47 protein-coding genes and 1 pseudogene are annotated in these 56901 nt (G+C 73.4%); 27 read left to right on the plus strand and 21 right to left on the minus strand.

Annotated elements, in window-relative coordinates; translation table 11 throughout:
- Positions 1 to 135: 135 nt before the first annotated feature.
- The 3 genes from ACIRS1_RS08000 to ACIRS1_RS08010 all read left to right on the plus strand — a co-directional run bounded on the left by ACIRS1_RS08000 (position 136) and on the right by ACIRS1_RS08010 (position 2906).
- On the plus strand, positions 136 to 1083 hold the full coding sequence (locus ACIRS1_RS08000; RefSeq protein ID WP_402838197.1) for a ParA family protein: 948 nt from the start codon (positions 136 to 138) through the stop codon (positions 1081 to 1083).
- Positions 1080 to 2162: a ParB/RepB/Spo0J family partition protein gene (locus tag ACIRS1_RS08005; protein WP_360212858.1), complete on the plus strand. Its 1083-nt coding sequence runs from the start codon at positions 1080 to 1082 to the stop codon at positions 2160 to 2162. The genes ACIRS1_RS08000 and ACIRS1_RS08005 overlap by 4 nt, the downstream gene beginning before the upstream one ends.
- A 126-nt stretch (positions 2163 to 2288) precedes the next feature.
- Positions 2289 to 2906, plus strand: coding sequence for a GNAT family N-acetyltransferase (locus tag ACIRS1_RS08010; protein ID WP_360212856.1), 618 nt, complete (start codon positions 2289 to 2291; stop codon positions 2904 to 2906).
- Positions 2907 to 3051: 145 nt separating this feature from the next.
- On the opposite strand, the gene trxA is transcribed toward ACIRS1_RS08010, so the two are convergent.
- The 7 genes from trxA to ACIRS1_RS08045 all read right to left on the minus strand — a co-directional run bounded on the left by trxA (position 3052) and on the right by ACIRS1_RS08045 (position 13745).
- A complete protein-coding gene (gene trxA / locus ACIRS1_RS08015; RefSeq protein ID WP_360212854.1) occupies positions 3052 to 3378 on the minus strand; it encodes a thioredoxin in 327 nt (108 codons plus the stop codon).
- Between the two features lie 138 nt (positions 3379 to 3516).
- Complete coding sequence (gene trxB / locus ACIRS1_RS08020) at positions 3517 to 4482, minus strand: thioredoxin-disulfide reductase (protein WP_360212852.1); 966 nt, start codon at positions 4480 to 4482, stop codon at positions 3517 to 3519.
- Positions 4483 to 4733: 251 nt separating this feature from the next.
- Positions 4734 to 5666 (minus strand): hypothetical protein, encoded by a 933-nt coding sequence (locus tag ACIRS1_RS08025; protein ID WP_402837808.1) that lies wholly within the window; start codon positions 5664 to 5666, stop codon positions 4734 to 4736.
- Positions 5663 to 6382, minus strand: coding sequence for an RNA polymerase sigma factor SigM (sigM, locus tag ACIRS1_RS08030; RefSeq protein ID WP_402837810.1), 720 nt, complete (start codon positions 6380 to 6382; stop codon positions 5663 to 5665). Before sigM ends, ACIRS1_RS08025 begins: the two co-directional genes overlap by 4 nt.
- A gap of 47 nt (positions 6383 to 6429) precedes the next feature.
- Positions 6430 to 8403 (minus strand): serine/threonine protein kinase, encoded by a 1974-nt coding sequence (locus tag ACIRS1_RS08035; protein WP_402837812.1) that lies wholly within the window; start codon positions 8401 to 8403, stop codon positions 6430 to 6432.
- A gap of 305 nt (positions 8404 to 8708) precedes the next feature.
- Positions 8709 to 11174 (minus strand): murein biosynthesis integral membrane protein MurJ, encoded by a 2466-nt coding sequence (gene murJ, locus ACIRS1_RS08040; protein WP_402837814.1) that lies wholly within the window; start codon positions 11172 to 11174, stop codon positions 8709 to 8711.
- A 57-nt stretch (positions 11175 to 11231) separates the two neighbouring features.
- Entirely contained in the window at positions 11232 to 13745 is a 2514-nt protein-coding gene (locus ACIRS1_RS08045) for a DUF6049 family protein (RefSeq protein ID WP_402837816.1), read from the minus strand.
- Between the two features lie 370 nt (positions 13746 to 14115).
- Between ACIRS1_RS08045 and ACIRS1_RS08050 the strand changes: the two genes are divergently transcribed.
- The gene (locus ACIRS1_RS08050; RefSeq protein WP_387900762.1) at positions 14116 to 15522 is read left to right on the plus strand and encodes a CCA tRNA nucleotidyltransferase; all 1407 of its coding nucleotides are present in this window, start codon (positions 14116 to 14118) and stop codon (positions 15520 to 15522) included.
- Between the two features lie 59 nt (positions 15523 to 15581).
- On the opposite strand, the gene ACIRS1_RS08055 is transcribed toward ACIRS1_RS08050, so the two are convergent.
- The 5 genes from ACIRS1_RS08055 to ACIRS1_RS08075 all read right to left on the minus strand — a co-directional run bounded on the left by ACIRS1_RS08055 (position 15582) and on the right by ACIRS1_RS08075 (position 20762).
- Entirely contained in the window at positions 15582 to 16616 is a 1035-nt protein-coding gene (locus ACIRS1_RS08055) for a hypothetical protein (RefSeq protein WP_402837818.1), read from the minus strand.
- 32 nt (positions 16617 to 16648) lie between these two features.
- The gene (locus ACIRS1_RS08060; protein WP_402837819.1) at positions 16649 to 17281 is read right to left on the minus strand and encodes a hypothetical protein; all 633 of its coding nucleotides are present in this window, start codon (positions 17279 to 17281) and stop codon (positions 16649 to 16651) included.
- A gap of 98 nt (positions 17282 to 17379) precedes the next feature.
- On the minus strand, positions 17380 to 18717 hold the full coding sequence (locus tag ACIRS1_RS08065) for an MFS transporter (RefSeq protein ID WP_402837821.1): 1338 nt from the start codon (positions 18715 to 18717) through the stop codon (positions 17380 to 17382).
- Positions 18718 to 18851: 134 nt separating this feature from the next.
- Positions 18852 to 19934 (minus strand): inositol-3-phosphate synthase, encoded by a 1083-nt coding sequence (locus ACIRS1_RS08070; RefSeq protein WP_313764715.1) that lies wholly within the window; start codon positions 19932 to 19934, stop codon positions 18852 to 18854.
- 126 nt (positions 19935 to 20060) lie between these two features.
- A complete protein-coding gene (locus tag ACIRS1_RS08075) occupies positions 20061 to 20762 on the minus strand; it encodes a PadR family transcriptional regulator (RefSeq protein WP_360212834.1) in 702 nt (233 codons plus the stop codon).
- 353 nt (positions 20763 to 21115) lie between these two features.
- Here ACIRS1_RS08075 and ACIRS1_RS08080 point away from each other — a divergent pair, with 353 nt between their 5' ends.
- Complete coding sequence (locus tag ACIRS1_RS08080; RefSeq protein ID WP_402837823.1) at positions 21116 to 23776, plus strand: transglycosylase domain-containing protein; 2661 nt, start codon at positions 21116 to 21118, stop codon at positions 23774 to 23776.
- A 154-nt stretch (positions 23777 to 23930) separates the two neighbouring features.
- Positions 23931 to 25508, plus strand: coding sequence for a glycosyltransferase family 87 protein (locus tag ACIRS1_RS08085; protein ID WP_402837825.1), 1578 nt, complete (start codon positions 23931 to 23933; stop codon positions 25506 to 25508).
- 19 nt (positions 25509 to 25527) lie between these two features.
- Here the strand turns inward: ACIRS1_RS08085 and ACIRS1_RS08090 are convergent, their stop codons facing one another.
- The 3 genes from ACIRS1_RS08090 to ACIRS1_RS08100 all read right to left on the minus strand — a co-directional run bounded on the left by ACIRS1_RS08090 (position 25528) and on the right by ACIRS1_RS08100 (position 28173).
- Complete coding sequence (locus ACIRS1_RS08090) at positions 25528 to 26562, minus strand: alanine racemase (RefSeq protein WP_360212829.1); 1035 nt, start codon at positions 26560 to 26562, stop codon at positions 25528 to 25530.
- Between the two features lie 13 nt (positions 26563 to 26575).
- Entirely contained in the window at positions 26576 to 27694 is a 1119-nt protein-coding gene (locus ACIRS1_RS08095; protein ID WP_360212827.1) for a peptidoglycan bridge formation glycyltransferase FemA/FemB family protein, read from the minus strand.
- Positions 27695 to 27873: 179 nt separating this feature from the next.
- Complete coding sequence (locus ACIRS1_RS08100; protein ID WP_360212825.1) at positions 27874 to 28173, minus strand: hypothetical protein; 300 nt, start codon at positions 28171 to 28173, stop codon at positions 27874 to 27876.
- A gap of 317 nt (positions 28174 to 28490) precedes the next feature.
- Between ACIRS1_RS08100 and rpsF the strand changes: the two genes are divergently transcribed.
- The 4 genes from rpsF to rplI all read left to right on the plus strand — a co-directional run bounded on the left by rpsF (position 28491) and on the right by rplI (position 30256).
- Positions 28491 to 28781, plus strand: a complete 291-nt coding sequence (gene rpsF, locus ACIRS1_RS08105; RefSeq protein ID WP_063348486.1) for a 30S ribosomal protein S6 — start codon at positions 28491 to 28493, stop codon at positions 28779 to 28781.
- A gap of 96 nt (positions 28782 to 28877) precedes the next feature.
- Positions 28878 to 29477: a single-stranded DNA-binding protein gene (locus ACIRS1_RS08110; protein ID WP_402837827.1), complete on the plus strand. Its 600-nt coding sequence runs from the start codon at positions 28878 to 28880 to the stop codon at positions 29475 to 29477.
- Between the two features lie 78 nt (positions 29478 to 29555).
- The gene (gene rpsR / locus ACIRS1_RS08115; RefSeq protein WP_030304537.1) at positions 29556 to 29792 is read left to right on the plus strand and encodes a 30S ribosomal protein S18; all 237 of its coding nucleotides are present in this window, start codon (positions 29556 to 29558) and stop codon (positions 29790 to 29792) included.
- Positions 29793 to 29809: 17 nt separating this feature from the next.
- Positions 29810 to 30256, plus strand: a complete 447-nt coding sequence (gene rplI / locus ACIRS1_RS08120; protein ID WP_360212821.1) for a 50S ribosomal protein L9 — start codon at positions 29810 to 29812, stop codon at positions 30254 to 30256.
- 120 nt (positions 30257 to 30376) lie between these two features.
- Here rplI and ACIRS1_RS08125 read toward each other — a convergent pair whose 3' ends face one another.
- A complete protein-coding gene (locus ACIRS1_RS08125) occupies positions 30377 to 31717 on the minus strand; it encodes an MATE family efflux transporter (RefSeq protein ID WP_402837829.1) in 1341 nt (446 codons plus the stop codon).
- Positions 31718 to 32169: 452 nt separating this feature from the next.
- On the opposite strand from ACIRS1_RS08125, the gene dnaB reads away from it, so the two are divergent.
- Together dnaB and ACIRS1_RS08135 are read left to right on the plus strand one after the other, a co-directional pair.
- Positions 32170 to 33810, plus strand: coding sequence for a replicative DNA helicase (gene dnaB, locus ACIRS1_RS08130; RefSeq protein WP_402837830.1), 1641 nt, complete (start codon positions 32170 to 32172; stop codon positions 33808 to 33810).
- Between the two features lie 105 nt (positions 33811 to 33915).
- On the plus strand, positions 33916 to 35325 hold the full coding sequence (locus ACIRS1_RS08135; protein ID WP_402837832.1) for an acyltransferase family protein: 1410 nt from the start codon (positions 33916 to 33918) through the stop codon (positions 35323 to 35325).
- A gap of 75 nt (positions 35326 to 35400) precedes the next feature.
- Here ACIRS1_RS08135 and manA read toward each other — a convergent pair whose 3' ends face one another.
- The gene (gene manA, locus ACIRS1_RS08140) at positions 35401 to 36600 is read right to left on the minus strand and encodes a mannose-6-phosphate isomerase, class I (protein ID WP_402837834.1); all 1200 of its coding nucleotides are present in this window, start codon (positions 36598 to 36600) and stop codon (positions 35401 to 35403) included.
- 324 nt (positions 36601 to 36924) lie between these two features.
- Here manA and ACIRS1_RS08145 point away from each other — a divergent pair, with 324 nt between their 5' ends.
- Complete coding sequence (locus ACIRS1_RS08145; protein WP_402837836.1) at positions 36925 to 37689, plus strand: polyprenol monophosphomannose synthase; 765 nt, start codon at positions 36925 to 36927, stop codon at positions 37687 to 37689.
- Positions 37690 to 37794: 105 nt separating this feature from the next.
- Here the strand turns inward: ACIRS1_RS08145 and ACIRS1_RS08150 are convergent, their stop codons facing one another.
- Positions 37795 to 38190 (minus strand): winged helix-turn-helix transcriptional regulator, encoded by a 396-nt coding sequence (locus ACIRS1_RS08150; protein ID WP_402837838.1) that lies wholly within the window; start codon positions 38188 to 38190, stop codon positions 37795 to 37797.
- A 107-nt stretch (positions 38191 to 38297) separates the two neighbouring features.
- On the opposite strand from ACIRS1_RS08150, the gene ACIRS1_RS08155 reads away from it, so the two are divergent.
- The 11 genes and pseudogenes from ACIRS1_RS08155 to ACIRS1_RS08205 all read left to right on the plus strand — a co-directional run bounded on the left by ACIRS1_RS08155 (position 38298) and on the right by ACIRS1_RS08205 (position 49876).
- A complete protein-coding gene (locus ACIRS1_RS08155; RefSeq protein ID WP_402837840.1) occupies positions 38298 to 38933 on the plus strand; it encodes an FMN-dependent NADH-azoreductase in 636 nt (211 codons plus the stop codon).
- Between the two features lie 130 nt (positions 38934 to 39063).
- A complete protein-coding gene (locus tag ACIRS1_RS08160; protein WP_402837842.1) occupies positions 39064 to 40020 on the plus strand; it encodes an MBL fold metallo-hydrolase in 957 nt (318 codons plus the stop codon).
- Positions 40021 to 40050: 30 nt separating this feature from the next.
- Positions 40051 to 40632 (plus strand): molybdenum cofactor guanylyltransferase, encoded by a 582-nt coding sequence (locus ACIRS1_RS08165; RefSeq protein WP_396316979.1) that lies wholly within the window; start codon positions 40051 to 40053, stop codon positions 40630 to 40632.
- A 160-nt stretch (positions 40633 to 40792) separates the two neighbouring features.
- Positions 40793 to 41050: pseudogene (locus tag ACIRS1_RS08170) on the plus strand (DUF6457 domain-containing protein); the annotation flags it as partial.
- 23 nt (positions 41051 to 41073) lie between these two features.
- Positions 41074 to 42288, plus strand: a complete 1215-nt coding sequence (locus ACIRS1_RS08175) for a molybdopterin molybdotransferase MoeA (protein ID WP_402837844.1) — start codon at positions 41074 to 41076, stop codon at positions 42286 to 42288.
- Between the two features lie 22 nt (positions 42289 to 42310).
- Positions 42311 to 43357, plus strand: a complete 1047-nt coding sequence (locus ACIRS1_RS08180; protein WP_402837846.1) for a potassium channel family protein — start codon at positions 42311 to 42313, stop codon at positions 43355 to 43357.
- 88 nt (positions 43358 to 43445) lie between these two features.
- Positions 43446 to 44423, plus strand: coding sequence for an NAD(P)H-quinone oxidoreductase (locus tag ACIRS1_RS08185; protein ID WP_402837848.1), 978 nt, complete (start codon positions 43446 to 43448; stop codon positions 44421 to 44423).
- Positions 44424 to 44549: 126 nt separating this feature from the next.
- The gene (locus tag ACIRS1_RS08190) at positions 44550 to 45485 is read left to right on the plus strand and encodes a hypothetical protein (RefSeq protein WP_402837850.1); all 936 of its coding nucleotides are present in this window, start codon (positions 44550 to 44552) and stop codon (positions 45483 to 45485) included.
- Between the two features lie 253 nt (positions 45486 to 45738).
- On the plus strand, positions 45739 to 46350 hold the full coding sequence (locus tag ACIRS1_RS08195) for a bacterial proteasome activator family protein (protein WP_360205944.1): 612 nt from the start codon (positions 45739 to 45741) through the stop codon (positions 46348 to 46350).
- 266 nt (positions 46351 to 46616) lie between these two features.
- Complete coding sequence (locus tag ACIRS1_RS08200) at positions 46617 to 48053, plus strand: protein kinase domain-containing protein (protein ID WP_360205942.1); 1437 nt, start codon at positions 46617 to 46619, stop codon at positions 48051 to 48053.
- A 113-nt stretch (positions 48054 to 48166) separates the two neighbouring features.
- On the plus strand, positions 48167 to 49876 hold the full coding sequence (locus ACIRS1_RS08205) for a protein kinase (protein ID WP_402837853.1): 1710 nt from the start codon (positions 48167 to 48169) through the stop codon (positions 49874 to 49876).
- Between the two features lie 6 nt (positions 49877 to 49882).
- Here ACIRS1_RS08205 and ACIRS1_RS08210 read toward each other — a convergent pair whose 3' ends face one another.
- Entirely contained in the window at positions 49883 to 50926 is a 1044-nt protein-coding gene (locus ACIRS1_RS08210) for a phosphotransferase enzyme family protein (RefSeq protein WP_402838199.1), read from the minus strand.
- Between the two features lie 126 nt (positions 50927 to 51052).
- The gene (locus tag ACIRS1_RS08215; protein WP_360205934.1) at positions 51053 to 51712 is read right to left on the minus strand and encodes a response regulator transcription factor; all 660 of its coding nucleotides are present in this window, start codon (positions 51710 to 51712) and stop codon (positions 51053 to 51055) included.
- Between the two features lie 426 nt (positions 51713 to 52138).
- Between ACIRS1_RS08215 and pdhA the strand changes: the two genes are divergently transcribed.
- The 3 genes from pdhA to ACIRS1_RS08230 are packed head-to-tail and all read left to right on the plus strand — an operon-like array spanning position 52139 to position 55724.
- Positions 52139 to 53293: a pyruvate dehydrogenase (acetyl-transferring) E1 component subunit alpha gene (gene pdhA, locus ACIRS1_RS08220; protein WP_402837855.1), complete on the plus strand. Its 1155-nt coding sequence runs from the start codon at positions 52139 to 52141 to the stop codon at positions 53291 to 53293.
- The gene (locus ACIRS1_RS08225) at positions 53293 to 54267 is read left to right on the plus strand and encodes an alpha-ketoacid dehydrogenase subunit beta (RefSeq protein WP_402837857.1); all 975 of its coding nucleotides are present in this window, start codon (positions 53293 to 53295) and stop codon (positions 54265 to 54267) included. Before pdhA ends, ACIRS1_RS08225 begins: the two co-directional genes overlap by 1 nt.
- 14 nt (positions 54268 to 54281) lie before the next feature.
- Positions 54282 to 55724: a dihydrolipoamide acetyltransferase family protein gene (locus tag ACIRS1_RS08230; RefSeq protein WP_402837859.1), complete on the plus strand. Its 1443-nt coding sequence runs from the start codon at positions 54282 to 54284 to the stop codon at positions 55722 to 55724.
- Positions 55725 to 55823: 99 nt separating this feature from the next.
- Here ACIRS1_RS08230 and ACIRS1_RS08235 read toward each other — a convergent pair whose 3' ends face one another.
- Positions 55824 to 56735, minus strand: a complete 912-nt coding sequence (locus tag ACIRS1_RS08235; protein WP_402837861.1) for a hypothetical protein — start codon at positions 56733 to 56735, stop codon at positions 55824 to 55826.
- Between the last annotated feature and the right edge of the window lie 166 nt (positions 56736 to 56901).

Genomic DNA, 56901 nt, shown 5'->3' on the forward strand with positions numbered 1-56901 from the left:
CGTCGATCCTTGCTATCCGACAGTCTCGATCTGCGGCTTCGCCGCGGCCTCGGCCTCTTCCGGGCGGCGACTGTTGCCGCTCCGGTTTCACGTGAAACACTGACCCCCATGCAGGACTCGGAGACCGTCGACCAGATCGACGACACGCCCATCGCGCGGGCTGCCCAGGCTGCGGTCCAGGCGATCGGCCGAGCGGGTGAGGGCCTGCCCCGCCCCGCCGCCACCCGGGTGATCGTGGTCGCGAACCAGAAGGGCGGGGTGGGCAAGACCACCACCACCGTCAACATGGCCGCCTCGCTCGCCATGCACGGACTGCGCGTCCTGGTCGTCGACCTCGACCCGCAGGGCAACGCCTCCACCGCCCTCGGCATCGACCACCACGCCGAGGTGCCGTCCATCTACGACGTCCTGGTCGAGGGCAAGCCGCTGGCCGACGTGGTCCAGCCGGTGGTGGACGTGGAGGGACTGTTCTGCGTCCCCGCGACCATCGACCTGGCCGGCGCCGAGATCGAGCTGGTCTCCCTGGTGGCCCGGGAGAGCAGGCTGCAGCGCGCCATTGCCGCCTACGAGCAGCCGCTCGACTACATCCTGATCGACTGCCCGCCCTCGCTGGGCCTGCTGACCGTGAACGCCCTGGTGGCCGGCCAGGAGGTGCTGATCCCGATCCAGTGCGAGTACTACGCGCTGGAGGGCCTGGGGCAGCTGCTGCGCAACGTCGAGCTGGTGCGCGCCCACCTCAACCCGGCGCTGCACGTCTCGACCATCCTGCTCACCATGTACGACGCCCGGACGAGGCTGGCCGCCCAGGTCGCCGAGGAGGTCCGGACCCACTTCCAGCAGGAGGTGCTGAGCACGGCGATCCCGCGCTCGGTGCGCATCTCCGAGGCCCCCAGCTACGGTCAGACCGTGCTCACCTACGACCCGGGTTCGACCGGGGCGCTCTCCTACCTGGAGGCGGCGCGCGAACTCGGGCTGCGCGCGGTGGGCGCCGGAGGCGGCACACTGGTGGGCCAGCAGCGGGACGGCCAGCCGGGGCACGGAGCCCCGGTGGCACAGCACGGTACGACGGAGGGTCATCGGTGAGTGCGCGCAGGGGTCTGGGACGGGGGCTCGGGGCGCTGATCCCGGCCGTCACGCCGGCGGCGAACGGGACGGCACAGCCCGTGGAGGCCGCGCCCGTACCGGCCCCGGTGGCGGCCACCGGCACGGTGTCGCCGGTCGCGGTGCCGGTGCTGCCGACCGGTCGGGGCACGGTGGCGGCCAAGGCCGCCGCGGAGAGCCTGCGGGAGCAGGCCGACCGTGAGGCCGAGCTGGCCGAGGTCGCCGGGGCGCGCTTCGCCGAGCTGCCGCTGGACGCGATCCGGCCGAACCCGCGCCAGCCGCGCGAGGTCTTCGACGAGGACAAGCTCGCCGAGCTGGTCGCCTCCATCAGGGAGGTCGGCCTGCTGCAGCCGGTCGTGGTGCGCCAGGTCGGTGCCGAGCGCTTCGAGCTCATCATGGGCGAGCGCCGCTGGCGGGCCTCCCGGGAGGCGGGCCTGGAGCGGATCCCGGCGATCGTCCGGGCCACCGAGGACGACAAGCTGCTGCTGGACGCCCTGCTGGAGAACCTGCACCGGGCCGAGCTGAACCCGCTGGAGGAGGCCGCGGCGTACGACCAGCTGCTGCGGGACTTCTCCTGCACCCACGACGAGCTGGCCGACCGGATCGGCCGCTCGCGCGTCCACGTCTCCAACACGCTGCGGCTGCTGAAGCTCCCGCCGGCCGTGCAGAGCCGGGTCGCCGCCGGGGTGCTGACGGCCGGGCACGCCCGGGCGCTGCTCGGCGTGCCGGACCGCGAGCGGCAGGAGGAGCTGGCCAAGCGGATCAACGCGGAGGGACTCTCGGTGCGGACCACCGAGGAGATCGTCCGGATGATGGCCCAGGAGGAGAAGCCGAAGCGCCAGGCGCCGAAGGCGGGCAGGATCCTCTCGCCGGCCTTCAACGACCTCGCGAGCCGGCTCTCGGACCGCTTCGAGACCCGGGTGAAGGTCGAGGTGTCGCAGCGCGGCGGGAAGCTGGGCAAGGGCAAGGTGGTGCTGGAGTTCGGTTCGGTGGACGACCTCAACCGGATCCTGGACAGCCTGGCCCCGGGCGAGGACGGTCTGCGGCTGTCGCAGGGCTGAGCCGGGCCGAGGACGGAAACCCGATGGGTGCGTGTCCCACGTGAGCGCCGTTTCACGTGAAACACGCACCCATCGGCGTTTCCGGAGGCATGCTCGACCCGTGACGTGGAGGAGGAGGTGCGGGGCATGGGACGCCGGATCGCTCCGCTGACGCTGGACAACCTCGCCGACCTGCCGACCACCTGCCGCTCCTGCGTGTTCTGGGAGCTGGACCCGGTCAGCGGGCGGGCGGCGGTGGAGTCCGGAAAGCCGGAGCCGGAGAAGGAGGGCTGGATCTCCGCGGTCCTGCTGGAGTGGGGGTCCTGCGGCCGGATCGTCTACGTGGACGACCAGCCGGCCGGCTTCGTGCTCTACGCGCCGCCCGCCTACGTCCCGCGGTCGCAGTCCTTCCCGACCAGCCCGGTGTCACCGGACGCCGTTCAGCTGATGGTCAGCCGGGTGCTGCCGGGGTACCAGCGGCAGGGGCTCGGCCGGGTGCTGGTGCAGACGGTGGCCAAGGACCTGCTGGGCCGCGGGGTGCGGGCGATCGAGGCCTTCGGCTCGGCCGGGCCCGATCCGGTCAGCTGCGTGTTGCCGGCCGACCACCTGCTCGCGGTCGGCTTCAAGACCGTCCGGCCGCACCACCGCTACCCGCGGCTGCGGCTGGAGGCGCGCTCCACGGTCTCCTGGAGGGGCGACGTGGAGGGGGCGCTGGAGCGCCTGCTCGGGGGAGCGCGCAAGGAGCCGGCACTGCGACCGTTCTGACGCCGCCCGGGGCCTCACCGGGCCCGGCGGCGGCCCGGGGGCGGAGCCGGGACGGGCCGGTACGACAGCGGCGGGGCCGGAACGACGACGGCGGGGCTCCCCGAGTGGGGGAGCCCCGCCGTCGTGCGGTCGTCGACCGGTGGACCTAGATGAGGCCGTCCAGCTCGCGCAGCAGCGCGGCCTTCGGACGGGCACCGGTGATGGACTTCACCGGCTCGCCGCCCTTGTAGAGGATCAGGGTCGGGATCGAGATCACGCCGTACTGGGCGGCGGTCGCCTGGTTAGCGTCCACGTCCAGCTTGGCGATGGTCAGCTTGTCGCCGTGCTCGGCCGCGATCTCGTCGAGGATCGGGGCGACCTGGCGGCACGGGCCGCACCAGGTGGCCCAGAAGTCGACCAGGACGGGCTTGTCGCTGTCCAGGACGTCGGCCTTGAACGTCGCGTCGGTGACGGTGGTGGTGGCGCCGGCCACGGGAACTCCTCGGGTTCGGACGGAGGGGGGGGCTGCTGCCGGGTCAACAACGGGTGGGCCCGTTCTGTTTCCGCCCGGCGGGGCGGGGGTGTTCCACGTGGAACACCCCCGCGGGGGGATCGGTCGGTGGCGAGGGGGTCAGACCGCGACGGCGGCGGCCTTGGCCTCCAGGTCGTCCAGCGCGGCGAGGTAGCGCTCGGCGTCCAGGGCGGCGGAGCAGCCGGTGCCGGAGGCCGTGATGGCCTGGCGGTAGGTGTGGTCCACGACGTCGCCGGCGCCGAAGACGCCCGGGACGTTGGTCCGGGTGGAGGGGGCCTCGACCTTGAGGTAGCCCTCGGCGTCGAGGTCCAGCTGGCCCTTGAAGAGCTCGGTGCGCGGGTCGTGGCCGATCGCGATGAACAGGCCGGTGACGGGCAGCTCGCGGGTCTCGCCCGTGGTGGTGTCGCGCAGGGTGACGCCCGTCAGCTTCGGGTCGCCGTGGATGGCCTCGACCGCGCTGTCCCACTCGAAGCGGATCTTCTCGTCGGCGAAGGCGCGCTCCTGCATCGCCTTGGAGGCGCGCAGGGTGTCCCGGCGGTGGATGATCGTGACGCTCTTGGCGAAGCGGGAGAGGAAGGTCGCCTCCTCCAGGGCGGTGTCGCCGCCGCCGACCACCGCGATGTCCTGGTCGCGGAAGAAGAAGCCGTCGCAGGTGGCGCACCAGGAGACGCCCCGCCCGGAGAGCCGGTCCTCGTTCGGCAGGTCCAGCTTGCGGTGCTGGGAGCCGGTGGTGACGATCACGGCGCGCGCCTTGTGGACGTTGCCCTCGGAGTCGGTGACGGTCTTGACGTCACCGGTGAGGTCGACGGCGACGATGTCGTCCGGGATCAGCTCGGCGCCGAAGCGCTCGGCCTGCGCCCGCATGTTGTCCATCAGCTCGGGGCCCATGATGCCGTCCCGGAAGCCCGGGAAGTTCTCGACCTCGGTGGTGTTCATCAGCGCGCCGCCGGCGGTGACGGCGCCCTCGAAGACCAGCGGCTTGAGGGAGGCCCGGGCCGTGTAGAGCGCGGCCGTGTAGCCGGCCGGGCCGGAACCGATGATGATCACGTTACGGACGTCGCTCACTGCATCTCCTGGTTCGCATCGCGACCCGCGCTAGGTGCGGGGAGGGCGGTCCTGCTCCGCCGCCCGGGACAACGACTGACCAGTGTCTCGCATTCCCAGGCGGATCAGTACCAGGTGCCCGCACTGTGGGAGCGGCGTGCCGCCCCGGTCGTCGATCGCATGGGAACCGCCGGGCCAGCTGCCGGGCCGGGGCGGGCAGGCGCCGTGACCGGGGCCGTGACCGGGCGCGGTGGCAGCGGGGCGGAGCGGGGTCAGCGGATCGGGACGGTGCGCTGCAGGACGACCGGGCCGCAGTCGGGGGAGCGCAGGTAGACGTCGGCGAAGCCGGGCCGACCGGGTGACGGGTAGACCAGGAGGTCCACCGGGGCGCCCGCGTAGCTGCCGTGGTCGGTGGCCAGCGGGGTGCCCGCCGCGGGGGCCGGGCAGCCGGACGGGGAGGCGGAGCCGGAGCCCTGGGCGGGGAGCTCCTGCTGCCCCTCGGCGGGCAGCTCGGCGGAGGGCTTGCCCGGCCCGCTCGGGAGCAGGCCGGGGGCGCTGCCGGAGCCGGCCAGCAGCTGCTGGACCTGTGCGGCGAGCTGGTCCTCCCGGTAGACCGGCCCGGCGCTCGCGGCGTGGCCGCTGCGGGGGCTCTGCGGGGCGGCGGTCGTCGCGGGGCCCGCGGCGGTGACGCTCGGGCCCCGGTCGGCCCGGTCGGAGGGCAGCAGCAGGGCTGCGCCCAGGCCGATCGCGGCCAGTGCGGCGGCCGCGCCGAGTAGCAGGCGGGCCCGCCGCCGGCGCCGGGGCCGGGGCCGGCCCGGGCCGGTGGGCGCGGCGGACCGGGCGGGCGGCGCCGGCCGGGCCGCGGCGGACGGCGTGGCGGACGGTGCCGCAGGAGGGTTCGCCGGGGTGGCGCGCTGGGCGTCCGGCCGGGCTGTCCGTGCCGGGTCGGCGGCGGCCGCGGCCAGCGCGGCGTCCAGCCGGGCGGCGACGTCGGCGGGCATCGACGGGGCTTCGACGGCACCCAGCAGCGCCTGGACCTCGCCCAGCGCCTCGACCGTCCCGCGGCACTCGGCGCAGCCGTCCAGGTGCCGCTGCAGGGCCTCGGCGACGTCGGCGGACTCGACCAGTCCTTCCGCGAGGTCGGCGAGCTCGTCGATCTCGGGGTGGGCTCCGGCGGGACCGGAGGGGGAGAGGTGGGCCGTCATCGCGTGCTCGCGTCCCCTTCCAGAATCGTCCGGCCGGTGCCGGGGCCTGTCCCTGTGACGGTGCGGGGGCCCGTCGGGTTCCCCGGGGCGCCGCGCCGGGGTGGCGGGGCCGAGCCCGGACCGTCCGGTGTTTCACGTGAAACGTCCGGCCCGCCCGCGTTCTCCCGCAGGTGGCGGACCAGCGGGAGCAGCCGGGCCCGGCCGCGCGCGCAGCGGCTCTTCACGGTGCCCACCGGGACGCCCAGCACTTCGGCGGCCTCGGCCACCGGGTAGCCCTGCATGTCGACCAGGACCAGCGCGGCCCGCTGCTCGGCGGGCAGTTCGGCGAGCGCCGCGGTCACCTCGCGGTGCACCTCGGCCCGGACCACCGGCGAGTCGGCCGGCTCCGAGGCGCCGACCAGGGTGTCCAGGCGCTGCGGGTCCTCGTCGAGCGGGGTGGTGCGCCGGGTGGCGCTGCGCCGTGCCCGGTCCAGGCAGGCGTTGACCACGATCCGGTGCAGCCAGGTGGTGACGGCCGAGCGCCCCTGGAAGCCGGGGGCGGCGCGGAAGGCGGAGACCAGGGCGTCCTGGAGGGCGTCGGCGGCCTCCTCGCGGTCGCCGAGGGTGCGCAGGGCGACCGCCCAGAGGCGGTCCCGGTGGCGGTTCACCAGGAGGCCGAAGGCCTCCCGGTCCCCGGCGACGTGCCGGGCGAGCAGCGTCGCGTCGTCGTCCGCCACTGTCACCCCTTGCCCCCCTGCCGTCGTCGCGCTGCGCGGGCGTGCGGTCAGCCGAAGACCTTGACCTCGGCGATCTGCCCGCGCCACTTGCCTTCCGTATCCTTCGGCAGACTGGTCAGCCAGATCAAGAGATAACGCGTGTTCGCCGGGTTGCCCAGGGTGAAGTCGGCCGTGGTGCCGGACTGCTTGTCGAGCACCGTGAAGGCCTCGGGCGGGGCCCCGGTCGGGTTGGCGGCGGCCTGGGCACCGGGGATCCGGAGCTCGGCCGTGGTGGTGCCGACGAACTGGACGCTCACCGAGCTGACCGACTGCTGCGAGCCCAGGTCGATGAGCAGGCCGGTGCCGTCCTTGAGCGGGGGCTTGGGACCGAACGGGTCGAAGTACTGCTTGGTCGACCAGGCCGTGGTCGGGTCGCCGTCGAAGGCCTTCGGCAGCAGGTAGGTCGACTCCGGGGAGTCGCCCCGGGGGTTGTACGAGATCGCTTCCTTGACGGGGATCGGCGTCGGCGCGTGCGTCGCCTTCTGGGCCGTCGGCGCGGCGCTGCTGGCGGTGGGCAGCGGGGAGGCCACGGCGCCGTTGTTGTTGCGCATGGCGTCGACGAACTGCCACGAGGCGAGGCCGATGGCGCCCAGCGCGACCGTCCAGGCGGTGGCCTTGACCACCCGGCGCAGCCGCCGCCGGGTCCGGCGGGCGGCGGTCGGCCGGGAGGAGGGCGGCAGCGGGGCGACCGCCGGGTCGGCGACCCGGGAGGGGTTGGGCGCGGTGGGCAGGGAGTGGGTGTTGTGCCGGGGCGGGGCCGGGTAGGCGGGCAGCTCCGGCTCGGGCTGACGGATCCGGGGCATCAGCGAGATCGCCCGGGCCAGCTCCTCCGGGGTGGTGATCGGCGCGGCGTGGTGCGGCGGGTGGTCGAACAGGGCCCTGGCGGCGAGCTCGGACAGGCCCTTGTGGACGCCGGCCCGGACCTGGTCCGGCGCGACGTTCTGGAGGCCCTTGGGGAGCCCCTGGAGGTCGTACCGGTCCTCGGGGTAGGGCCAGCGGTGGGTGAGCGCGGCGAACAGCAGCGCGCCGATCGCACGGGTGTCGGCGCGCTGGGCGTCGTCGGTGTCGTCGTCGGCGGGGAGCCCGCGCAGCGCGGCGTCCACGGCGATGCCGTTGATCCGGTACTGGCCGCTGTCGGTGCGCAGCACGCAGCGCGGGGTGAGCCGCAGGTGGGCCTGGCCGCGCCGGTGGGCGGCCGCGACGGCGTCGGTGACCTGGCGGACCATCTGGTACGCCTCGTGCGGCTCCATCGGGCCGTCGGCGAGCAGCTTGGCCAGGTCGGAGGCGTGCGGCAGCCACTCCCGCACGACGTAGACCAGCTCGCCCTCCTGGACGGCGTCCAGGACCTGCACGAAGCGCGGGTCGCCCAGCAGCGCGGCGGACTTGGCGGCGGCCAGCACCTTGCGCGCCCGCTGGTGCCCGGAGGCCATCAGGTGGACGCCGACGGCGCGGCGCAGCTTCTCGTCGACGGCGCGCCAGCTGCTGAAGGTCTCGGTCTGGGAGATGCACTCCTCCAGCCGGTACCGGTGGCCGATCATGTCGCCGCTGTGCCGCAGCGGCGCGGGGAGGGTGCGGGGGAGGGTGGCGGTGTCGCGCGGGTCGACGGTGGGCTGCGGGTCGGTGGGGCGGCGCCGGGCGGCCGCCGGTTCGGCGGGGGCGGGCTTGCCCCGGGGGGTGCCGGCGGCCAGTTCGGCGGCGATCTCCCGGACGGAGAGCGGAGCGGTGATCTCCGAGGTCTCCTCCCCGGCGGGGGCGGCCGGGCTGTCCGGCCCGTCGTCCGAGTCGTCCGGGGCGTCGTCCGGGGCCGTGTCGCCGGCCTCCCGGTCGGTGCCCGCGGGGGAGTCCGGGGAGGGGGCGTCGGCGGCGCCCGCCGGGGCGGTCTTCCCGCCCGCGAGCCGGTCGATCGCCGCGGCCAGTGCGGCCTCGTCCGCCGCCGCGTCAGCTGCTGACGTGTCGACGACCGCCTTGGTGCCATCAGCCACCGTGGTCCTGCCTCCCCTTGTGTCGCCCCGGCCTGAGAGAGTCGCTGGAGCCCGCGGGTTGGGGGCCCCGTGCTCCAGGACAATTGTGCCCACTCTTCTCCACCGAGTACGACCTCTGAGGGGTCCGCTCGGTTGCATGATGGTGGAGAGATGTGGTGCAGATCCGACACCGGGCCGCCATCTCGCGGGCCCGGTGGGGCGGGGTGCGGAGGGCGGACCGACGGCGGCCGGACGGGCGGCGGGGGCGGTGCCCCCGGTTGACGCCCGGTCAGGGCGCCCGCTCGTCCGGCCGGTTGGTGCGACGGTCAGCGGCCCAGTCGGCCGCGGACCATGCCGAGCATGGCGTTGAGTTCCTCGATCCGCAGGCGTTTCGCGATGAACACAAAAACCACCATCTGGAGACCGCCGGCCAGCAGCACCGAGAGCACGCTGCCCGACCAGCCGCCGAGCACCCGCTGCACCGCCAGGCTGACGCCGAGGCCGATCACCGCGGCCGGCACGCAGGCGGCGGCCAGCCGGCTGTAGGTCTTGCCGATCCGCTTGGTGTCCAGGCCGCCGATCTTCTTCTTCAGCTTCGGCAGCGCGACCGTGACGCCGACCGCGTAGGCCAGGCCGTAGCCGAAGGCCATGCCGATCACGGTCCACTGGGCGGGCAGGGCGAACCAGCAGACGAGCGAGAAGCCGGCCTGGCAGACCGCCACCCAGACGGTGTTGGAGAACGGCGTCCGGGTGTCCTCGTAGGCGTAGAAGCCGCGCAGCATCACGTACTGGGCCGAGTACGGGATCAGCCCGAGCGCGAAGGCCGAGAGCATCAGGCCGACGTTGGTCGCGTCGTCCAGGGCCGTCGTGCTGCCGCCGACCGCGTAGATCGTGCGGCCGATCGCCGGGCCGAGCGACAGGAACAGGAAGGCGCCCGGGACGACCGCCACCGCGGTGGTGCGCAGCCCGTACGACAGGTCGTCGCGGACGGCGCCGGCGTCCTCGTCGGCCGCCGCCCGGGAGAGCCGCGGGAGCACCGCGCTCATGATCGAGACGGTGATGACGGCCTGCGGGAGCTGCCAGATCAGCAGGGCGTTGGAGAAGGCCGAGAGGCCGACACCGCCGTGGCCGCTCTTCTCCGCGGCGCTTCCCGCGGCGGTGGCCAGCTGGGTGATCACCAGGTAGCCGGCCTGGTTGGCGAGCACGAAGAAGAAGGTCCACTTGGCCAGCCGGGCGGCCTTGCCCAGGCCGTGGCCGCGCCAGTCGAAGCGGGGCCGGAAGCGGAACTCGGCGGCCCGCAGGTACGGGATCATCGCCAGGGACTGGACGACGAGGCCGAGCAGGGTGCCGAGGCCGAGCAGCCGGACGCCCTCGGGGGAGATCGTCTCGGGGGTCACCTGGGTGCCGCCGAAGCCGCCGTACACCCAGATGTAGGCGCCGAAGGTGAAGATCACCACGACGTTGTTGAGGACCGGGGTCCACATCATCGCGCCGAACCGGCCGCGGGCGTTCAGGATCTGGCCCATCACGACGTGGACGCCCATGAAGAAGATCGTGGGCAGGCAGTATCGGGCCAGCGCCACGGTGGTGTCGGCGCGGGCCGCGTTCTCCATCATCGGGTGCGCGATCAGCTGCACCAGGAGGGGAGCCCCGAGCACGGCCAGGAAGGCCACGCCGCCGAGTCCGACCATCACCAGGGTGAGCAGCCGGTTGGCGTAGGCGGTGCCGCCGTCCTCGTCGTTCTTCATGCTGCGCACCAGCTGCGGCACGAACACCGCGTTCAGCGCGCCGCCGCCGATCAGGATGTACAGCAGGGTCGGCAGGGTGTTCGCGGCGTTGTACGAGTCACCCATCGTGACGACGCCGATGGCCGCGGTGATCACCATGGTGCGGACGAAGCCGGTGCCGCGGGAGACCAGCGTGCCCGCCGCCATGATCGCGCTGGAGTTGAGCAGGTTGGCGACCTTGCCGCCGCCGGCCGCCGGGGCGGGAGCGGTCGTCTGCGCCTGCTGCGCGGCGCGCTCCTCGGCGACGATGTCCGCCAGCGGCTCCACCGCCGGCGGCACCGCGACGGCGGCCACCTGCATGGTGGCCTCCTCCTCGGAGAGCGGCGGGTCGAACTCGATCGGGGGCACGAAGGGGCGGTGACCGTCCGGTCCGCCGTGCGGCGGCTGCTGCCCCGGGTAGCCGCCCGCCGGCGGGTACGGCGCGGGGGCGGTCGGCGGCGTGCCGAAGGGCGGCACGTGGCCGGCCGACGGGGCCGCCGGCGGGGCCGGGGCGGGCTGGGGCGCCGGCGGCTGGGCGGCCGCCTGCGCCTGGGGCGCGCCGAACAGCGCGTCCACGCCGACGTACTCGGTGGTCTCGCTGTCCCAGGCCGAGTGCGCGGGACCGGGCTCCCACTGCGGCCGGGGCTGCTCGGCGGCACCCCAGCGGTCGCCGCCGGCCGGGGCGTGCGGCTCCTGCCAGGCGGGCTGCGCCGGGGTGTCCCAGCCGGGCTGCACGGGCGGCACGGGGGCCGTGAACGGCGCTGGCGCCACCGGCGTCGGGTAGCCGCCGCCCTGCGGCGGCAGCTGCGGCGGAACGTCGTACGCGGTGGCCTGCGGCTGCGGTGCGGCGGGCCGGTCGGCCCGCAGGCCGTACGGGTCAGGACCGTCCTGCGGGTTGCCGTACGCGTCGGCCGCGTACGGGTCCTGGGCGTAGGTGTCGGCCACGTACCAGTCGCCGGACGGCGACTCGGCACCCGGCCGGCTCTCACCGCGGCCCGGGGGCCGCTCCTCGCTGCGCCCGGTCATGTCACCTCTTCGCTGTCGTGGGGGAGGCCGGCCCGGCGTTGCGGGGGGTCGGCGGTATCAAGGACCAACCTTCTCATCACTGGCGGCCCGATCCCGGCCATCCGCGCTGCTGCCGCGCGGTGTCCGCGCCCGCCCGTCGCCGGTGGTGTCCTGGTCGGCGGCGTCCTCCGGGCGGCCCCCGGCTCCGGCGCCGGTACCGTCGGCGGCGTCGTCCGCGGTCCCGTCCCCGGCCGGCTCCCGGGCGGCGTCGGCCGCCGGGCCCTCCACCGGCTGGTCGCCGTCGGCGTGCGGCTGCCCGGCGCGCCGCTTGCGCTGGCGGACGAAGCGCAGCGCGGCCAGCAGCAGCAGGACGGCGGCGCCCGCGAAGACGTAGAGCACCCCGTTGGTCACCGAGGTGACCTCGACCCGGAAGTTCTGCTCGTCGCCGTACTTCTCCGCGTTGGGGCCGGTGGTCCACAGCTGGGCGGTCATGGTGACCGGCCCGTTGTTGTGGGCCTCGGCCTGGAAGCGGAGGGTGATGCTGGCCGAGGCGGGGATGACCAGCTGCTCCTCGGTTTTCACCTTCAGCCGGTTCGGCTGGGTGGAGGTGAGCACCAGCTTGAGGTTGGTGACCGGCTGGGTGAGGTCGTTGCGGACGCTGACCTGCAGCAGGCCGGTGTCGCCGGAGAGGGTGACCGCGCTCTTCTGCGGCACCCGGACGGCCTCGATCAGTTCGTTCAGGTACACGGCGACGCCGGCGCGGTAGGCCGCCCCGGACGGTGCCTCGGCGCGCCACTCGGTGGACAGCGAGCGGACCATCGCGGCGCTGAAGGGGCCGCGCACCCGCTGCGGCAGGGTGAGCACCCGCATCAGCATGTCCAGGTTGTGCTGGATCCCGTCGGTGCTGGTCAGGGCTGCGGCGGGGAGTTCCGAGGCACGGGCCCGGGTCGGGTAGTCGGTGGCGGGGGGCACGGCCGTGGTGGCCTTCTGGTCCGCCGGGCCCTGGGCCAGGGTGTCCAGCTTGACCGGCGCCAGCCACTTGTCGGACGCCGCGGACAGGGCGCTCGCCAGCGCCTTGGCGGTGTTCACGGTCAGGTCGCGCGGCGGCATCACCAGCAGTCCGCGCTGGTTCTGCGGCTGCTCGTGGGTGATCGTGTAGGTCTCGGCGAGGAAGCGCTGGACGGCCAGGGTCTGCGCCTGCGGGGTGCCGAGGTCGCCCTGGAACAGCCCGGAGACCGTCTCGTCGGCGACCACCGCGTTCTGCCCGTTGCCGATCGGCCGCACCGCGGACGGCGTGTAGGTCATCGAGTCCGGCTCCGGCATGCTCGCGCCGTTGACCAGGACCAGGCCGCTGCCGGACTGCTGGGCGACGCCGGCGATCTGCTGGTCCAGGTAGCCCTGGTACGGCCAGGCCACGTCCGAGCGGGTGTCCACGGACAGCCGGCCCTCGACGGTCAGCCGGCCGGCGGTCGCCGCCTTGCCCAGGGCGGTGCCCATGCCGGCCAGGTCCGCGCCGTTGTGCGCGATCGAGGCGAGGTCCGGGTCGGCGTACGGCAGCGACACCACCTGGGAGCCCTGCTTGGCGACGGCCGCCCGCAGCTTGTCCAGCCAGGCCGTGGCGGCGGCGGAGCCGGTGCCGAGGAAGGTGTTGTCCTCCTTGGCGGGCTTGCCGTCGGCGCCCGGCTTCTGCACCCGGTACGGCTTGGTCATCGCGAAGGCGGTGTCCAGCAGGTCCGGGTCGACCACCCAGGTCAGCCCGTTCAGCTTGGCGCCGGTGTCCACCAGCTCGTAGAGCCGGCCGCCCGGGGCGAACTCGGCGGCCAGGCTGTCGTCCCGCAGCACCGGGACGGTCTGGTCGTTCTCGGCGTAGGTCTGCGCGGCCAGGACGGGCGCGTGCACCAGCGGCCAGAGCGTGGTGACCCTGGTCGGCTGGGCCTCGGCGGCCCCGCCCGGGTTGTACGGCAGGAAGGTCCGGGCGATGCCCAGGGCGCGCTCGCGCGGGTTGTCCGCGGTGGCGCCCCAGGCGTCCACCGCGAGCTCGTAGACGCCGCTCTCGGACATCCCGAGCTCGTTCACCGCGACGCCCAGGGTGTACGGCTGGCTCTGACCGGGGCCGAGCGGGGGCAGGGCGAACTGCGGGCTGTCCAGCTCCACGCCGTCCTGACCGGTCGGGACGGTCCGGCCGGCCACCAGGGACAGGTCGTTGCGCCGCTGCAGCGGCTTGCCCGAGTTGGGTTTGCGGACGGCCGCGTGGGCGTCCTTGAGCGCCGCCTTGCCGGCGTTGGTGACGTGCCCGGTGATGGTGACCACGCCGTTCGGGGCGGCCACCTGCGGCGTCATCGACTCGATGGTCATCACCACCGGGGACTCGGCCGAGACGCCGCTGTCCGCGGCCGGCCGGACGTTGCCGCCCGCGGGCAGCGCGGTGGCCGGGGCGGCCGCCGCGAACAGGGTCAGGGCGGCCCCGCAGGCGGCGGCGAGCCGACGGGCCGCGCGGCGCGCGCGCGTCCCGGGCCCGCGCCCGGCGGGGTCGTCGGCCCGTCCAGACTGTCGGTGCGCCCCCAGGCCCGAGTGCCGTGCCGGCTCACTCACTCGTTCCGCCCTCGCCGTTCTCGATCGCTCGCTGCTGATGCTGTTCGCATGACGCTCTTCGCCTGACGCTCTTCGCCGCGTTGGTGCCGCGGATGCCCGACCGGTTCCGGCGCTACGCTCCGCCGGTCGCGGTGGCACGCGACACCGCATCCCCAGTCCGGTGCCCGAACCCGTCCACCGGCATGGTAACGATGCAGCCCGGGATGCAGTGTTGCGGGCCTTGGGGTGAGACGCCCAAAACGCGCGGGCGGTTGACCTTCCGGGGCACGTACCCTTGTGAGCCGTGTCCACTGCCAATGAGTCCACCGCGCGCACCGACCGTTCCAGCACCGCCGTGCAGGCCGTCCCAGGCCTGAGCGAGGCCCAGACGATGGGGCTGCAAGAGCTGCTGCGGGTGTCGCCGGTCGCCGACGAGATCGCCCGCCGGTTCCAGGCGGCCGGTCACCGGCTGGCCCTGGTCGGCGGCTCGGTGCGGGACGCCCTGCTCGGCCGGCTCGGCAACGACCTGGACTTCACCACGGACGCCCGCCCGGAGCAGGTGCTGAAGCTGGTCAGGGGCTGGGCGGACGCGGTCTGGGACGTCGGCATCGCCTTCGGCACCGTGGGCGCCCGCAAGGACACCCCCCAGGGCTCCTTCCTGATCGAGATCACCACCTACCGCTGCGAGGCGTACGACCGGACGTCCCGCAAGCCCGAGGTCACCTACGGCGACACCATCGAGGAGGACCTGGTCCGCCGGGACTTCACGGTCAACGCGATGGCGGTCGACCTGCCCGGCCGCGGCTTCGTGGACCCGCACCACGGCCTGGAGGACCTGGAGGCCCGGGTGCTGCGCACCCCCGCCACCCCCGAGGAGTCCTTCTCCGACGACCCGCTGCGGATGATGCGCGCGGCCCGGTTCGCCGCCCAGCTCGACTTCGACCCGGCCCCCGAGGTCGTCGCGGCGATGACCGCGATGGCCGAGCGGATCGCCATCGTCTCCGCCGAGCGGGTCCAGGCCGAGCTGAACAAGCTGCTGCTCGCCAAGCACCCGGTCAAGGGCCTGCGGCTGCTGGTCGACACCGGCCTGGCCGACCACGTGCTGCCCGAGCTGCCCGCGCTGCGGCTGGAGCGCGACGAGCACCACCGGCACAAGGACGTCTACGAGCACTCGCTGACCGTCCTGGAGCAGGCCGTCGACCTGGAGCAGGAGGGCCCGGACCTCACCCTGCGGCTGGCCGCGCTGCTGCACGACATCGGCAAGCCGCGCACCCGCCGGTTCGAGTCGGACGGCCGGGTCTCCTTCCACCACCACGAGGTGGTCGGCGCGAAGATGACCCGCAAGCGGATGCGCGAGCTCAAGTACTCCAAGGAGCTCACCGAGGACGTCTCGCGCCTGGTCGAGCTGCACCTGCGCTTCCACGGCTACGGCGGCGGCGAGTGGACGGACTCCGCGGTGCGCCGCTACGTCACCGACGCCGGCCCGCTCCTGGAGCGCCTGCACAAGCTCACCCGCTCCGACTGCACCACCCGCAACCGCAAGAAGGCGGCGGCGCTGTCGCGCACCTACGACGGCCTGGAGGAGCGGATCACCGAGCTCAAGGCGCGGGAGGAGCTGGACGCCGTCCGCCCGGCGCTGGACGGCAACCAGATCATGGAGCTGCTCGACCTCAAGCCCGGGCCGCAGGTCGGCAGGGCCTACAAGCACATGCTCGAGCTCCGGCTGGAGCACGGCCCGATGGAGCACGACGAGGCGGTCGCCGCGCTGCGCGCCTGGTGGGCGGCGCAGCAGGGCTGAGCATGCCGGAGGGGCGGCCCCGGCCTCGGCCGGAGCCGCCCCCTCCGGGCGGGTGCCCGTCAGCCGTTGACGCTCTGCAGGCAGAGCACGTAGCTCAGCGCCGTCAGGTTGGAGTAGGTGCGGGTGTAGGTGCTGTCCGACTTCGGCTGCTTCTCGCAGACCTTGTCGTCGGAGGTGGCGAAGTACTTCCAGACCACCTTGTACTGGGCGCGGGAGTCGCTGCAGGGCAGCATGGTGATCTTCGGGCTGGCGTCGTGGGTGGCGCCGGTGCCGTTCTCGTTGCGCAGGCAGTCGCCGATCTTGGCGTCGTCGATGCCGTCCGGAGTGGCGCTGGGGGTGGCCACCGGCGGGAGCGTGAACGTCGGCGTGGGCACCGGCCGCGGGGTGTACGTCGGCAGCGGCGGCGGCGAGAAGGTGGTCACCGGGGGCACCGTCACCGTGGGCACCGAGACCGGCGTGACCGGGTCGTCCTTCGTGGGGCCGAGCACCCCGGTGGCGGCCAGCACGATCGTCAGGACCAGCGACAGCGGCAGCAGCAGCGCCAGCATGTGCGGCCGCCGGGTCAGCGGGACGCCGGGGTCGAGCTGTGGGCCGTGGCTGCCCGGGACGGGGTACGGCAGCTGCTTGACCCGGCCGTTGGGGATCAGGTTCAGCAGCAGGGTGATCGGGGCCAGCAGCACCGAGACCGGGCTCCACCAGCCCTGGACCAGGGTGCGGGCGGACATGTCGCGCACCGTCGCCGTCCCGCAGGTGCGGCAGAACGGGCCGGACATCCGCAGCATCCGGTAGGCCAGGACCAGGCCCTGGTGGCCGCGGACGGTGGTGTCCACGGCCGGGAATCCGCCGCAGAAGCGGCAGGCGGGCCCGTCCTGCGGCCCGGGCTGCGGGTACCCGTAGCCGTAGCCGGGCGCGGACTGCTGGGGGTAGCCGTACGCCTGGTCGGGCGGCGGCGGGGCGGCCGGGTAGCCGTAGCCGGGCGGGCCCGACGGCGGGGGCGGCGGAGTCGGCTGGCCGTACGGGTTTCCGGTGGCGTACGGGTTGCCGTCGTTGGGCGGCTGCGCGCCGTACGGCATCTGGGGCGGCGGAACGGACAAGAGGTCCCCCGGGGACGGTGGTGGCGGAGAGGTCAGGACTTCCCGACCGGCGGGGTGCCGGTGCGGACCAGCGGGCCGAGGCAGAGCACGTACCGCTTCTTGTTCCAGCGGCGTCCGCTCTTGCCCGACACGGCGCTGGTGGTCTGCGGCGTCTGCTTGCAGCGGTTCACGTCGGTGGTGTTGTCGAACGTCGACAGGACGCGGTAATTCGCTTTGGAGTCAGTGCACTTGGCGATCTCGACGTCGCGTGAACCGCTCACCTTGACGCAGTCGCCGGGCTTGGCGCTGCTGACGCTCGGACCGCTCACGAAGTAGCCGACGGCCAGGGCGATGCAGCCGCCGACCAGCCCGACGGCCTTCAGCTTGGCCTTGGTCCCGCGCTTCTTGGCGGGTGCCGCGGGGGCCTGGCCGGCCGGTCCGGGCTGCGGGTACCCGTAGGGCCCGGCGGGGGGCTGCTGCCCGTACGGCGGCTGGGCGCCGGGCTGCGGCGGGCCGTACCCCGGGGGCGGCCCGTAGCCGGGCGCGGGCTGCGGCGGGGCCGGCTGCGGGTACCCGTACGGCCCCGCGGGCGGCTGCTGTCCGTACCCGGGCTGCGGCGGCCCGTAGGCCGGCTGAGGCTGGCCGTACGCCGGCGGCGGCCCGTACGGGTTGGGCGGTGTGCTCATCAGTTCGTCCCCCGAGACCGAGTGCTGTCGCTCCGACAGGTCTGACGTACCTTAGCGACTCGCTCGGACGCCGTCGGTCCCGAGGGCCCGGGGGGGGGTCAGGAGGACGGGCCGCCGGGGAGGGGCTCGTCCCGCCGGGCGGCGCGCAGGTAGAGGGCCGCGGAGATCGCGTACACCGCGGACACCCCGCCGACCACCGCGACCGAGCGGCCGGACAGCGGCAGCACCAGCGCGGTGACCAGGGCGGCCGCCACGAAGGCCACGTTGAACAGCACGTCGTAGATGGCGAACACCCGGCCGCGGTACTCGTCCTCGACCGACTCCTGGACCACCGTGTCGGCACAGATCTTGGTGCCCTGGGTGACCACCCCGAGCAGCAGCGCCGCGACCAGGCAGGGCACCAGGGAGAAGCTCAGGCCGAGCGCCGGGACGAAGACCACCGGCGCCGCGAGGCAGACCGTCATCCAGCCGGCCAGACCGAGCCGGCGGGTGCACCAGGGGCTGATCACCGCGGCGATGAAGAACCCGGCGGCGGAGAGGCCGACCGCCTGGCCGAGGGTGACCAGCCCGGCCGCGCTGTCGGCCGGGTCGTTGAAGGTGTAGCGGGCGAGCATCACCACGACCACGATCAGCACGCCGTAGCAGAACCGGGCCGCGGTGACGGCCGCCAGCGCGTGGACGGCGGGCCGGCAGTCCCGGACCAGGTGGCGGACGGCGGCACCGAGCTCGACGGCGGCCCGGACCAGGGCCTGGCCGAGCGCTGGCCGGTCCCCGTGCTGCTCCGGGCCGAGCAGGTCGCGGTCCATCCGGCGGGCGGCCAGCGCGGCCGACAGGTAGAGCAGCGAGGCCACCGTCACCAGCGCTGCGTCCGCCCGCGGCCCCGGGGCCATCACCTGGTGCAGCAGGAAGCCGATGCCGCCGCCGGAGGCCGCGGCGACCGTGCCCAGGGTGGGGGAGAGGGCGTTGGCGGTCACCAGCCGGTCCTGCTCCACCACCCGGGGGAGGGCGGCGGACAGGCCGGCCAGGATGAACCGGTTGAGCGCGGTGACCAGCAGCGCCGAGGCGAAGAACAGCCAGGTCGGCGCCTCCGCCAGCAGCAGTGCACCGGTGCCCAGCCCGAGCCCGAAGCGGGCCAGGTTGCCGTAGTAGAGGACCTGGCGGCGCCGCCAGCGGTCCAGCAGCACGCCGGCGAACGGGCCGATCACCGAGAACGGCAGCAGCATCACGGCCAGCACCGAGGCGATGTCGGCGGGGGAGGACTGCTTCTCCGGGGAGAACACGACGTAGGCGGCGAGCGAGACCTGGAAGACGCCGTCCGAGAGCTGGGAGAGCACCCGGGCGGTCAGCAGCCGCCGGAAGTCCCGGCCGCGCAGGAGACCGAGGAGCGTGGCACGGTGCGGGGACTGGTGGGTGCTGCCGTTCTCGGTGATCGCCACCCGCTCAGGGTGCCATGGATCCGTCCGTTGTTTCACGTGAAACATCGGCCGGGAAACGGTGAAGGGCCCACGATCCGGTGATCGTGGGCCCTTCGGAGCCGCTACGGGCGGTCACCCGCGGTGCAGCTCAGTGCTCAGCGCTCGACCTCGCCGCGGATGAACTTCTCGACGTTCTCCTTGGCCTCGTCGTCGAAGTACTGGACCGGCGGGGACTTCATGAAGTACGAGGAGGCCGACAGGATCGGGCCGCCGATGCCGCGGTCCTTGGCGATCTTCGCGGCGCGCACGGCGTCGATGATGACACCGGCCGAGTTCGGGGAGTCCCAGACCTCGAGCTTGTACTCCAGGTTCAGCGGGACGTCGCCGAACGCGCGACCCTCGAGGCGGACGTACGCCCACTTGCGGTCGTCCAGCCACGCCACGTAGTCCGAGGGGCCGATGTGGACGTTCTTGGCGCCCAGCTCGCGGTCGCGGATCTGCGAGGTGACGGCCTGCGTCTTGGAGATCTTCTTGGACTCCAGGCGCTCGCGCTCGAGCATGTTCTTGAAGTCCATGTTGCCGCCGACGTTCAGCTGCATGGTGCGCTCGAGGATGACACCGCGGTCCTCGAACAGCTTGGCCATCACGCGGTGCGTGATGGTGGCGCCGACCTGGGACTTGATGTCGTCACCGACGATCGGCACGCCGGCCTCGGTGAACTTGTCCGCCCACTCCTTGGTGCCCGCGATGAACACCGGCAGGGCGTTCACGAAGGCGACCTTGGCGTCGATGGCGCACTGCGCGTAGAACTTGGCCGCGGCCTCGGAACCCACGGGCAGGTAGCAGACCAGGACGTCGACCTGCTGGTCCTTGAGGACCTGGACGACGTCGACCGGGGCCTCGTCGGACTCCTCGATGGTCTCCAGGTAGTACTTGCCCAGGCCGTCGAGGGTGTGGCCGCGCTGGACGGTGACGCCGGTCGGCGGCACGTCGCAGATCTTGATGGTGTTGTTCTCGCTGTTGCCGATGGCGTCGGCCAGGTCGAAGCCGACCTTCTTGGCGTCGACGTCGAACGCCGCGACGAACTCCACGTCACGGACGTGGTAGTCGCCGAACTGGACGTGCATCAGCCCGGGGACCTTGCCGGCCGGGTCGGCGTCCTTGTAGTACTCGACACCCTGCACCAGCGACGCGGCGCAGTTGCCCACGCCCACGATGGCTACGCGAACCGAACCCATTCCGGTTGCTCCCTGTGATCTCATGAGCACCGCCGGGGTCGACGGCACTCGTCCTGCTTCTTCGATGACTGCTTGTACGGGCGCGAGGCGCCCACTCCTGCCGCGCGGCACGGGGCTGGCGCGGTGTCAGCGCTCCTGGGCGGAGCGCCCCGGGCGGTCGTACGGTGGCCCGGGCGGGTCCAGCGACCCTTCCTCCTGGCCACGGCCGTCCGAAGTCCTGTGGGGTGCGGCGGTGGTGCCGCCGCCGGTGGCGGGCCCGGTCCGGCCGGTGCGGTTGGCCCGCTCGGTCTCGATCAGCTCGTTGAGCCAGCGGACCTCGCGCTCCACCGATTCCAGTCCGTGCCGCTGCAGCTCGACGGTGTAGTCGTCGAACCGCTCGCGGGCCCGGGCCAGCGAGTTGCGCATCTTCTCCAGACGCTCCTCCAGCCGGCTGCGCCGCCCCTCCAGGACGCGCATCCGCACGGCCCGGTCGGTCTGGCCGAAGAACGCGAAGTGGACGCCGAAGTGCTCGTCCTCCCAGGCGTCCGGCCCGGAGTCGGCGAGCAGCTCCTCGAACCGCTGCTTGCCCTCGGGGGAGAGCCGGTAGACGGTCTTGGACCGCTTGCCGTTGAGCGCGGTGGCCGGGACGTACTCGACGTCCGGGTTGTCCTCGACCAGGAAACCCTGGGCGACCAGGCTCTTCAGGCACGGGTAGAGCGTTCCGTAGGAGAACGCCCGCAGCGTGCCGAGCAGGACGTTGAGGCGTTTGCGCAGCTCGTAGCCGTGCATCGGTGCGTCGTGGAGCAGGCCGAGAACGGCGAACTCCAACACTCCTGAGCGCCTGCCCACTGCCGTCGTCCTCCTCCCTCTCGACCCTCGTCTGGCCGCTGCATCGGGCGGTATGCCGTCTCGATGTATCGGCTCGATATATCGAGAACAGTAAACCGGGCCCTCGAAAGGGGCAAGGGGGGCACGCGTGAATGTGATCACAAGCCGACGCGCGGGGGAGATTGGCAACGGGCGTGTAATGATCTGTTGCCGTTTTGCGGTTATTGGCGACTGATGCCCGATTAGTTGCGATTCTCTGCTGCGTACGCTGTCGCGTGTGCACGAGGACCACCTCCGGGGTTAGGGCGGTTGGCGGGCATCGGACGTGAACCCTGCCTTCAGGCTGGAACCGCCTGGCGAGGAGTGGCTGCAACATGAGCGAACGACGGCGAAGGACGCCCGACCCGGGCGGTGACGGGCAGCAGCCCCCGGGTGGCGGTGGCCGTCAGGGCGGACCCGGCCGTGACGAGCTGAGCTCGGACGGGATCGGCCGCCGGCGCCCTCCGGGCGTCCGGGAGACCGCCCAGCAGCCCCGGATGGGTCGCGCAGAGATGCGCAAGGCCGCGCAGAAGGGCGGCAAGGGGGGACGCCGCGGTGCCGCCGCGGCCTCGGCCGCTGCCGCCGCCGGCCCCGGGAAGAAGCGCTTCATCGACTACCCGCGCTTCGGTAAGACCGGCGTGCGGCGCTGGCTGCCCTCCTGGAAGCAGTGGCTCACCGCGTTCCTGACGGTCTTCGCCGCCTGCGTCGGCGTCGTGTTCTACCTCTACCAGACCACCGAGATCCCGCAGCTCAAGGACCTGGTCAAGGATCAGAACACCATCTACTACTGGGCCGACGGCACGGAGATGACCCGCAAGGGCGACACCAACCGCCAGATCGTCGAGCTCGCCGACATCAGCCCCACCCTGCAGAACGCCGTCATCGCCGCGGAGAACGAGACCTTCCGCACCGACAGCGGCGTCGACCCCAAGGGCATGCTGCGCGCCGTCTACAACATGGCGAAGGGCGGGGAGACCCAGGGCGCCTCGACGATCACCCAGCAGTACGTCAAGAACGCCTACCTGAGCCAGGAGCAGACCCTGACCCGTAAGGTCAGGGAGTTCTTCATCACGCTGAAGATCAATCAGAAGATGGAGAAGCCCGACATCCTGAAGGGCTACCTCAACACCAGCTGGTTCGGCCGCAACGCCAACGGCGCGCAGGCCGCCGCCCAGGCGTACTACGGCGTCAACGCCAAGGACCTCAACCTCTGCCAGAGCGCCATGCTGGCCGGGCTGCTGAAGGGCGCGAACTACTACGACCCCACCAAGGCCGCCAACCGCCAGCGCGCCGAGGATCGCTGGAAGTGGATCCTCGACCGGATGGTGGAGACCAAGAACGCCACGGCGGAGGAGCGGGCGAAGTGCACCACCTTCCCGGACCCGGTCCCGCTGAAGCCCAGCTCCAACATGAACGGTGAGGTCAGCTACCTGGTCGACACCGCCAACAAGTACGTGATGGCCACCGACAAGACGATCACCCAGCAGATGATCGACAAGGGCGGCCTGAAGATCTACACCACCTTCGAGAAGGACAAGGTCGACGCCCTGAAGAAGGCCGTCGACGACGTCAAGAACGAGAACCTCAACCTGCAGAAGCGCCCCGACCAGGACAAGTGGGTGCAGTTCGGCTCCGCCAGCATCCGCCCGGGCGACGGTGCGATCGTCGCCCTGTACGGCGGCGACGGCGTGGAGAACGGCCACTTCGACAACAACGCCGACGCCATCGGCGTCCAGGTCGGCTCGACCTTCAAGCCCTTCGTGCTGGCCACCGCGATGCAACTCGGCGTCCAGACGGCCACCGACGACAAGGGCAAGCCGAAGCGGATCAACGCCGACAGCCGCTACCTCTCCGACGACATGTCCGAGATCCGCAAGCCGGACGGCTCGCTGGTGATCGGCGACGACGGCAAGCCCTACCGGCAGAAGAACGAGGACAGCGGCAAGCGCGGCTACGTCTCGCTGCGGCAGGCCATGCAGTGGTCGTACAACGTGCCGTTCGTCCAGCTCAACCAGGACGTCGGCGGCCAGAACGTGGCCAACATCGCCGAGCAGATGGGCATCAAGAAGGAGAGCTTCGCCGACCCGAAGACCCCGACCTTCGCCCTCGGCACCTCCACCATCAGCCCGATCCGGATGGCCACCGCCTACGGCACGCTGGCGGCCAGCGGCAAGGAGTCCGAGCCCTACTCGGTCACCAAGGTCGAGGTGGACGGCCGGGAGCGCGCGGGCTTCGGCAAGAAGGACGCCAAGGTGGCGCTGGAGCCGGCCGTCGCGGACAACGTCACCGACGTGCTGGTGAACGTGGCGAAGAACGGTACGGGTAGCAAGAGCAACGCGCTGGGCCGCCCGGTGGCCGGCAAGACCGGTACCACCGACCAGAACAAGTCGGCCTGGTGGGTCGGCTACACCCCGCAGCTGGTCACCAGCGTCGCGATGTGGCGCGAGGACCCGACCAAGCACGAGCGGCTGTCGCTCAACGGCACCGGCGGCAAGGAGTCCATCCACGGTGGTGACATCCCGACCGACGTCTTCACCCGGTACATGAAGGCCGCCCTGGCCAACGAGAAGAAGATGGACTTCCCGACCCCGCAGCCCGTCGGCACCGAGGTGGACTCCTCCGGCGCCCCGAGCACGGCGTCCCCGACGGCCTCGCCGACGATGATCGACACCCCGACGGCCCCGCCGACCCAGCAGCCCGGCCCCACCCAGACGCAGCCGGCCGGCGGCAACAACCCGCCGCAGCCGCCCGTGCCCACCCAGGGCGGCGGGAACTGCGTCCCGGGCGTGGACTGCCCGGCCCCGCAGCCGACCCAGACGCAGCCGACCAAGACCCACCCCGGTCCGACGAACACCTGCATCCTGCCCGGCCTGTGCAACTCGACCCAGCCCACGACGACGCCGACCGACCCCCCCACCACCACGACGTCGCCGACCAAGTCGGGCAAGCCCACCAGCACCCCGGCAGGCGGAGGCCAGGTCGCCCCGGCGGGCTGATCCACCTCCCGTCGAACGGGCGAACGGCGGCGGCGGTCCTCTGCGGAGGGCCGCCGCCGTTTCGTCATGATTCGCCGCCGACCGCCGCGGCCGCGGCCGCACCGGAACGGGGTCCTCCTCGTCCCGGTCGGGCCGGTGCGGCAGGATGTCCGGCATGACGTCGAGCGATCGTGACGAATCCGCCGCCCCGGTCGGGACCGGCGACGCCGCAGGGCCGGCCCAGCCCGCCGTCGGCACGGCCGCCCCGCCGGCCAACACCGTGGTCGTCCCGGCCGACGAGGACCCGGTGGCGGCGGCCGGCAGCGAGGTGATCGGCGGCCCGCCCGGCCGCCGGGCGCTGCTGGGCGTCTCCTGGTGGATCCCGGCGCGCTTCCTGGCGCTGGCGGTGATCGTGGTCTCGGTGCTCGGGATGCTGCAGAAGGCGCCCTGCTACCAGCAGGCCTGGTTCCAGCCGGGTTCGCCGCAGTACATCCACGCCTGCTACAGCGACATCCCGCACCTGTTCTCCGGCCGCGGCTTCTCGGCCGGGCTGCACCCCTACGTGGACCGCATCCCGGGCAGCTCCGGAGACCTCCAGTACCTCGAGTACCCGGTGCTCACCGGGCTGTTCATGCAGCTGGCGGCCTGGCTGACGCCGGGCGGCGGCACCCAGCAGAGCCAGGAGCAGTGGTTCTGGGCGATCAACGCCGGGATGCTGATGGCCTGCGCGGTGGTGGCCGTGGTGGCGCTCTCGCGCACCCACCGCCGGCGCCCGTGGGACGCCCTGCTGTTCGCGCTGGCCCCCGTGCTGCTGCTGAACGGCACGGTCAACTGGGACCTGCTCGCGGTCGCGCTGGCCGCCGTGGCGATGGCCTGGTGGGCCGGCTCCCGGCCCGGCTGGGCGGGCGTCTTCATCGGCCTGGCCACCGCGGCCAAGCTCTACCCGGTGCTGCTGCTGGGCCCGCTGCTGGTGCTCTGCTGGCGGACCGGGAAGTGGCGCGAGTTCCGCGCGGCGCTGGGCGGCGCGCTCGGCGCCTGGCTGGTCGTCAACCTGCCGATCATGATCGCCAACTGGCAGGGCTGGTCGACCTTCTACGTCTTCAGCAAGCACCGCGCCGAGGACTACGGCTCGTTCTGGGTGATCCTGATGCAGAACCGCGGGGCGGGCCTGGCCGACCTCGACCTCTACATCGGCGTGCTGATGGTGCTGGGCTGCCTGGCCGTCACGTGGCTGGCCCTCTCGGCGCCGCGCCGCCCGCGCTTCGCGCAGCTGGCCTTCCTGGTGGTCGCCCTGTTCGTCCTGGTCAACAAGGTGTACTCGCCGCAGTACGCGCTCTGGCTGCTGCCGCTCGCGGTGCTGGCCCGGCCGCGCTGGCGGGACTTCCTGGTCTGGCAGGCCTGCGAGGTGCTCTACACCCTGGGCATCTGGTCCTACCTGGGCTTCGTCACCGGGCCCAAGCAGCACGGCATCGGCGAGGCCTGGTACCAGTTCGCGGTCGTGCTGCACCTGCTGGGGACGCTCTACCTGGTGGTCATGGTGGTCCGGGACATCCTGCTGCCGGACCGCGACCCGGTGCGCTGGGACGGCACCGACGACCCGTCCGGCGGCGTGTTCGACCGCGCCCCGGACGCCTTCGTGCTCGGCACCGCCCGCCGGCTGCGCGAGGAGGAGAGCTACGCCGGGTACGCGCCGGCCGGCGCCGAGCAGTGGCTCGGTGAGCCGCAGCTGCTGGAGCCGGCCGACAAGCCGTAGGCCCCGCCCGGACGGACGGTCAGCGGTCCACCACGCGGTCGAAGTGCGTGGTGGTGTGCCGCACCTGGAGACCGAGCTCCTCGCCGATCGCGGGGGCCTTGGTCTCCCCGTCCAGGAACAGCAGCGAGACCTGCATGTGCGGCGGCTCGGCGAACCAGAGCTGCTTGCCCGCCCAGTGGAACGGCGACTTGGTCTTGTTGACCGTCGCCAGACCGGCCCGGGCGATGCCCTTGGCCCGCGAGGACATGCCCTGCACGTACTTGGGCGCCTCCAGGCCGATGCCGTGCGCGGTGCCGCCGGCCACGACCACGATGTGGCCGTCGGACGGCGCCGGGTGCTGGCGGTAGCCGTAGCGGTCGCCCTTGCGCACCGGGGTGACGTCCAGCACGGTGGCCCGGACCTCCAGGGCGCCGTGGTCTCCCAGCCAGAGCCGGGTGCCGATCCGGGCGCGGAAGACGGTGTCCGGGTAGCGCTGGGCCAGCTGCTCCATGCCGGCCGCGCCCAGGTGGCTGACGTACACGGTGTGCACCGGCAGCCCGGCGGCCCGGGCGGTGTCCACCCAGTGGGCGACCTCCTCGACCGGGCTGGAGCCGTCCGGCCGGTCCATCGGCAGGTGCAGGGCCAGGCCCTCGAAGGCCACGCCGTCCAGCTCGGCGGCGACCGCCGGGAGCTCGGCGGCGGAGACCCCGTGCCGGCGCATCGTGGTCATGCACTCCACCACCACCCGGGCGCCGGGCAGTGCCCGCAGGGCGTCCAGGTTCGCCACCGTCCGGATCACCCGGGCGTGCGGCAGCGGCAGCACCTCCTCGCCGACCCGGTACGGGGTGAGGACCAGCAGCTCGCCGCCGTACCACTCGGCGGCGTCGGCCGCCTCGTACGCGGTGCCGACGGCCAGCACGCCGGTGCCGAGCAGCGTCGCCTCCTCGGCCAGCCGGTGGTTGCCCAGGCCGTAGCCGTTCCCCTTGGCGACCGGCACCAGTCCGGGGAACTCGGCCAGCACGGTGCGCTGGTGGGCGCGCCAGCGTTCGGTGTCGAGGTAGAGCGACAGCGTCATCGGGTCAGCCTCCTCAGCGGCGGGACATGTAGAGGTCGAGGGCCTTGTGCAGCAGCTTGTTGAGCGGGAAGTCCCACTCGCCGAGGTACTCGGCCGCCTGGCCGCCGGTGCCGACCTTGAACTGGATCAGGCCGAACAGGTGGTCGTTCTCGTCCAGGGTGTCACTGATGCCGCGCAGGTCGTACACGCCGCCGCCGAGGGCGTAGGAGTCGCGCATCATGCGCCACTGGATCGCGTTGGAGGGCTTGACCTCGCGCTTGTGGTTGGCCGAGGCGCCGTAGGAGTACCAGACGTGCTCGCCGACCACGAGCATCGTGGTCGCGGCCAGCGGCTCGCCCTCGTGGTAGGCGATGTAGAGCCGCATGCGGTTGGGGTCCTCGGCGGTGAGGGCCTTCCACATCCGCTGGAAGTAGGACAGCGGGCGCGGGGTGAAGCGGTCGCGCTCGGCGGTGACCAGGTAGAGCTGGTGGAAGATCGGCAGCTCGTCGTAGCCGCCCTGGAACACCTCGACGCCGCTCTTCTCTGCCTTCTTGATGTTCCGGCGCCAGAGCTGGTTGAAGCCCTTCTGGATGTCGTCCAGCGAGCGGTTGGCCAGCGGCACCTGGAACACGTAGCGGGGCTGGACGTCGCCGAAGCCGGCGCCGCCGTCCTCGCCCTGCAGCCAGCCCGCCTTGCGCAGCCGGTCGGCCACCTCGAAGGCGCGCGGCTCGTACCAGTCGGCCTCGATGTCGCGCAGGCGCTTGGCCTGCTTGGCGGCGATGGCCTCCTTGATGGTGGGGGCGTTCCAGCGGCGGATGACCACCGGCGGGCCCATCTTCACCGAGAAGGCGCCCTGGGACTTCAGGTGCGCCAGCATCGGGGAGAGCCAGCGGTCGAGGTCGCGGTCGAACCAGTCGATGACCGGGCCCTCGGGCAGGTAGGCGAGGTAGCGCTTGACCTTGGGCAGCTGCCGGTAGAGCACCAGGCCGGCGCCGACGAGCTGGTTGGCCTCGTCGAACCAGCCGATCGACTCCGATCGCCACTCGGCCTTCACGTCGCCCCAGGACGGGACCTGCATGTGGCTGGCCGAGGCACGGCTCCTGATGAAGGCGAGGTGCTCCTCGCGGGTGATCGTCCTCAGGCGCAGGCTCATGCTCGGTGCTCCTCGTCGGTCGGGCTGCGGTGAGCCCCAGGTTCTCGGGCTGACCCTATCGTCCGGGGCCCGGACGCCCGAGTCCCCGGGCGTGACGGCGCCCCCGTCGCGTACCTGTCTCCTTGCAGATACGCCACGGGGGCGCCCAGGGTTCCGCGCGGGGCGGCCGGGGGCCGGGTTCAGCCCCAGAGTCCGCCGCGGGCCATCCCCAGGTAGAAGCCGACGGCCGAGGCGCCGAGGCTGACCATCAGCACGAACCGCTCGGCCGTGGTGACCGAGACGAACACGCCCAGCAGCCCGGTGACGATCCCGAACAGACCGGTCCACGAGGTCAGCAGGTGGAGGTTGTGGAAGAACGAGGTCGTGAAGGCGATCACTCCCAGCACGGCCGTGAGGGCCACCAGGGTGTTCTCGCGGGGGTGCGGGTGGCCGTCGGTGTTCAGCGTGAGGGCCGGCATGTGGTGGACGGACTGGGCCATGTGTCCCACCTCCTGGCGTGGAGACGAACGAGCAGGAATCCCGTTCCGTCCAGATTGCGGCGGTTGGGCCGCTCTCACAACCCCTATGCGTTTTGTTCGGCCGTACGGGTGCGGGTAGGGTTGGCCGTCTGCACTGGTGTAGTTGTGCCCCCTTGCGCCCTCTTCCGGGCGACCACCCCCTCCGGGGTGAGCGGGGGCCCGCTGTCGGACCCGGCCGCTACGGTGGCCGGTGTCGTCACTGCTCCGGTGCCGACGCTGCACAACCCTCCTGCCACGGAGAGACCGTGGCCGTTGAGTCCAAAGGAGGTGGGTTACCCATGCGTCACTACGAGGTGATGGTCATCCTCGACCCCTCGGTCGAGGAGCGCGCTGTCTCCCCCCTGATCGAGAACTTCCTCACCGTCGTCCGCAACGCCGGCGGCAAGGTGGAGAAGGTCGACACCTGGGGTCGTCGCCGTCTGGCTTACGAGATCAACAAGCAGTCCGAGGGCATCTACTCGGTCATCGACCTGAAGGCCACGCCTGAGGTCGTCAAGGAGCTCGACCGCCAGATGGGCCTGAGCGAGTCGGTTCTGCGGACCAAGGTCCTGCGCCCGGACACCCACTGAGCCACCTCTGAGGCCTTCGGGTCTCGGGTAGCTCGCGTCCGCTGTTTCACGTGAAACAGCGGTGAACGGACATCTTCCCGAGAGGTCATCACCACCATGGCAGGCGAGACCGTCATCACCCTCGTCGGCAATCTCGTCGACGACCCCGAGCTGCGCTTCACCCCGTCGGGTGCGGCGGTCGCGAAGTTCCGTATCGCGTCCACCCCCCGCACCTTCGACCGTCAGACGAACGAGTGGAAGGACGGCGAGAGCCTCTTCCTCACGTGCAACGTCTGGCGGCAGCCGGCGGAGAACGTGGCCGAGTCGCTGCAGCGGGGCATGCGCGTCATCGTGCAGGGCCGACTGCGCCAGCGGTCTTACGAGACCAAGGAAGGCGAGAAGCGGACGGTCTTCGAGGTCGAGGTCGACGAGGTCGGCCCGAGCCTGCGCTCGGCGACCGCCAAGGTCACCCGGGCCAACCGGTCCGGCGCTCCCGGTGGCGGCTTCGGCGGCCAGCAGGGCGGCGGCCAGGGTGGCGGCAACTGGGGAGGCGGCGGCGGCCAGCAGGGCGGCGGCTGGGGTGGAAACTCCGGCGGCGGCCAGTCCGGCCCCTCCGACGACCCGTGGGCGTCCAGCACTCCGTCCGGCGGCCAGCAGGGCGGCGGCAGCTGGGGTGCCCCGTCCGGTGGCGGCTACTCGGAAGAGCCCCCGTTCTAAGAGCTGACAGATTTCGTGCGGCCCGGCCGCGGCGTCCCAGGACGCCCGCCGGGCCGTGAACCCCAAATGGAGCACACAATGGCGAAGCCGCCTGCTCGCAAGCCGAAGAAGAAGGTTTGCGTCTTCTGCAAGGACAAGGTCAACTACGTTGACTACAAGGACACGAACCTGCTGCGGAAGTTCATCTCCGACCGCGGCAAGATCCGTGCCCGCCGGGTCACCGGCAACTGCACCCAGCACCAGCGTGACGTCGCCACGGCCGTGAAGAACAGCCGTGAGATGGCGCTGCTGCCCTACACCAGCACCGCGCGCTAAGAGAGGGTGACCAAGTAATGAAGATCATCCTCACGCACGAGGTGCCGGGTCTCGGCTCCGCCGGCGAGGTCGTCGAGGTCAAGGACGGCTACGCCCGCAACTTCCTGGTCCCGCGTGGCTTCGCCATCCGCTGGACCAAGGGCGGCCAGAAGGACGTCGACGCCATCCGTCGCGCCCGCAAGATCCACGAGATCCAGACCCTCGAGGCCGCCAACGAGGTCAAGGGTCAGCTCGAGGGCGTCCAGGTCAAGCTGGCCGTCCGCTCGGGTGACGCCGGCCGCCTGTTCGGCTCGGTGACCCAGTCCGACGTCGTCGAGGCCATCAAGGCCGCTGGCGGCCCGGCCGTGGACAAGCGCGCCGTCGCGATCGCCTCGCCGATCAAGACCGTGGGCACCCACAAGGTCTCGGTCAAGCTGCACGCCGACGTCCAGGCCAACCTCGACGTCGCCGTCGTCGCCGCCTGAGTTCCGTAGCAGTGGCCTGAGGGCCGGGCTCCTCCGGGAGCCCGGCCCTCAGTCGTTCCCGCGGCTGCTCGGGCGGTCGACGCCGCCCCGGGAAGGCCCGGTGGAGCGGCCCGGAGCGGCCTACGCCCGGACGGCGCCGGTCACCAGCCAGCGCCCGCCGCGCGCCCGGCCGACCAGGAAGGCCGCCCGGACCAGGATGAACAGGTTCATCGCCCACCAGAGCCCGGCCAGCCCGGCGCCGGTGGCGGGCACCGCGAAGGCCACCGGGGTGAACACCACCAGGGTCGCGATCGCAGCCCGGGCCAGGTAGGGGCCGTCCCCGGCGCCCATCAGCACGCCGTCCAGCACGAAGACCAGACCGGCCACCGGCTGGCTCAGCGCGAGCAGCAGCAGGGCGGTGTCCAGCTGGCCCTGCACCGCCGGATCGGGCGTGAACAGCGGCACGTAGAGCGGGCGGGCCACCACCACCAGCAGGCCGAGCGCCACCCCGGAGCCGATCCCCCACTCGACCATCCGTCTGGTGGCGGCCCGGGCTCCCGGCACGTCCGAGGCGCCCAGGTAGCGGCCGATGATCGCCTGCCCGGCGATCGCGATGGCGTCCAGGGCGAAGGCCAGGAAGCTGAAGAGGGTCATGGTGATCTGGTGGGCGGCCACCTGGTCGTCCCCGAGCCGGGCGGCCACCGCGGTGGCGATCATCAGCACCGCGCGCAGGCTCACCGTGCGCACCAGCAGCGGACCGCCGGCCCTGGCCCCGGCCCGGATGCCGGCCGCGTCGGGCCGCAGGGAGGCCTGCTCGCGGCGCGCCCCGCGGACCACCACGACCAGGTAGGCGGCGGCCATCCCGGTCTGCGCCAGCACGGTGCCCCAGGCCGAACCGGCCACCCCGAGCCCGGCGCCGTAGACCAGTCCGGCGTTCAGTCCGATGTTGGCGGCGAAGCCCGCGACGGCCACCAGCAGCGGGGTCCGGGTGTCCTGGAGGCCGCGCAGCACGCCGGTGGCCGCGAGCACCATGAGCATCGCCGGGATCCCCAGGGCGCTGATCCGCAGGTAGGTCACGGCGTAGGGGGCGGCGGTGGGCGAGGCGCCCAGGACGTCGGCGGTCCAGGGGGCCAGCAGCAGGGTGAGCAGGACCACGGGGACGGCCAGGCCGAGGGCCAGCCAGATGCCGTCGACGCCCTGCTGGACGGCGCCCCGGCGGTCCCCGGCCCCGATCCGGCGGGCCACCGCGGCGGTGGTGGCGTAGGCGAGGAACACGAACACGCCCGTCGCGGTGGAGAGCGCGGCGGCGGCCACCCCGACGCCGGCCAGCTGCGGGGTGCCGAGGTGCCCGACGATCGCCGAGTCGGCCATCAGGAAGAGCGGCTCGGCGACCAGCGCACCGAAGGCCGGGACGGCCAGCGCGAGGATCTCCCGGTCGTGCCGGCGTCTGGACGGGGTCGGGGCGGTGGGCGAGACGGTCATGGGCTCCAGGCTACTCATCCACAGGTAATGGTTGCCAGGGTCAGGCGATCATTACTCGAATTCTTGAGCGACGCGCCCGGCCCGCTCGGTGCCCACAGCCGTTCGGAGGTGTGTGAAGAATTTCTCATGCACAGGCCCGGATCGAGGTAGTCCCAGGTCAACGGGTTGACGGTGGATCGATGGTCGGGTTATCCACAGGACCTTCCACAGGGGTGTCCACAGCTTTGCGGCACTTCTCCACAGGACGGCGGCACTCGTCCACACCCCCTGTGGATAACCGCCTTGGCTGAACGGCTCCCGGCGCCTTAGCGTGGGCCCTCCGCCCGACACTCCAGCCCGCCCCGGCGTCCGATTTGTCGGAGCCGTGGCGTACAAAGAGGAGCGGCTCAGCTCCACCCAGCCACCGGCAAGGCCCGCTCCATCTCGCACCACTCGCTGAACGGGGAACACGCGTGACCGGCCCCCAGTACGACGACCACGACGCCCCGCCGCCGGAGGAGGACTGGCCGACCGCGGAGGACCCCTTCCCGGCCGGTGCCTTCGACGACGCGCCGTTCCCGGACGGCCCCGGCGACCGGCTCCCGGTCTCCCGCGCCCGCGGCGGCCAGGGCGGCGGTCAGGGGGGCGGCCAGGGCGGCCGCGACGGCGGCTTCCAGAAGGGCGGCTTCCAGGGCGGCAAGGGCGGCAAGGGCGGCTCCCAGCGCGACGGCGGCCGCGAGGGCGGCTGGCAGCGCCGCGACGACGACGGGGGCCAGGGCGGCGGGGACGGCTTCGAGCGGGTCCCCCCGCAGGACCTCGCGGCCGAGCAGTCCGTCCTCGGCGGCATGCTGCTCTCCAAGGACGCCATCGCCGACGTGGTCGAGGTCCTCAAGCCGGCCGACTACTACCGGCCCGCGCACGAGCTGGTGCACGGCGCCATCCTCGACCTCTACGCCCGCGGCGAGCCGGCCGACCCGATCACCGTGGCCGGCGAGCTCACCAAGCGCGGCGAGCTGCAGCGCGTCGGCGGGGCGTCCTACCTGCACACCCTGGTCAACTCCGTCCCGACGGCCGCCAACGCCGAGTACTACGCCCAGATCGTCCACGAGCGCGCGGTGCTGCGCCGGCTGGTCGAGGCCGGCACCCGGATCGCCGGCATGGGCTACGCGGCCGAGGGCGACGTCGACGAGATCGTCAACGCCGCCCAGGCGGAGATCTACGCCGTCACCGAGCAGCGCACCAACGAGGACTACGCGCCGCTCGCCGACATCATGGAGGGCGCGCTCGACGAGATCGAGTCGATCGGCTCCCGCAACGGCCAGATGTCCGGCGTCCCGACCGGCTTCGCCGACTTCGACGCGCTCACCAACGGCCTGCACCCCGGCCAGATGATCGTCATCGCCGCCCGTCCCGCGATGGGAAAGTCGACCCTGGCGCTGGACTTCGCGCGGGCCTGCTCGATCCACCACAAGCTGCCGAGCGTGATCTTCTCGCTCGAAATGGGCCGCAACGAGATCGCCATGCGCCTGCTGTCGGCCGAGGCCCGGGTGGCGCTGCACCACATGCGCTCCGGCAGCATGACCGACGACGACTGGACGCGGGTCGCCCGCCGGATGCCGGACGTCAGCGAGGCACCGCTGTTCATCGACGACTCGCCGAACCTGTCGATGATGGAGATCCGGGCCAAGTGCCGCCGGCTCAAGCAGCGCAACGACATCAAGCTGGTCGTCATCGACTACCTCCAGCTGATGCAGTCCGGCGGCTCCCGCCGGGCCGAGAACCGCCAGCAGGAGGTCTCCGACATGTCGCGAAACCTGAAGCTGCTGGCCAAGGAGCTGGAGGTGCCGGTGATTGCGCTCTCCCAGCTGAACCGTGGCCCCGAGCAGCGCACCGACAAGCGCCCGATGGTCTCCGACCTGCGCGAGTCCGGTTCGATCGAGCAGGACGCCGACATGGTCATCCTGCTGCACCGCGAGGACGCCTACGAGAAGGAGTCCCCCCGGGCGGGCGAGGCCGACCTGATCGTCGCCAAGCACCGAAACGGCCCCACTGCCACCATCACGGTGGCCTTCCAGGGCCACTACTCCCGCTTCGTCGACATGACCCGGGACTAGGGTCCGTCCGCTCCCCGTCCGCTCCCGGTCCGCGGCCCGGGGGCCGGGGCCGGCCGGAGGACAGCCGGGGACAGGGGTGTGGCGCGATGGACTACTGTCCCTGCCGTGAAGACGATACGACAGCTGTCCGCCCGCCGGGCCGGGGGAAGCGCGAAGGCCCAGGCCGGCGGGGCAGCCGCCAGGCTGGGCTGGCTCGACGCGCTCCGCGGCGTGGCCGCCCTCGTGGTCGCCCTGCACCACTTCGACGTCCTGAAGCTGCTGCCGGACCGGCTGGCCGCCTTCATCTGGTGGCACGGGGACCTGGGCCTGTACGGCGTCATGCTGTTCTTCCTGGTCAGCGGCTACATCATCCCGGCCTCGCTGGAGCGCCGGGGGGACGTGCGGGCGTTCTGGCTCGGCCGGTTCTTCCGCCTCTGGCCGCCGGTGATCGTCGGCATCGTGGTGGCGCTGGCCATCATCCCGAAGGGTGACGGTTCCGTCGCACTCTTCGCGACCGGCCACAACTACGTGGCGGTGGCCGCCAACGCGACCATGCTGCAGGACTTCATGGGCGTCTGGAACGGCCTGGGCGTCATGTGGACGCTGAGCTACGAGATGGCCTTCTACTACATGGTCACCGCGCTCTTCGCGATCGGTCAGCACCGCCGCAGCGGCCCGATCGCGGTGGCCTTCGCCGCCGTGGCGCTGATCTTCGGCACCTCCATCGCGTCCCACACGATGACCGTCGACGCCGCCTCGACCCACAACCTGGTCTGGGGCGTGGTGCTGATCGTGCTCTTCGCCTTCGCGTGCGTGCTGAGCGGCCGGGCGAACCTGACCCGGATCGGGGCGATCACGCTCGGCGTGCTGGCCTTCGTGCTGATGTACAACAACAGCCGGGCGCCGATGTTCGAGACCCTGATGATCTTCGCGACGATGTTCGCCGGCACCGTGATCTACCGGGCCGAGCGGGGCCAGATCGACCGCATGCAGGCCGTGCTCTGCTGCGGCTTCGTGATCGCCGCGGGCGTGGCGATCGGCTTCTTCTTCAACCACAGCGGCATGGAGAACAACACCTGGACGGCCGGTCCGCGCGCCTGGGTCGGCTCCTACCTCGGCGCCTGGATCAGCTTCGGGATCGGCTTCGCGCTGCGCAAGCGCCGCTTCCCGAAGCCGCTGACCTGGCTCGGCGGGATCAGCTTCTCGCTCTACCTGCTGCACGTCCCGGTGCTGCACACCCTCCACCACCTGCTGGACGTGCCCAAGGTGCCCCCGACGACCGGTGGCAAGCTCATCTGGACCGCCGAGTACCTCGCCGTGATCATGCTGGTGAGCTGGGTGATGTACAAGCTGGTCGAGCTGCCCGTGCAGAAGCTCGGCCGCAGGGCGAGCAAGGCGGTCGAACGCCGTTGGCCCTCCGGCGACCCGCTGACGGCCCCCGTGGCGGCCGCGGCCGCCACGGGCGCGGTGGCCCGCCCCGAGGAGCCGGTGCCGGCCGAGGTCGGCGCCGGGGGCCCGGGGCAACGGGTCGGCTGACCGTCCGGACGGACGCGCGAAGGGCTCCCCTCCCGCTCGGGAGGGGAGCCCTTCGGCGTGCGGCGCCGGACGCCGTCAGACGGTGACGGTGGCGCGGAAGAGCGTCGTGCCGGTGCCGGCGAGTCGGGTCGGGGCGCCGGTGGCCGGGAGGAAGGCCGACTGGCCGCGAGCCAGGTCCAGGGTGGTGCCGTCGGCCGAGGTGAGCCGGGCGGTGCCGGCCGTGCAGAGCAGGATCTGCGGGGTGCGGCCGTCGATCTCGCGCTCCCGGCCGTCCAGGGTGAAGCGGGAGAGCCGGAACTCGTCGATCGGGACGGGGTACAGCTCCTCGCCCGGGGTGCCCTCGACCGGGGCGGGGTGCAGGACGTCGGGCGCGCCGGCCTCGAAGACCACGACCTTCAGCAGCTCCGGCAGGTCGACGTGCTTGGGGGTGAGGCCGGCCCGCAGCACGTTGTCGGAGTTGGCCTGCAGCTCGACGCAGACGCCGGACAGGTAGGCGTGCGGCACGCCGGCGCCCAGGTAGAGGGCCTCCCCGGCCCGCAGCCGGACGTGGTTGAGCAGCAGCGCCGCGATGAGGCCGCGGTCGGCGGGGAAGTCCTTGGCGATCCGGGCGTACGGAGCGTAGACGCCGTCCGGGTCGAGGCCGTCGCGCTCCGCCAGCACCTCGGCGGTCTCCCGGACGGTCCGCTCGGCCGTCGGGCCGTCCATGGTGAGGATGGCGGCCAGGGTGGTGCGCAGCGCCTCGGTCTCGTCCTCGGCGGCCAGCAGGCCGATCAGCGGGTCGAGTCCGGGCACCGCGAGCCCGGCCAGCACCCGGGCCGCCTCGGCCGGCCGGCGGAAGCCGCAGAGGCCCTCGAACTCGCCCAGCGCGCAGACCATTTCGGGCTTGTGGTTGGCGTCGCGGTAACTCCGCTCGGGGGCGTCCAGCGGGATGCCGAGGGCGTTCTCGGCGGCGAAGCCGGCGCGGGCCTGGTCGAGCGTGGGGTGGGCCTGGATGGACAGCGCGGTGCCCGCGGCGAGGACCTTGAACAGGAATGGCAGGGTCGGGCCGAACCGGGCGACGGCCGCGGCGCCGAGCTCGCCCTCCGGATCGGCCGCGATCAGCTCGTCCAGCCGGCGGGGCCCGTCGCCCCGGTCGGCGCGGGACGGGTCGCCGGGGTGGGCGCCCATCCACAGCTCGGCCTGCGGTTCGCCGGTCGGCTCCTGCCCGAGCAACTCGGGCAGGGCGGTCGGGGAGCCCCAGGCGTACGGGCGGACGGTGTTGACGAGCCTGTCCATGCGCGCGGTCCTACTCCTTCGCTGGGTGGCGGGTGTGCCGGATCACCGGGGGCGGGCCCGGCGATGCGGGGGTCCGGGCACAGGCAGGGCATCGACCCTAGCGGACCGGTGTCGCCGACGGGGAAACGGTGGGCGACCGTGGGGAGTGCCGCGGCCGGACCGGCGGTTCCCGGGCGCGGTAGTAGGATGCCAGGACGCAGTAGTCTCCGCCCCGCAGCAGTCTCCACCGTGGTCATCCCGCAGGCGGGCTGCCGGTGGAGCCGCGTTCCAGAGTGCGGGCGACGGTGTTCTGACACTCCCCGTCATCGGCCGAGAGGTTTGTACGTGACCGTGAACCAGCAGAGTTTTGCTGATCTCGGCAGGGTCCTGGTGATCATTCCGACCTACAACGAGGCGGAGAACGTCGAGCGGATCGTCGGCCGGGTCCGGGCCGCGGTGCCCGAGGCCCACGTGCTGGTCGCTGACGACAACAGCCCGGACGGCACCGGCGAGCTGGCCGACAAGCTGGCCGCCGAGGACCCGCACGTGCACGTGATGCACCGCAAGGGCAAGGAGGGCCTGGGCGCCGCCTACCTCGCGGGCTTCCGCTGGGGCATCGACCACCGCTACGACGTCCTGGTGGAGATGGACGCGGACGGCTCCCACCAGCCAGAGGAGCTCGACCGGCTGCTGGCCGCGCTGCGCGGCGCCGATCTGGTCCTGGGCTCGCGCTGGGTGCCCGGCGGCCGGGTGGTGAACTGGCCGAAGTCGCGGCTGCTGCTCTCCCGCGGCGGCTCGACCTACTCGCGGCTGATGCTGGGCGTGCCGATCCGGGACGTCACCGGCGGCTACCGGGCGTTCCGCAAGGAGACCCTGCTGGGCCTGGGCATGGACGAGGTGGCCTCGGCCGGGTACTGCTTCCAGGTCGACCTGGCCTGGCGCACGGTGAAGGCCGGCTTCAAGGTGGCCGAGGTGCCGATCACCTTCGTCGAGCGCGAACTCGGTGCGTCCAAGATGAGCCGCAGCATCGTGGTCGAGGCGCTGTGGCGGGTGACCTCCTGGGGTCTCTCCGACCGGCTGGCCCGGCTGCGCGGCGGCGCCGGGCGCTGACCCGGCCCCGCCCCCACGTTCACGCCCGGGGCCCGTCCGTCTTCCCGACGGACGGGCCCCGGGCGTTTTCGCGCACGTACGGCCCTGGCGGGAACCGGACACGCCTCAGCAGCCGCCCGGGTGCAGGGCGCTCTCGGGCAGGTGGCGGTCGGCCCAGAGGGCGAGCTCGGTGAGCGCGGGCTTCAGCGCGACGCCGGCCTCGGTGAGCCGGTAGCTGACCCGCAGCGGCGGTCCGGCGTCGACCTCGCGCAGGACCAGCCCGGCCTCGGCGAGTTCGGTGAGCCGGTCGGAGAGCATCCGTTCGCTGATGCCGGGGATGGTGCGCCGCAGCTCGGAGAAGTAGGCCGGCCCGTGGCTGAGCACGGCGACCACGATGCCCGTCCAGCGCTTGCCGAGCAGTCCGAAGACCCTGGTCAGGGCGGGGGAGGCGGCCGCGCAGTGTCCCGTGGGCACTCCGGGAGGGGCCTGGAGCCGGTCGGTCGCTAGCTCGTGCTCGGACATGCCACCAGCGTACCGGACCCTTCGCTAGTGACTGCAGAAAAGTAAGCTGCTACGGTAGTTGCAGCTGCAGGGGAAAGAGCAGCTGCTAATTCTATGGAGGCCCCACCATGCCCACGCTCCTGCACATCGACTCCTCGGCCGTCGTCGACGGATCCGTCTCCCGCGAGGTCACCGCCGCCTTCCGGGCCGCCTGGGAGGCCGAGCACCCCGAGGGCACCGTCGTCTACCGCGACCTCGCCGTCGAGGACATCCCTCACCTGGACGCGCACGGCATCGTCGCCGGCTTCGTCCCGGCCGAGGGCCGCAGCGCCGAGCAGGCCGCCGCCTTCGCCCTGCGCGAGCAGCTGATGACCGAACTGGAGCAGGCCGACGCCGTGCTCATCGGCAGCCCGATGTACAACTTCACGATCCCGTCCAGCCTCAAGGCCTGGCTGGACCAGGTGATCCTGGTCGGCCGCACCGCCGGCGAGAACCCCTCCGCCAAGGGCACCCCGGTGACCGTCGTCGCCGCCCGCGGCGGCTCCTACGCGCCCGGCGCCCCGCGCGAGCCGTACGAGTTCGTCACCACCTACCTGGAGAAGGTGCTGACCGGCATGCTCGGGCTGGAGGTCGACTTCATCGTCCCCGAGTTCACCCTCGCGCCGAGCGTCCCCGCACTCGCCGACTTCATCCCGCAGGCCGCCGAGTCCAAGGCCCGGGCTTTGGAGGAGGCCGCCCGCCGGGCCAAGGGGCTGGCCGCCTGAGCCCGGGCCGCCCCGGGTGACCGGTGCCGGAAGGCGCGTCCCGACGGGCGCGCCTTCCGCGCAATCGGGTGCCCGTGCTCCCATGCTGTAGGGCGCAGGAAACCCGACCGCAGAACAGAGGGAGCAGCCAGTGACGTCGTCCCCGCCCGAGGAGGGCCCCGGCGCGGACCGCACGGACGCCGGAGCCGCCGGCGGCCCGGACGGCCAGCGGCCCACCCCGCCGCTGGAGGTCGCCGTCTTCACCGGCCCCGAGACGGCCTTCTTCGCCACCTCCACGCTGATCCTCGGCGAGCACACCGCGATCCTGGTCGACGCCCAGCTCACCCGCAGCGCCGGTCGCGAACTCGCCGAATGGGTCGCCGGCAAGGGCCGCCGGCTGCTCGCGATCGTCGTCACCCACCAGCACCCCGACCACTACTTCGGCGCCGAGGAGGTGCTGAAGCTCTTCCCCGACGCCCGGCTGCTCGCGGCGCCCGCCGTGGTGGACGGCATCCGGCGCACCGCGGCCGCCAAGGTCGCCCAGTGGAAGCCGGTCTACGGCGACGACATCCCGGACCGCCCGCTGATCCCCGCCCCGCTGCTGCCCCAGCCGCTGATGCTCGACCGCCAGGTCATCCCGGTGCTGCTGCTCGGCCAGGCCGACTGCGGCGACTCGACCGTCGTCCACGTGCCGAGCATCCGGACCGTCATCGCCGGGGACTTCGTCTACAACGGCACCCACGTCTGGACCTCCGACACCACCCCCGCCCAGCGGACCACCTGGGGCCACAACCTCGGCCGGATCGCGGACCTCGGTGCCGACCGGGTCATCGCCGGCCACCGCGCCCCCGACCGGGGCGACGACGCCGCCCGGGTGCTCGCCTTCACCGGCGAGTACCTGCAGGACTTCGACCGGCTGCTGGCCGAGCACCCGGACGACCCGGAGGCGCTGGTCACCGCGATGAACGCCCGGTACGGGGAGCTGACCCTGCCGGCCATCCTGGAGCTGGGCGCCGCCGCCAACACCGCGCGCACGTCTGCGGAGGCGGAGGAGGGGCCGTCGGGGGAGGAGCCCGGGGAGGATCCGGGCGAGGACCGGGCCCGGTAGGAGCCGGCCCCGGGGGCGGATACTGGCCGCATGACGCCGTACGACGTGATCGTCCCGGCGGGCGGCGCCGCCCGGCGCCTCGGCGGCGCCGACAAGCCCGGCCTGACCGTGGGCGGGACCACCCTGCTCGACCGGGTCCTCGCCGCCTGCACGGGGGCCCGCACCACCGTCGTGGTCGGCCCCGCCCGGCCGACCGCCCGCGACGGCGTCCGCTGGACCAGGGAACGGCCGCCCGGGGGCGGCCCGGTCTCCGCCGTCGCCGCCGGGCTCGACCTGGTCACCGCGCCGACCGTCCTGCTGCTCGCCGCCGACCTGCCCTTCCTCGACCGGCGGACCGTCGACCGGCTGGTCGCCGCCCTCGACCGGGCCGGACCGGACGTCGACGCCGCCGTGCTGGTCGACGCCGGCGGCCGCGACCAGCCGCTCGCCGCCGCCTACCGCACCGGCCCGCTGCGCGCCGCGCTCGCCGGGCTCGGCGCCCCGGACGGCCTCCCGCTGCGCCGCCTCACCGGCGGCCTCGCCCGGCTGAGGGTGGCCGACACCGACGGCGTCGCCCACGACTGCGACACCTGGGAGGACCTGGCACAGGCCCGCGAGCGCGACCGCTCGTAGCCCCCGCCGACCCCTGCCGGCCCCCTGCAGCCCCCCTTCCGGGCCGTTCCGGGGCCGCTCCTCACGGCCGGTGCGCCCGGGCGTGCGGGAAACGAAGCGCGTCGCACACGGGGTGAGCACCTCGGGGTAACCGCCGATCAGGCAGCATGGGCGCATGGAGCGCACGCTGGAGGACTGGATCGCCGAGGTCAGGGCCGACCTGGGCATCGACCTGGACGTCGACGTCCGGGGACTGCTCGACCTGACCAGGGTGGTCGCACACGGGGTGGCCCGCCCGGCCGCGCCGCTGACCGCCTTCCTGATCGGCTACGCGGCCGCCCAGCAGGGCGGTGGGCCGGAGGCCGTGGCCGAGGCCGCCCGCCGGACGGCCGTGCTCGCCGAGCGCTGGAGCGCCGCCGCCGGGCCGGGCGAGTCGTGACCACCGCGGAACGGACCCCCACCATGGCCGCCCCGTCCACCGGCCCCGCGGCGTCGAGCTGGCCCCGGGCCCGCGAGACCGCCCGCCGGGCCGGGCTCCGCCCGCTGCCGGCGGTCGCACTGCCGCTCGCCGAGACGCTCGGCCGTACGCTCGCCGAGCCGCTCACCGCGCTCACCGACCTGCCCGCCTTCGACACCTCCGCGATGGACGGCTGGGCGGTCGCCGGGCCCGGCCCCTGGCGGGTCGCCGGGCGGGTGCTGGCCGGCCGGGTCGAGGTCGCCCCGCTCGCCGACGGCGCCGCCGTCGAGATCGCCACCGGCGCCCAGCTGCCGCCGGGCGCCACCGCGGTGCTGCGCCGCGAGCACGGCCGCACGGACGGCACCCTGCTGCGCGACCACGGCCCCCAGCCGCTCACCACCGGCCAGGACGTCCGGCCGCGCGGCCAGGAGTGCCGGCGCGGCGAGACCCTGCTGCCCGGCGGCACCCCGGTCGGGCCGTCCGTGCTCGGCCTGGCCGCCGCCTGCGGCCACGACCGGCTCGCCGTCCGTCGCCGCCCGGTGGTCGAACTGCTCGTCCTCGGTGACGAGTTGCTTTCCACGGGGGTGCCCGGTCCGGGCCTGGTGCGGGACGCCCTCGGGCCGCTGCTGCCGCCCTGGCTGCAGGCGGCCGGCGCCGAGGTGGCCGACGTCCGAGCCGTCCGCGACGACTACGGGATGCTCCGGGACGCGCTGCGGCACTCCACCGCCGACGTCGTGGTCACGACCGGTGGGACGGCGGCCGGCCCGGTCGACTTCCTGCACCGCGCCCTCGCCGAGGCCGGGGCCCGACTGCTGGTGGACGGCGTCGCCGTCCGCCCCGGCCACCCGATGCTGCTGGCCGAACTGCCCCAGTCCGGCCCGTCCCGGTCCGAGCCGGCCGGTACCCGCCACCTGGTGGGGCTGCCCGGCAACCCGCTGGCCGCCGTCGCCGGGACGGTCACCCTCGCCCTGCCGCTGCTGCACGCCCGCAGCGGGCGGGCGCTCGGTGCACCCGTCCTCGCCCCGGCCGCCGTCGTCCTGCCCGGGCACTCGGTGGACACCCGGCTGCTCCCCGTCCGGCACACCGCGGCCGGCGTCGTCCCGCTGGCCTTCGACGGGCCCGCGATGCTGCGCGGCCTCGCCCGGGCCGACGCGCTGGCCGTCGTCCCGCCCGGCGGTGCGGCGGCCGGCGACCCCGTCGAACTGCTGGAGGGGCCGTGAGCGGACAGGTCGGGGTCAGCGGATGAAGGGGCGGCGCAGGGAGCCGACGCCGGGCACCGAGCCCTGGGCGGACGCCGGGATCGTGCTGCCCGCCCGGCGGGCCGCCCCGGCCGTCCGCCAGGTCGGCTCCCGGCTGCTGGTGGCGTTCGCCGTACTGGTCGCCACCACGCTGATCGTCTACGTCGACCGCGGCGGCTACAACGACAACGCGGGCGGCGGCGTCAGCTTCCTCGACGCGGCCTACTACGCCACCGTGACGCTCTCCACCACCGGGTACGGCGACATCACCCCGTTCAGTGACGGCGCCCGGCTCACCAACATCTTCGTGATCACCCCGCTGCGCGTGCTGTTCCTGATCATCCTGGTCGGTACCACGCTGGAGGTGCTCACCGAACGCACCCGCCAGCAGTGGCGGTTGAACCGCTGGAGGTCCACCGTGCGCGAGCACACCGTCGTCATCGGCTACGGCACCAAGGGCCGCAGCGCCGTCGGCACCCTGCTCGGACAGGGGGTGAAGAAGGAGGAGATCGTCGTCGTCGACCCGCAGCGCAAGGTGATCGACCAGGCCGCCCAGCACGGGCTGGTCGGCGTGGTCGGCGACGCCACCCGCACCGACACGCTGCTGCGCGCCGCACTGCCCGCCGCCGCCCGGGTGGTGATCGCGCCCGAGCGGGACGACACCGCCGTCCTGGTCACCCTGACGGCGCGCCAGCTGAACAAGGCCGCCACCGTGGTCGCGGCCGTCCGGGAGGACGAGAACGCCCCGCTGCTGCGGCAGAGCGGAGCGGACGTCGTGGTGACCAGCTCCAGCTCGGCCGGCCGGCTGCTCGGCATGTCGATGCTCAGCCCGCACGCCGGCGAGGTGATGGAGGACCTTCTGACCTACGGCAACGGCCTGGACGTGGTCGAGCGCCCCGTCACCCGGGCCGAGGCCGGGCACGGTCCGCGCGAGTGCGAGGACCTGGTGGTCGCGGTGGTCCGCGGCCGCCGGGTGCTCAACTACACCGAGCCCGAGGCGGCCGTGCTCCAGCTCACCGACCGGGTGATCGTCATCCGGCCGGCCGGCTGACCGGCCCCGCCGCACCGGCGGGTGAGCGGCGTGCCGGGCCCGGGGGCCCGTCCGCCGGAAGCGCCCTGACGCGCAGTAGGTTCGGGGCATGCATGCGATGACGATTCCCGTACCCGGCGGCCCCGAGGCACTGGTGTGGGCCGAGGTGCCCGACCCGGTGCCCGGCGAGGGCGAGGTCCTGGTCGAGGTGGCGGCCACCGCCGTCAACCGTGCCGATCTGCTCCAGCGGCAGGGCCACTACAACCCGCCGCCCGGCGCCTCGCCCTACCCCGGGCTGGAGTGCGCCGGGCGGATCGTCGCGCTGGGCCCGGGGGTGTCCGGCTGGGCGGTCGGCGACGAGGTGTGCGCGCTGCTGTCCGGCGGCGGCTACGCGCAGCTGGTCGCGGTGCCGAGCGGGCAGCTGCTGCCGCTGCCCGCGGGCCTGGGCTTCGAGGAGGCCGCGGCGCTGCCCGAGGTCGCCTGCACGGTGTGGTCCAACGTGTTCCTCGCCGCCCACCTGCGGCCCGGCGAGACGGTGCTGCTGCACGGCGGCGCGAGCGGCATCGGGACCATGGCGATCCAGCTGGCCAAGGCGGTCGGGGCCCGGGTCGCGGTCACCGCGGGCAGCGCCGCGAAGCTGGCCCGCTGCGCCGAGCTCGGCGCCGACGTCCTGATCGACTACCGCGAGCAGGACTTCGTCCGGGCGCTCGCAGAGGCCACCGACGGGGCCGGGGCCGACGTGATCCTCGACATCATGGGCGCCAGGTACCTGCAGCGGAACGTGGACGCGCTGGCGGTCAACGGGCGGCTGGTGATCATCGGGCTGCAGGGCGGGGTGAAGGGCGAACTCGACCTCAACGCGCTGCTGCGCAAGCGCGCCGCGGTGATCGCCACCAACCTGCGCGGGCGCCCGCTGGCGGAGAAGGCGGCGATCGTGGCGGCGGTGCGCGAGCACGTGTGGCCGCTGGTCGAGTCCGGGCTGGTGAAGCCGGTGGTCGACCGGGTGCTGCCGCTGGGCGAGGCCGGTGCGGGGCACCGGGTGCTGGAGGCGGGGGAGCAGGTCGGGAAGGTCGTGCTGAAGGCCTGAACCGGGCCCCGGCCGGGGGGATGCGTGTCCGAAATGCCTTGATTGTCGGAATGTGTGAGGCTGGTCCGGAGCTGTCCCGCCGCCGACCCCGCCCCGCGCGGTCGGCCGTCGGAAGGACCTCCGACCGTGGCCGCACCAACGCACCCCCTCGGGCCGCTGCCCACCGCGCCGCACCACCGTCGTACCCGCAGTGCGGACCCGGGCCGGGCCCGCCGGCTGATCGCGGCGGCCGTGCTGGGGCTCACGCTCCCGCTGGCCGCCGCCTCCGTGGCGGCCGCCGCGCCGTCCCCCGCGTCCGTCCCGGCGACCACACCGTCCTCGTCCTCGCCCGCGGGGGAGGACGAGGCGGAGCCGACCGGTGCCGCCGAGCCCGCCGAGCAGGCGGAGGCCACCGGCCCGGCCGCGCCGACCGCCGGGCCGGTCCGCTCCGGCTCGCCCTCGGCCGTGCCGAGCGCCCCGGCCACCGGCACGGCCCCGGGCACCGCCGCGACCCAGGAGGCCACGGCGCCACCCGCCCCGAGCACCGCCGCCCCGACCGGCACCCGCCCGACGGCCGCGGCCCCGGCGCTGCCCGCCGCCGCACCCGTCCCGGCCGCCGCTCCGCCGCAGCACGCGGTCGCCCGGCCGCGCCCCGACGACGAGCCGCGGGCGCACCGCCACCGCCCCGCCTCGGCGCCCGAACGCGCCGACCGTGCCGACGCCGCCCCGGGCCAGGTGCCCGGGCAGGCCCCCGCGCAGGCGCCGGACCAGGCTCCCGGTCAGGCCGCCGAACAGCCGGCCGAGCAGGCCCCCGGGCAGGCGCCGGACCAGGCCCCGGACCAGGCCCCGGCCGGCGGCACGGACCGCGCCGAGGCCGACCCGGGCACCCCGGACCAGGCGGGTCCGGCCGACGACGCCGCCCCGCAGACCGTCACCACCGCGAGCGGCCAGAGCGTCGCCGCCCCCGCCGTCCTGCCCGCCCGCTGGCGGGACGCCTCCACGGTGCAACTGCCGCTGGGCGCCGGCCTGGGCCTGATCGGCTGCGGGCTGGCGCTGATCGGCGTGCGGCTGCGGAAGGGCTGAGACCGCGCCGACCGCCGGGGGCGGGGGAGGTTCGGTGAGGGGTCCGTGTCGACGGCCGGCCGCCCGCGGACGGACCGGGCGGGCCGGGAGGGCCGCGGGGCCGCGCGGGCTGCGGTCCGGCCGGGGCCGGAACTGAGTACCCGTACGGATTCCGGCGCGGCGCCCGGGGGCGTACCGTCGTCAGCGGTGGCTCGGGTCGGCGGGCGCACGGGGGCTTCCGCCCGACCAACCCCAGTGAGAGAGAATGTTGTTCATGACGAATCCGATGAACGAGCGCTCGTCGCAGCAGCCCTTCCAGGCGGCCGGCGGGCAGTCGCACGACGGCCAGAAGGTGCTGATCGTCGGACCGGACGGGCTGCCGGTGGGCCAGGGGTTCGCCGGGCCGGCGGGGGACGACGACGAGGGGGAGCTCCCGCGCGAGCTCCCGGTGACCGAGATGGTCGAGCAGCCCGCCAAGGTCATGCGGATCGGCAGCATGATCAAGCAGCTGCTCGAGGAGGTCCGGGCGGCGCCCCTCGACGAGGCCAGCCGGGCCCGGCTGAAGGACATCCACGCCAGCTCGATCAAGGAGCTGGAGCTCGGCCTGGCCCCCGAGCTGGTGGCCGAGCTGGAGCGGCTGTCGCTGCCGTTCACCGAGGACAGCATCCCGACCGAGGCCGAGCTGCGGATCGCCCAGGCGCAGCTGGTCGGCTGGCTGGAGGGGCTGTTCCACGGCATCCAGACCGCGCTGTTCGCCCAGCAGATGGCGGCGCGGGCCCAGCTGGAGCAGATGCGCCGGGCCCTCCCGCCCGGCCTGCACGGCGGCGACGCGGACGAGGACGAGCCGGGCCAGGGCCGCGGCATCCGTTCCGGCCCGTACCTGTAGGACACCCGTAGGACACGCCGGAACCGGACGTACCACGACGATCCGCCCCGGGCCGAGGCACCGCCGGACGGTGCCGGCGGCCCGGGTCCAGGACCGGCCCTGGACCGATCACCGTCGGCGGGAGCCGATACCCTGGCCCCTGCCGCAGGCCGGTCGGACCGCCGCGGCAGGGGTTCGCCGGGCCAGCGGGCCGGGCCACCACGCACGGACGAGACCGAACGTCACGGTCGCGGCGCCACGGCCGCGCCGAGGGGGAGCAGAGGACCATGAGCGAGCACGGGAACGCGGCGGTCGAGGGCTTCTCCCTGGGCAACGGCCGCTACGTCCTCCAGCGGCTGCTGGGCGAGGGCGGCATGGCGTCCGTGCACCTCGCCTACGACAGCGTGCTGGACCGGCAGGTCGCGCTGAAGAGCATGCACAGCGAGCTCGGCCGGGACGACTCGTTCAAGGAGCGGTTCCGCCGCGAGGCCCAGGCGGTGGCCCGGCTGGAGCACCCGAACATCGTCACCGTGTACGACAGCGGCGAGGACGTCGCGCCCGACGGCTCCAGCACGCCGTACATCGTCATGCAGCTGATCGACGGCAAGGGCCTGCGCGAGGCGATCAACGAGGCGGTCGCCCAGTACGGCGCGATGCCGACCGAGGAGGCCCTGCGGGTCATCGTCGGCGTGCTGAACGCGCTGGAGGCCTCGCACGACATGTCGCTCGTGCACCGCGACATCAAGCCCGGCAACGTCATGTTCGACCGCAAGGGCAACGTCAAGGTCATGGACTTCGGCATCGCCCGGGCGCTGGAATCGGGCGTCACGTCGATGACGCAGACCGGCATGGTGGTCGGCACCCCGCAGTACCTGTCGCCCGAGCAGGCCCTCGGCAAGCCGGTGGACGCCCGCTCCGACCTCTACTCGGTCGGCGTGATGCTCTTCGAGATGCTCACCGGCCAGCTGGTCTTCGACGGCGACTCGGCGTTCTCGATCGCCTACAAGCACGTCCAGGAGGAGCCGCCCGCGCCGTCCACCCTCAACCGGTCGGTCACGCCGGCGGTGGACGCCTTCGTCGCCCAGGCGCTGCGCAAGGACCCGGCCCACCGGTTCCAGAGCGCGGCGGCGATGCGCGACGAGGCGGAGCGGCTGATCGCGGCCGCCAAGGGCGGCGGCAGCGGGCACCCGCTCCAGGCCAGCACCCCGCTGGTGATCAACGAGGGCCCGCGCTCGGTGCACGCCGCGCCGCAGGCCCCGCAGACGCCCCACCCGCAGTACCTGCAGGGCCAGCAGCCGCAGTACCAGACGCCGCCGCCGGCCTTCCAGCAGCCGCACCCGCAGGCGCCGCAGACCCCGCACCCCTTCCCGCAGCAGCCGCAGTACCAGACCCCGCCGCCGGCCTTCCAGCAGCCGCGCCCGCAGGCCCACACCCCGCACCCGCAGTACCTCCGGCAGGGCGGGCCGCAGCCGGCGCACACCCCGCCCCCGCAGCCGATGCCGCCGTACCAGCAGCCGAAGGCGCCCAGCGGCGGCGGCTGCTCGACCGCCGTCGTGGTGGTCGGGATCATCATCGGCGTGCTCGTGCTGGCCGGCATCATCATCGCGATCGTGGTCAACAAGGCCCAGGACAAGCAGAAGGCCAAGACCGGCCACACCACCGGGGCGCGTCCCGCGGCGGTGCTGGTGGTGGACTCCCCGGCCGACCGGAATGGCCTGCTCTGACGCTTTGCGGCCGGTTCGGGCGTGCTACGGGCCCGCTCGGGAAGCGGTAGCGTTCGGGGAATACGTAAGCGACAGGGCACCGCGATCCGAGCGAACGCCCGGGGCGAGGAGCGATGGCACAGACGCAGCATCCGGACGACGACGAGGGTGCCTACCCGCCGGTCATCGGGGCGCCCGGTGCCCAGACCCCCGGGCGCGGCACCGCCGCCCCGCTGGGTACGGTCGGTGACGGCCGCTACCGGCTGACCCACCGGCTCGGCCGCGGCGGCATGGCCGAGGTGTTCGCCGCCGAGGACGTCCGGCTGGGCCGGACCGTGGCGGTCAAGCTGCTCCGCGGCGAGCTGGCCCAGGACGACATCGCCCGGCTGCGCTTCACCCGCGAGGCACACGCCGTCGCCGCGCTCAACCACCACTCGATCGTCGCGGTCTACGACACCGGCGAGGAGTACGTCGGGGACGAGTCCACGCCGTACATCGTGATGGAGCTGGTCGAGGGCCGGACGGTCCGCGAGCTGCTGATGGACGAGCAGGAGCCGCCCGTCGACCAGGCGCTCATCATCATCGCCGGGGTGCTGGAGGCGCTCGCCTACAGCCACCGGCACGGCATCGTCCACCGCGACATCAAGCCCGCCAACGTCATCATCACGACCGCGGGCGCGGTCAAGGTGATGGACTTCGGCATCGCCCGGGCGCTGACCGGCACCGCCAGCACGATGACCCAGACCGGCATGGTCATGGGCACCCCGCAGTACCTGTCGCCGGAGCAGGCCCTCGGCAAGCCGGTCGACCACCGGTCCGACCTGTACGCGGCCGGCTGCATGCTCTACGAACTGCTGACGCTGCGCCCGCCGTTCACCGGCGACACCCCGCTGTCGGTGGTCTACCAGCACGTCCAGGACATGCCGGTGCCGCCCTCGCACGCCAACGGCCGGGTGCCGGCCGGGCTCGACCAGCTGGTGCTGCGCTCGCTGGCCAAGAACCCGGACGACCGCTTCCAGGACGCCGACGAGTTCCGCGCGCACGTCCAGCACGCGCTGCGCGAGATGCACGGCGCGGCCGGGGCCGGCTGGGCCGGCGCGGCGGCCGGGCTGGCCGCCGCCGGGCAGGGCAACACCGGTGCCACCCAGGTGATCCGGCCGGACCAGACCGCGGCCACCGCGGCCTTCGGCGCGGTCGGCCCGGGGGACCAGACCTCGGTGATGCATCGGGCGCCGGGCGGACCGCACACCCCGTCCGGGCCCTACCAGGGGGCCGGCGGCCCGTACGGCGGCGGTCACGGCGACGGCGGTGACGAGGACGACCACCCCCGTCGGCGCGGTCCGTGGGCCTGGGTGGCCGGGATCGCGGCCGTCCTGGTCGCCTCCGGGGTCGGCATCTCGATCGCGCTCAGCGGCAGTGGCGGGGGCGACGTGAAGACGCCGCCCTCGCAGACCTCGCCCGCCCCGATGACCAGCACCACCGAGCCCGGCACGCCGACCCAGAGCGGCGTCCAGACCCCGCCGGCCACCAACACCGGCACCCGGCGCCCGCAGCAGCCGACCGACAACGGCAACTACAGCGGTGGCAACAACGGCGGCAACAACATGTCGCCGGCGCCGACTTCGGGCCGGCACTCGCCGACCACGACGCCGAGCACGACCCCGTCGCACACGGCGACCGGCACCCCGACCGGGACGGGCACGCCCACCACGGCGCCCACCGCGTCGAGCACGGGCGGCGGTGGCAGCTCGCCGACCTCGCAGCCGGTGCCGACGCAGCCGTCGAAGCCGCCCGTCACGCCGCCCGCGCCGTCGGGCACGGCCGGCGCGGTGGGCGGCAACTGACGGCGTTCAGTTCGCGAAGGCGTCCAGCACCTGCTCGTACTCCTGGCACCACCACGCCAGCTGGCCCGCCGAGGCGGGGTAGAGCGGGTCGGCCCGGTGGTCGGCCCGCTGGTACCGCCACTGCAGCATCCAGAAGTCGTTCAGCCGCTCCCACCAGACCCGGTGGGCGGCGGCGGCGAGGTGCTCCGCGGTGGCGGCCCCGGTGGCCCGGTAGGCCTGCGAGTAGTGGCGGACCCGGACCAGGTCGAGGGCGCCGGACGCCCGGTCGTTGAAGAGCAGGCTGGCGGCGCGGACGGCCTCCTCGGCGCGCGGCTGCGGGCCGAGCTTGTCCCAGTCCAGGACGGCCGCGACGGGGCCGCCGTCCGGGAGGGCCCCGCCGTACAGCAGGTTGAGCCCGTGGAAGTCGCCGTGCGTCCAGCCGGTGGGCGGGGCGGCCAGGGGGCCGGGGCGGCGGTGGGCGTGCTCGGCGAGCAGTTCCAGCCGTTCGGAGAGCCGCCGCTCGACCAGCGCGTCCAGATCGCCGTGCGGGCGGTGGTCACGGGCGAGGCGCCGCAGTTCGCGGGCGAGGTCGGCGCTGTCGACGGCGTCCGCGCTGCGGTAGCCGGCGGGCGGTTCGAGGGGGGCGCACACGTCGTCGAGCGCGCCGTGCAGCCGGCCGAGCAGCGCGCCGAGGGCGTCGCACTGCGGCAGGGAGAGGTCGGTACCGTGCCGGTGTCGGCCATCCACCCACGGGAACAGCGCGAACAGCCGGCCGTCGTGGCCCGCCACCGTGCCGGTCCGTCCGGTGCAGCTCAGCGGGGGTGCCACGGGCAGTCCGAGGGCCTGTAGCCCCGCCATCGCGCGGTGGTGGGCGACGATCCTCGGCCGGTTGGCGGTGGCGGCGTCGACGTAGCACTTCAGGAAGTACGTGCCGGCCTCGGTGGTGACCCGGTAGCCGCGGTTCAGCAGGCCCTCGGCGACCGGCTCCGCGGTCAGCGGCAGGCCCACCGGGTAGCGGCTCAGGACCTCGGTGAGCACGGCGCGCGGGACGGGTGGACTGAGCGTCCCCATCGGCGGAGCGGAGAGGTCGGGGCGGGCCGGTGGACAGGCGAGGGTCTGGCTGAAAGTCACAGCCAGAGGGTATGGCCCCCTGGCGGGGGCCCTTGACAAACCGTCAGGTCTGTGCAAACGCCCCGATCAGTGCTGCTGGTCCGCCTGGTGCCGCGCCACGAAGGCCGCCGCCTGGGTACGCCGCTCCATGCCCATCTTGGCGAGCAGACTGGAGACGTAGTTCTTCACCGTCTTCTCGGCCAGGTGCAACTCGTTGCCGATCTGACGGTTGGTCATCCCCTCGCCGATCAGATCGAGGATCCGGCGCTCCTGCTTGGTCAGCTGGGCCAGCCGTTCGTCCTCCTTCTCGCCGCCGTCCCGCAGCCGGGCCAGCACCCTGCTGGTGGCGACCGGGTCGAGCAGCGACCGGCCGGCCGCGACGTCCCGGACGGCGGTGATCAGGTCGGTGCCGCGGATCGCCTTCAGGACGTAGCCGGAGGCGCCCGCCATGATCGAGTCGAAGAGCGCCTCGTCGTCGGAGAACGAGGTCAGCATCAGGCACTTGATCTCCGGCAGCCGGGACCGGACCTCGCGGCAGACCTCGACGCCGTTGCCGTCCGGCAGCCGGACGTCGAGCACGGCCACGTCCGGGTGGACCGCGGGGATCCGGGTGATCGCCTCGGCGGCGGTGCCGGCCTCGCCGACCACCTCGATGTCGTCCTCGACCGAGAGCAGATCGTGCACGCCCCGCCGGACGACCTCGTGATCGTCGAGAAGGAATACCCTGATTTGTCCGTTATCGCTCACGCCCAAAGCCTCCCATATCACCGTAGGAAAGACCTATCGTCTTTACCCGCACACTGACGCGATCCGGCCAGAGCGGTCCAAAACCGATACCGAGAACCCCCTTACGCAGGAGCTCCCGCCCGGATAACGTGCGCTGGTGTCCTGAAGGCGCCCGAATTGAGAGCTGCGTCACGCCGTCCGTCACCCCCACCCTTCCGACGGCGCGCTGCACGCGGCACCCCCGGGGTCGTAGGCCCCGAACAAGTAGGACGTCCTAGCGCAAGCGCGCCAAGGGCGGACGCTGGGTAACGTTCTCGTGAGGGACGCCGTCGGAACAGGATCACCACCTGCCCCGCAGTAGGTGCGCACACCCACGCGCGCCCCGCGAGGCGGTGACCGGACCGGTCACCGGCGACCCCGGGCGGCCGGACAGACCGAGGAGTGAACGTGACCGTCAAAAGCACGGCGAGGGCTCGCAAGAAGGCGGCCCCCGGCGTCCCTGACACCTCCCGCGCCACGGGGACGGACGCCCAGCCGGAGCTCGTACAGCTGCTCACCCCGGAAGGCGAGCGGGTCGAGCACCCGGACTACCCGCTCACCACCACCCCGGAGGAGCTGCGCGCCCTCTACCGCGACCTGGTGCTGGTGCGCCGGTTCGACGGCGAGGCCACCTCGCTCCAGCGCCAGGGCGAGCTCGGCCTGTGGGCCTCGCTGCTCGGTCAGGAGGCCGCCCAGGTCGGCTCCGGTCGCGCCATGCGCACCGGCGACTACGCCTTCCCCACCTACCGCGAGCACGGTGTCGCCTGGTGCCGCGACGTCGACCCGCTCAACCTGCTCGGCATGTTCCGCGGCGTGAACCACGGCGGCTGGGACCCGAACGAGAAGAACTTCCACCTGTACACCATCGTGATCGGCGCGCAGGCCCTGCACGCCACCGGTTACGCGATGGGCATCAGCAAGGACGGCGCCGACGACGCGGTCATCGCGTACTTCGGCGACGGCGCCTCCAGCCAGGGCGACGTCAACGAGGCCTTCACCTTCGCCTCGGTCTACAACGCCCCCGTGGTGTTCTTCTGCCAGAACAACCAGTGGGCGATCTCCGAGCCCACCACCACCCAGACCAAGATCCCGCTGTACCGCCGTGCCTCCGGCTTCGGCTTCCCCGGTGTCCGGGTCGACGGCAACGACGTGCTGGCCTGCCTGGCCGTCACCCGCTGGGCCCTCGACCACGCCCGCAGCGGCAACGGCCCGGTGCTGATCGAGGCGTTCACCTACCGCATGGGCGCGCACACCACCTCCGACGACCCCACCCGCTACCGGCCCAGCGAGGAGACCGAGGCCTGGAAGGCCAAGGACCCGATCGCCCGGCTCCGCGCGCTGCTGGAGAATGAGGGCCTCGCCGACGAGGACTTCTTCGCCGCGGTCGACGCCGAGAGCGAGCAGCTGGGGCTGCGGGTGCGCGAGGGCGTGCGCAGCATGCCGGACCCGGACCCGACCCTGATCTTCGACCACGTGTACAGCGAGCCGCACGCGCTGGTCGATGAGGAACGGGCCGAGTACGCCGAGTACGCGGCCTCCTTCGAGGCGGGGGAGAACCTCTGATGGCCGGTCAGCTCAGCATCGCCAAGGCGCTCAACGACGCCCTGCGCAAGTCGCTGGAGAACGACCCGAAGACCGTCCTGATGGGCGAGGACATCGGCAAGCTCGGCGGCGTCTTCCGGATCACCGACGGCCTGCAGAAGGACTTCGGCGAGGGCCGGGTGATCGACACCCCGCTCGCCGAGTCCGGCATCGTCGGCACCGCGATCGGCCTGGCCCTGCGCGGCTACCGCCCGGTGGTGGAGATCCAGTTCGACGGCTTCGTCTACCCGGCCTTCGACCAGATCGTCTCGCAGCTGGCCAAGATGCACGCCCGCGCGCTCGGCCACGTCAAGCTGCCGGTCACCGTCCGCATCCCCTACGCGGGTGGCATCGGCGCGGTCGAGCACCACAGCGAGTCCCACGAGGCGTACTTCGCGCACACCGCCGGCCTGCGCGTGGTCAGCCCGTCCAGCGCGCACGACGCCCACTGGATGCTGCGGCAGGCCATCGCCTCCGACGACCCGGTCGTCTTCCTGGAGCCCAAGCGGCGCTACTGGGACAAGGGCGAGGTCGGCGCCGCCGCCGACCTGGGCCTGCACGAGGCCCGGATCGTCCGCCCCGGCACCGACGCCACGCTGCTCGCCTACGGCCCCATGGTCAAGGTCTGCCTGGAGGCCGCCGCGGCCGCCGAGGAGGACGGCCGCCGCCTGGAGGTCATCGACCTGCGCTCGCTCTCCCCGGTGGACTTCGCCACCCTGGAGGAGTCGGTCAAGCGCACCGGTCGTGCCGTCGTGGTGCACGAGGCGCCGGTCTTCATGGGCATGGGCGCCGAGCTGGCCGCCCGGCTCACCGAGCGGTGCTTCTACCACCTGGAGGCCCCCGTCCTGCGGGTCGGCGGCTACCACGCGCCGTACCCGCCGTCCCGGGTCGAGGAGGCGTTCCTGCCCGACCTGGACCGCGTGCTGGACGCCGTCGACCGCGCGTTCGCGTTCTGAGCCGGGGAGCGAAGATGACCACCGAAGTTCGCTCGCTCCGCGAGTTCAAGATGCCCGACGTGGGCGAGGGCCTCACCGAGGCCGAGATCCTCAGCTGGTACGTCAAGCCCGGTGACACCGTCACCGACGGGCAGGTCGTCTGCGAGGTGGAGACCGCCAAGGCGGCGGTGGAGCTGCCGATCCCGTTCAACGGGGTCGTCGAGCAGCTCTTCTTCCCCGAGGGCGCCACCGTCGACGTCGGCACCGTGATCATCTCGGTCGCGGTCGCCGGGGCGGCCGACGCCGCGGCCCCGGCCGCCCCGGCCGCCGCGGCCGCCGCGGCCGTGCCCGCGCCGGCCGCGCCCGCGGCGGAGCCGGCCGAGCCGGAGCGGCGCGAGGTGCTGGTCGGCTACGGCCCGCGCACCGGCACCGCCCAGCGCCGCGCCCGGCGGACCACCACGACCACGGTGACCGCCACCGCGGCCGCGCCCGCACCGGTCGCGCCGGTCGTGCCGGTGGCTCCGGTCACGCCCGTGGTGGCCGAACCGGCCGCCGGCGAGCGGCCGTTGGCCAAGCCCCCGGTCCGCAAGCTCGCCAAGGACCTCGGCATCGACCTGCGCGCGGTCGTCCCGACCGGCCCGGACGGCGTGATCACCCGCGAGGACGTGCACGCCCACGCGTCGGCGCAGGCCGCCGTGCAGGCCGCCCCGGCCGCGGCGCCCGCCGTCGTCGAGGCAGCAGAGACGCCCGCCGTCCCGGTGCCCGTCACCACCACGGGTGACGTCCGGGTGCCGATCCGCGGCGTCCGCAAGGCGACCGCGCAGGCGATGGTGGCCTCGGCCTTCACCGCGCCGCACGTCACCGAGTTCGTCCAGGTCGACGTGACCCGCACGATGAAGTTCGTCCGCCGGCTCAAGGAGAGCGGCGAGCTGGGCCGGGACGTCCGGGTCAGCCCGCTGCTGCTGGTCGCGAGGGCGCTGCTCACCGCGATCAAGCGCCACCCCGAGATCAACGCCCAGTGGGACGAGGCGGCCCAGGAGATCGTCATCAAGGGCCAGGTGAACCTCGGCATCGCCGCGGCCACCCCGCGCGGGCTGATCGTCCCCAACATCAAGGACGCCGGGTCGAAGACCCTCTCGGGCCTCGCCGTCGCACTCGGCGAGCTGGTCGACACCGCCCGCCAGGGCAAGACCTCGCCGGCCGACATGCAGGGCGGGACGGTCACCATCACCAACGTCGGCGTCTTCGGCGTCGACACCGGCACCCCGATCCTCAACCCGGGAGAGGCCGCGATCCTCGCGGTCGGCACCATCCGGGAGATGCCGTGGGTGCACAAGGGCAAGGTGGTCCCGCGTCAGGTGACCACGCTCGCGCTCTCCTTCGACCACCGCCTGGTGGACGGGGAGCTCGGCTCCAAGGTGCTGGCCGACGTGGCCGCCCTGCTGGAGCGCCCGAAGCGCCTGATCACCTGGGGCTGACGGGCGCGTAGCGCCCGGCATCCGGAGGAGTGGACGAAGGGGTCCTCGCTCCACACCGCCGTGTGGAGGGAGGACCCCTTCGCCGTGCCCGTTCGTCGACTAGCGCTGGGGACGGAGTCGACGGACGGCGATCAGGACGCCGGAGCCGAGGGCGAGGAGCGCGGCGGCGGAGGCGGCGAGGAAGGTGTCGGCGGGGCCGGAGCCGGTCTGGGCGAGTTCGGGGGTGCCGGCCGGGGCACCGGTCGCGGGGGCGGCGGTCGGGGTGGCCGCCGGGGCCTTGGTGGCGGGCGCCGCGGGCGCGGCGGGCGCCGCCGGGGTCCGGTCGGCGGCGGGCCGGGCGGGTGCGGGCTTGGTGGGCGCGGGCTTGGACGGGGACTTCGGGGCGGGCGCGGGGGAGACGGCCATGTCCTTGAGGACGCCGTCGGCGCTCTGGCCGTCGCCGTCGCCGTCGATGGAGACCTGGACGTGGGAGGACTTCGACGCAGCCTTGGCCGACAGGCCGATCCGGAAGGTGAAGTGGGCGGCCCGACCGTCCTGCAAGGTCTCGCCGTACGGGGTCACGGCGCCGGTCCACCCGTCGGAGGAGCTGCCGAGGGCCAGCTTCTGCCAGCCGCCCTGCGGGGTGCGCGCCTCGATGGTGAGGTAGTCGTCGCCCAGGCCCACGGGCGCGGCCCCCACGATGCCGCGGAGACTGACGGAGGCCTTCACCTCCTGGTACGGCGCCCCGGTGAAGTTGACGACCGCGACGGGGATCTCGACCTTCGGGCCACCGGCGGTGATGCTCAGCGACGGCGTCATGTGGAGCCCGGCCCGGAGGTGCCCGGTGTGGGCGGCGGCGGGCACCGTCGCCGCGGTCGGGGCGGCGGTGGGCGAGGCGGCCCAGGCGGTGTCCACGGCGAGCACCTGGACGCCGCTCGCGAGGACGGCGGCGGTGGCGGCGAGGACGGCGACGCGACGGCCGGAGAGCGCGCGGTCGTTCTTCGCGAATCGGTTGATAACGGGCATACGCATGACGTGACTCCCCAGGGTCATGAATCCGACGGTGTGTGGTGAAGACGACCGGCTCCGCTGCTCGCGAGCGGAAGCGCCCCCCGGGCTCCGCCGGTCTCGCTCTCCGTGCCTTCATCTGTATGGACGTGCATCCCCGCCGGGGGTTGCAGGTGGGTTCCGAAGTTTT

This window comes from Kitasatospora sp. NPDC101176, from assembly GCF_044768035.1.
Taxonomy (GTDB): Bacteria; Actinomycetota; Actinomycetes; order Streptomycetales; family Streptomycetaceae; genus Kitasatospora.

What these genes read in the sequence shown, in the direction of transcription:
- ACIRS1_RS08010 (WP_360212856.1), top strand. Translation starts at nt 2,289, where the DNA reads ATGGGACGCCGGATCGCTCCGCTGACGCTGGACAACCTCGCCGACCTG.
- ACIRS1_RS08025 (WP_402837808.1), bottom strand. Translation starts at nt 5,666, where the DNA reads ATGACGGCCCACCTCTCCCCCTCCGGTCCCGCCGGAGCCCACCCCGAG.
- murJ (WP_402837814.1), bottom strand. Translation starts at nt 11,174, where the DNA reads ATGACCGGGCGCAGCGAGGAGCGGCCCCCGGGCCGCGGTGAGAGCCGG.
- ACIRS1_RS08050 (WP_387900762.1), top strand. Translation starts at nt 14,116, where the DNA reads ATGGGGCTGCAAGAGCTGCTGCGGGTGTCGCCGGTCGCCGACGAGATC.
- ACIRS1_RS08060 (WP_402837819.1), bottom strand. Translation starts at nt 17,281, where the DNA reads ATGAGCACACCGCCCAACCCGTACGGGCCGCCGCCGGCGTACGGCCAG.
- ACIRS1_RS08070 (WP_313764715.1), bottom strand. Translation starts at nt 19,934, where the DNA reads ATGGGTTCGGTTCGCGTAGCCATCGTGGGCGTGGGCAACTGCGCCGCG.
- ACIRS1_RS08080 (WP_402837823.1), top strand. Translation starts at nt 21,116, where the DNA reads ATGAGCGAACGACGGCGAAGGACGCCCGACCCGGGCGGTGACGGGCAG.
- ACIRS1_RS08085 (WP_402837825.1), top strand. Translation starts at nt 23,931, where the DNA reads ATGACGTCGAGCGATCGTGACGAATCCGCCGCCCCGGTCGGGACCGGC.
- ACIRS1_RS08090 (WP_360212829.1), bottom strand. Translation starts at nt 26,562, where the DNA reads ATGACGCTGTCGCTCTACCTCGACACCGAACGCTGGCGCGCCCACCAG.
- ACIRS1_RS08095 (WP_360212827.1), bottom strand. Translation starts at nt 27,694, where the DNA reads ATGAGCCTGCGCCTGAGGACGATCACCCGCGAGGAGCACCTCGCCTTC.
- ACIRS1_RS08100 (WP_360212825.1), bottom strand. Translation starts at nt 28,173, where the DNA reads ATGGCCCAGTCCGTCCACCACATGCCGGCCCTCACGCTGAACACCGAC.
- rpsF (WP_063348486.1), top strand. Translation starts at nt 28,491, where the DNA reads ATGCGTCACTACGAGGTGATGGTCATCCTCGACCCCTCGGTCGAGGAG.
- ACIRS1_RS08110 (WP_402837827.1), top strand. Translation starts at nt 28,878, where the DNA reads ATGGCAGGCGAGACCGTCATCACCCTCGTCGGCAATCTCGTCGACGAC.
- rpsR (WP_030304537.1), top strand. Translation starts at nt 29,556, where the DNA reads ATGGCGAAGCCGCCTGCTCGCAAGCCGAAGAAGAAGGTTTGCGTCTTC.
- rplI (WP_360212821.1), top strand. Translation starts at nt 29,810, where the DNA reads ATGAAGATCATCCTCACGCACGAGGTGCCGGGTCTCGGCTCCGCCGGC.
- ACIRS1_RS08125 (WP_402837829.1), bottom strand. Translation starts at nt 31,717, where the DNA reads ATGACCGTCTCGCCCACCGCCCCGACCCCGTCCAGACGCCGGCACGAC.
- manA (WP_402837834.1), bottom strand. Translation starts at nt 36,600, where the DNA reads ATGGACAGGCTCGTCAACACCGTCCGCCCGTACGCCTGGGGCTCCCCG.
- ACIRS1_RS08150 (WP_402837838.1), bottom strand. Translation starts at nt 38,190, where the DNA reads ATGTCCGAGCACGAGCTAGCGACCGACCGGCTCCAGGCCCCTCCCGGA.
- ACIRS1_RS08155 (WP_402837840.1), top strand. Translation starts at nt 38,298, where the DNA reads ATGCCCACGCTCCTGCACATCGACTCCTCGGCCGTCGTCGACGGATCC.
- ACIRS1_RS08165 (WP_396316979.1), top strand. Translation starts at nt 40,051, where the DNA reads ATGACGCCGTACGACGTGATCGTCCCGGCGGGCGGCGCCGCCCGGCGC.
- ACIRS1_RS08175 (WP_402837844.1), top strand. Translation starts at nt 41,074, where the DNA reads ATGGCCGCCCCGTCCACCGGCCCCGCGGCGTCGAGCTGGCCCCGGGCC.
- ACIRS1_RS08180 (WP_402837846.1), top strand. Translation starts at nt 42,311, where the DNA reads ATGAAGGGGCGGCGCAGGGAGCCGACGCCGGGCACCGAGCCCTGGGCG.
- ACIRS1_RS08185 (WP_402837848.1), top strand. Translation starts at nt 43,446, where the DNA reads ATGCATGCGATGACGATTCCCGTACCCGGCGGCCCCGAGGCACTGGTG.
- ACIRS1_RS08195 (WP_360205944.1), top strand. Translation starts at nt 45,739, where the DNA reads ATGACGAATCCGATGAACGAGCGCTCGTCGCAGCAGCCCTTCCAGGCG.
- ACIRS1_RS08200 (WP_360205942.1), top strand. Translation starts at nt 46,617, where the DNA reads ATGAGCGAGCACGGGAACGCGGCGGTCGAGGGCTTCTCCCTGGGCAAC.
- ACIRS1_RS08205 (WP_402837853.1), top strand. Translation starts at nt 48,167, where the DNA reads ATGGCACAGACGCAGCATCCGGACGACGACGAGGGTGCCTACCCGCCG.
- ACIRS1_RS08210 (WP_402838199.1), bottom strand. Translation starts at nt 50,926, where the DNA reads ATGGGGACGCTCAGTCCACCCGTCCCGCGCGCCGTGCTCACCGAGGTC.
- ACIRS1_RS08225 (WP_402837857.1), top strand. Translation starts at nt 53,293, where the DNA reads ATGGCCGGTCAGCTCAGCATCGCCAAGGCGCTCAACGACGCCCTGCGC.
- ACIRS1_RS08230 (WP_402837859.1), top strand. Translation starts at nt 54,282, where the DNA reads ATGACCACCGAAGTTCGCTCGCTCCGCGAGTTCAAGATGCCCGACGTG.
- ACIRS1_RS08235 (WP_402837861.1), bottom strand. Translation starts at nt 56,735, where the DNA reads ATGCGTATGCCCGTTATCAACCGATTCGCGAAGAACGACCGCGCGCTC.